The following is a 54,583-nucleotide window of genomic DNA, read 5'->3' on the forward strand; positions in this document are numbered from 1 at the left end:
GTCGAACTGTTCTGCAACCCGAAGCGCAAGCACACGAACAACGGCATGCTGTCGCCCGTTGATCTCGAGATCAGACAGCAGAAACTGAACGAGGCAGATGTGCAGGAAACAAGGGGCAGCTCAATGTGAACCGCTCCGTGTTTTCCGGAGGTTGATTTTGGTTAGTTACGCGGCCATGTCTTCAGTTTCCAGAGCGGCGTAGAAGGTTGCCTCTGCTTCTGCCGGCGGGACGTTCCGGATCGGCTCGAGCGGGCGGCGATTGTTGAACCCATCCTCCCATTCAAGGGTGGCATATTCGACGGCCTCGAAGCTGCGCCAAGGGTCGCGGCGATAGATGACCTTGGCCTTGAAAAGACCGTTGATCGTCTCAGCCAGCGCATTGTCATAGCTGTCGCCAACGCCGCCAACCGAAGGTTCGATGCCGACCTCGTCCCGCCACTCGGTGTAGCGAATGAACAGGTGTTGAGAGCCGCGGTCGGAGTGGTGGACGAGCCCCGCGCCCTTGACCGGACGGCGATCATGAACAGCGCAGGCAGGCGTCGAGCACGAAGCCTGCCTGCGCTGTTTGGCGTGCCCGCCAGCCGACGACGCGACGCGCGTCGGCATCGATGACGAAGGCTGCATAGACGAACCCCCGCCAAGTCGCGACGTAGGTGAAATCGCTGACCTAGAGCAGGTTTGGCGCGGGCACGCGGAACTGCCGGTTCACCTTGTCCTGCGGGCACGGGACCTTCTTGTCAGGGATGGTCGTCTTGTGTGGTTTGCCTCGCAATAATGCCCTGAATGCCCATCCCCCTCATCAACCGGGCCATCGTGCAACGGGCGACATCGAAGCCTTCCCGATCCAGTTGCCGCCAGACCTTGCGCACGCCATAGACACGCTGGTTCTCTTTGAACACGCGCTCGATCTCGGGTCGCAAGGCCGCCTCCCGCCGGACGCGATCCGACAGCCGGGCCGGATCGGCACGCTTCGCCAGGTGATCGTAGCAGGTGGACGGGGCGATCGGCAGAACCTTGCAGAACGGCTCGACCCCATGCGCCTCCCGATGATCGTCAATAAACCCGACCATCACCTCGACCGGCGGTCGAGCATTTCAGGCAGCGCTCGAAGCGATGCCGCTGCTGCCTTCGATCATCGCAAAATACGCTGACGCCTTGCGCAGGATCTCGTTGGCTTGGCGCAGTTCCCGGTTCTCCGGCTCCAGAGCCTTCATCTTCTCGGCCTTCTTGATCCACTCGTGCAGGGGCTGGGGCGCACAGCCATAAGGGGTCACGATTGGATGTCAATTGACATATATAGCGTCCGATTTGGGTTGCGTCAGGCGATGCCTTTCCAGGAGCCATTTCAGCGACGCTGCCGGAATCTGCACCGCAGTATCGGCGTGATCATACCACATCACCTATCGATGGCGCGGCGTGCAATCATGCCTTCACACCAGTCGGAAACGTGGCCATTGATCTCCTGCTACCGAGAGAAGCTCGGGGGCGTCCGGCCCCCCTCGGGGCAGCGCGATAAGCCAGCGGCCCTGAAGTCGCGCGGTTCCGAACTCAGGGCGCAGCGTCAGCGGTGACGCGATGATATTCGGTGACAGAACATCGCGGTGCATCGTGTCGTAGAATTTTCGACTGCCCTTTGGTCCAATGATCCGAGGGAATCTCGGGGAAGAATGCATCGGCGTCCTGGATCTCGGTTTCGACCGTAGACAAAAGGATGCGATCTGCGCGGCAAAGCATCTGGCGATAGATCTGCTCGCCGCCGATGCAGTAGATATTCTTGTAGCCGCGCGATTCCGCATGGGAGATTGCGCCATCCAGTTCGACGACCGCAATCTCGGGGCCCAGGTCCAGCGGCTGACGGCTGACCACGATGTTCAGACGGTTTGGCAGCGGGCGTTTGGGAAGGCTGTCCCAGGTTTTTCGGCCCATGATCACGGCGCCCCCCGTGGTCTGCGCCTTGAAATAGGCGAAATCCTCGGGGATGTGCCAGGGGATGGTATTGTCACGGCCGATGGCACCGTTGCGATCCTGAGCGGCAATCAAGGTCAGCATGGACATCAGACCGCCACCGGGGCCTTGATCGCAGGATATGGATCATATCCTTCGAACTTGAAATCTTCGAACCGGAAATCCGTCAATTGGGACACCTGCCGCTGAATCGTGAGGCGAGGCAAGGGGCGCGGCGTCCTTTCAAGTTGTTCGCGCACCTGCGACATGTGGTTCGCGTAGATGTGAGCGTCACCAATCGTGTGCACGAAATGGCCGGGCTGATAGCCGCTGACATGGGCGATCATATGGGTCAGCAGGGCATAGCTGGCAATGTTGAAAGGCACCCCCAGGAACATGTCGGCAGAACGTTGATACAGTTGCAGATGCAGTCTTCCGCCTAGAATGCGCACCTGCCACAACGTGTGACATGGCGGCAGTGCCATGGCATTCACCTGCAGCGGATTCCAGCCAGAGACAATCAGGCGTCGGCTGTCGGGTGTGTTGCGAATGCTGTCCATCAGGGTCTTGATCTGATCGGCTTCGGGTTGGGGGGCTGTTTCGCCCTCGGCGCCGAAGCTGCGCCACTGGTGTCCGTAAACCGGACCCAGATCGCCGTTCTCATCCGCCCACTCATTCCAGATCGAGACACCGTTCTGTTGCAGATAGCCGATATTGGTATCACCCGACAGAAACCACAGAAGTTCATGGATGATCGAGCGCAGATGCAGCTTTTTCGTGGTGACCAGCGGGAAGCCCTGTGAAAGATCATAGCGCATCTGCATACCGAAGCAGGACCTGGTTCCCGTGCCGGTGCGGTCCGAGCTGTCTTCACCCTGTTCAAGGATGGTGTTCAGGGCATCCAGATATTGTTGCACATTGCGCTCCTTGGACCATTTGTCATGTTCTGCGTCGGGCAGATGCCGATTTTCCTATGTCAAAGATGTCGGCTTTGAAACCCTTGGGCAAGGATGCTGGTCCGATCGTCAAAGATTGTAAAATGCGTCACGAGTCCTGTGATGATCGCGGGGTTCGTCTAAGCTGCTGACCGGATGACGTGTCGCGTGACATGACGGGCGCGGGCGCATATACGGTGCTGGTGCTTCTAGTAAACGGTTGTTGATATGCAGATCGAAGAAACTGCCCTGCCGGGGGTTCTGATCATAACGCCCAGGCGCCATGGCGATCATCGTGGCTTTTTTTCCGAAAGCTGGAACAAGAGAACGCTGGAACGCGCAGGGCTGAGCCTGCCTGAATTCGTGCAAGACAATCATTCGATGTCGCGAGAAACCGGGACTTTGCGTGGATTGCACTATCAGTCGCCGCCGCATGCACAGGGCAAGCTGGTGCGGTGTGGCCGGGGCTGTCTGTTCGACGTGGCGGTGGATGCGCGCCGGGGCAGTCCGCATTTCGGTCAATGGGTCGGTGTGGAACTGTCCTGTGAGAATGGCCGTCAACTTTGGGTGCCGCCGGGTTTCCTGCACGGTTTCGTCACCCGCGAGGCCGATACCGAGATCATCTATAAATGCACGGATTATTACGATGCGGACAGTGACGGCGGTGTGCGCTGGGACAGTCTGAATATCGAATGGGGTGTCGCGCGACCGATCCTGTCTGACAAGGATCGCGATTGCGTCGCGTTCGGCGAATGGCAAACTCCTTTCAACTTCAATGGTGATGCATGAAGATTCTGGTTACGGGCGGGGCAGGGTTCATCGGCTCGGCGGTGGTGCGATTGGCGGTCCAGCGCGGGCATGAGATCGTTAATCTGGACGCGCTGACCTATGCCGCGAACTTGGAAAATGTGGCTTCGGTCAAGGATAGCGATCAATACAGCTTCGAGCAGGCGGATATCCGTGACCGCGCGGCGTTGGACCGGATTTTCCGTGATCATCGCCCTGATGCGGTCATGCATCTGGCCGCGGAAAGCCATGTCGATCGTTCAATCGACGGCCCCGCAGCGTTTATCGAAACGAATGTGATCGGAACCTTCAACCTTCTCGAAGCGGCACGTGGCTATTGGATCTCGCAGGGTCGGCCGGACAGGTTCAGGTTTCATCACATTTCGACCGACGAAGTGTTCGGCAGCCTGGGCGATGCGGGGCAGTTCAGTGAAACGACGCCCTATGATCCGCGCAGCCCCTATTCGGCCAGCAAGGCCGGATCCGACCATCTGGTGCGCGCTTGGCATGAAACCTATGGTTTGCCTGTCGTACTGACCAACTGTTCGAACAATTACGGGCCGTATCATTTCCCCGAGAAGCTCGTGCCTGTCGTGATCTTGCGTGCCCTGGCGGGCGAGAAGATCCCGGTTTATGGCGATGGTGGCAATGTGCGCGACTGGCTGTATGTCGAAGATCATGCCGATGCCCTTTTGCTTGTTCTGGAAAAGGGGGAAAACGGGCGTAGCTATAATATCGGTGGCGAGAACGAGGCCAGAAATATTGATCTGGTTCGCATGATCTGCGCGCATATGGATCGTCTGAACCCGCAATCCGCGCCACATGAACGTTTGATCGAGTTCGTGCCCGATCGGCCCGGTCATGACCGGCGTTACGCGATCGACCCGCAGCGTATCCGCGACGAACTGAACTGGCGACCCTCGGTGACGGTGCAGGAAGGGCTGCGCCTGACGGTCGACTGGTATCTGAACAATCGCGACTGGTGGGAGCCGTTGTTTCAGCGTGACGGGGTTGGCAAGAGGCTTGGCACGGGATGACCGGGGATATTCTGGTTTTCGGCCGCACCGGGCAGGTCGCCCAGGAACTGGGCCTGTTGGCACCCGGCGCCATATATTTGGGGCGTGACAAGGCGGATCTGAAAGATCCCCGGGGTTGCGCCGAGCAGATTTTGTCGATCAGGCCACGTGCGGTTCTGAATGTCGCGGCCTATACCGCTGTCGATCAGGCCGAGGCCGAGGAACCTGAGGCGCGGATCATCAACGGTGAAGCGCCAGCGGCAATGGCCCGGGCAGCAGCGGAACTGGATATCCCTTTCCTGCATGTTTCGACCGATTATGTGTTTGACGGGACGGGCGGGCAGGCACGTTCGGAAATGGCTGCCACGGCACCCTTGGGGGCATATGGACGCAGCAAGCTGATGGGTGAGCATGGTGTTGAAAATGCCGGCGGCAACTGGGCTGTGCTGCGAACATCCTGGGTTTTTTCCAGTTTCGGCAACAATTTCGTCAAGACAATGCTGCGCTTGGGTTCTGCCAAGGATGAGCTGGGGATCGTTGGCGATCAGATCGGCGGCCCCACCCCCGCCAAGGATATCGCGGCTGCACTTCTGGTCATGGCAGAACAGATGAGCGTCGATCCCGGCAAAGGTGGAATCTACCATTTTGCGGGCGCACCGGATGCAAGCTGGGCCGAGTTCGCGCAAGAGATTTTCGCGCAGGCGAAGCTTGGCTGCAAGATCCGCGAGATTGCGACCGCCGAATACCCGACGCCGGCGGTGCGGCCGCTGAATTCGCGATTGGATTGCGGCGCGATTGCGCAGAGGTTCGGGATCAGGCGCCCTGATTGGCGTGAAGGGCTGGCCGAGGTGCTGGCAAGACTGGAGCAGATAAGATGACACAGCGTAAAGGTATCATACTTGCCGGCGGTTCCGGCACGCGACTTTACCCGATCACGATGGGCGTGTCCAAGCAGCTCTTGCCGCTTTATGACAAGCCGATGATCTATTATCCGATCACCGTGTTGATGCTGGCCGGAATTCGCGAGATCGCAATCATCACGACGCCCGAAGATCAGGCTCAGTTTCAACGCTTGCTGGGGGATGGTAGCCAGTGGGGGGTTCAGTTCACGTGGATTGTTCAGCCGTCGCCTGACGGGCTGGCGCAAGCCTATCTGCTGGCGCGCGACTTTCTTCGGGGCAGCCCGTCCGCGATGGTTCTGGGTGACAACATCTTCTTCGGGCATGGGTTGCCGATCTTGCTGAAGGCCGCGGATGACCGGCCAGAGGGTGGCACGGTGTTCGGCTATCAGGTCAGCGATCCCGAACGCTATGGGGTTGTGGATTTCGATGGGGATGGACGGGCACGCGCGATCATCGAAAAGCCCGCAAAGCCGCCGTCACATTATGCCGTGACTGGCCTGTATTTCCTGGACGGTTCCGCCCCTGATCGGGCCGCTGACGTGCGTCCGTCAGAACGTGGCGAACTGGAAATCACCACCTTGCTCGAAAGCTATCTGTCCGATGGTGTTCTGACGGTCGAAAAAATGGGCCGCGGTTTTGCATGGCTGGACACGGGAACGCATGCAAGCCTGCTTGATGCAGGAAACTTCGTGCGCACATTGGAAAACCGGCAGGGTCTGCAGACCGGCTGCCCGGAAGAAATCGCCTTCGAGGCAGGTTGGATCTCAGCCGATGATCTGCAGGCGAGGGCCGCAAAATTCGCGAAGAACGAATACGGCAGTTATCTGCTGCGCCTGCTGGCCGAGAAAGGCTGACGTAAACGCCCTGTTGCGGTGGCTGCCATCAGGGCCGCCGTGCCGGCGCGGGTCTGCCGATAAAGCCCAAGGTGATACAGCCGTTGCGCGGCTACGGGACCCTTGCAGCGCAGGGCGGCAATTGTCAGGTCCAGGATTCGGCGATTGTCTTCGGTCAATAATGTACGGCTTGCGTTCAGGGCCGTGTGATTGGCCGCGACCCATTTCCCAAAGTCACCGGCAAATAGCTGGCCCAAGCGTTTCGCCATCGCCGAAGTCGTATCGTTCCGGCCCATTTCCGCCATGCCATGCTGGCGATACAGCAGCACCGGATGATGGTCGTGAATGATCTTCGCCCCCGCGCCTGATGTCAGTTGATAGGCCCACCAATCATGCGACTGGATGTCGGCCGAACTGGCCGCTTCCACCCCCGCCTTCAGAAGTGCGGCGGCGGCGGGATTGAAGACCGATGTGTTTCCAGCCATGCAGGCCTGAACCAACGCGTTGCGAAATGTCAGGGGACGAGAAAAATGGCGTGATTGCGCGACCGGTTCAAGATTCTCATCCGTGATGGTTGTTCTTGCCGCGTAATGTGCCGGACCCGAAATCCGTGCCAGTTTGCTGACCGCCCGCTCGATTTTTTCCGGGTGCCAGACGTCGTCCTGATCGCAAAATGCCAGCATGCGGTCACGGGGGGCCATCCTGATCAAATGTAGAAAGTTCTGCGTGGCTCCTTGGCGGGGGCCGTCGATCAAATGTATCCGCCGATGCCCATGCGTATCCGCGAAATTGGCGATCAGCCGGCGCGTGTCATCCTGCGAGCCATCGTCAGACACGAACAGGCGCCAATGCGGGTATGCCTGTGTTGCGATACTATTCAGTTGTTCCTGAATGTATCGTGCGCCCTGATAGCTTGCCATCAGGATCTGGACTTCGCGGCGATCATCGGTCCGGACGTCAGGGTTGCTGGCCGATGGGGGCGTCTGTGTCATGTCGGGCGGTCTTGGTCATGGATGCGCGGGTTCTTTCTGCCGTGTTGTCCGACCTTGCGCAATCGGTCTATCCCGCCTGGCGTGCGATATCGGCAATCAGCACCGCATTGACCGGCAGTGACGTCGCCTGACGTGCAGCCCCCAGCAAGGCCTTGCGCAGCGTTCCGAGGCTGGCTTCGGTGGTGAAATTTCCGTCGAAACCACCCGTGTTGGCGTGGATCAGCAGTTGACGCAGCAATGCGTCGCGCAGCCGATGTTCCTGCGCTTTCATGTCTTCCAGCTGGTCTTCATCGGTTTCTATGCTGAGCGTCAGGATCATCATTGCCCCCATGTCGCCCTGCCGCATCATCGGGACGAAGAACTGGGACGGAAAGGTGAACCATCCCGGCGGGGTATCTTTGTGTTCGGTATGCCCCTTTTGTGTGTCAGCACTGTCAGTTTTGGTCGAGGCGGCGGTGGTGTCGCCTGCATGCTTGGTTGGGGATTGCGCGGCATGATCTTCGGGTGCGGTGGGATGCAGATAGTCCCCCGCCGCGATTCCCGCAGCCAGTCCGATCAGCGGTGCAAGCAGAGTCAGGAATTTTGTCATTGCAAGGCCTCAGTATGGCAGAAGGATATCGGCGATTTGCTGGCCATAGCGGGGCTGTTGCACATCGGTGATCTGCCCGCGTCCGCCATAGGAAATGCGTGCCCCGGCAATCCGGTCATATTCGATTTCATTGTTCCGATCGATGTCGTCCGGTCTGACAAACCCGGCTACGGTCAGCTCGCGCAGCTCGTAATTGACGCGCACCTCTTGCGATCCCTGAATTTGAAGTGTGCCATTGGGCAATCGGTCCACCACGGTTGCGGCAACTCGCAAGGTCAGCTTGTCGCGCCGCGAGATGTTGCCGCTACCCTTGTAGGTCGAGCTTGATGACGCATCTGCAAGGTCGTCAAAGCTGGCGCCGGGTGGCAGTTTGTCTGCCAGGCGTTGCGGAATTCCCACCATCTGGGGAATGGACAGATTGTCATCGGCCGAACGTGACCGGTCCGAGCTGTTGGAAATTTCTGCGCGGTCATCGATTTCGATGACAACTGTCAACAGATCGCCGCGGGTTGCCGCACGCCTGTCCGAGATCAGCGAAGAAGAACCACCGGCCCATAGCGAAGCCGCTGCTTCGGGGCGACCGGAATCGACGGGGATTTCCAGCGGCGGATTGGTCATCGCCAGAAATTCCTCGCTGTTGCGCGGCGATGTGAGGTCGGGTGCCTGACCGATATCGGCGACACGCGAACACGCGCCGAGGGCCAGCGCCAAACATATGAATTTGAAACTTTGCATGGAATATCCTTTGGCCTGATCGGGTCAGAACCCGGCGAGCAGCGTCCCATTGGGCTGAACGCGAACAAAGATGATCTTGCGGGAATCGGTGTTCATGACGCGCACGATGTCGCCCGCCCCACCATCCGAGAGCGCTCGACCTTGCGCCTTGACCTGCAAGGGACCACGCTGAAAGGTGACCGATACGGTTTGGTTGCGTGACACTAGGCGCGGCGTTTGCAGAAGGTTGGCGTGGATCGGACGACCTTCATAAATTGTGACGCGAACCTGCTTGCCAATCGCGCTTGCCGGATCGCTGATGCCGGCGGATTTTCCGTCGATGGCGCGCAGGTCGGCGGGGGCAATGATGGTCCCGGCCTGCAATGTCCGCGCGGCGGCAAGGACCGCCGAATGAACATGCGTCGGCAGCATCGTCAGGCAAAGAAGGATGAGGAGGTGTCTCATCAGCGGACCTGCGTGGTTGCGCCCAGCATCTGGTCTGCGGCGGTGATGACCTTGGCGTTCAGTTCATACCCGCGCTGTGCTTTGATCAGCTCGGTGATTTCACGGACGGCATCGACCGAGCTTTCCTCAAGATACCCCTGGCGCAAGGTGCCGATGCCTTCCTGCCCCGGATCGACAACCTGGGCGTTTCCGGACGCGGCCGTTTCAAGAAAGAGGTTCGAGCCGATCGCCTCCAGCCCCTTTTGGTTGGCGAAGCCGGCCAGCGTGAACTGCCCCAGCAGCTCTGGTTCGACGCGATCGTCGAAATAGGCATGGACTTCGCCGCCCGCGTTGATCGAAATGGATCTCGCGTCCTCGGGGATGGCGATTTCCGGCACGACGGGATAGCCGTCCGATGTCACGATCAATCCGTCGGGCGAACGTTTCAGTCCGCCGTCACGCGTATAGGCCGAAATCCCGGAAGGCAGTGTGACTTCAAGATAACCTTCGCCTTCAATCGCAAGATCAAGATCTCCGCCGGACTGCGTCAAGGAACCCTGTTGCAGATTGACGCTGACCGCCGTGGGGCGAACGCCAAGGCCCAGCTGGACACCGGCTGGTACCACGGTTCCATCGGCCGCGTTGACGGTGCCAGGGCGAGTTGCCTGCTGGTAGTGCAGATCGGCGAATTCGGCGCGGCGCGCGTTGTAGCCAGTGGTCGACATGTTCGCGAGGTTGTTCGAGATGACCTCGACCCGGGTTTGCTGCGCGCTCATGCCCGTGGCGGCGATTTGCAATGCTCGCATGATGTGTCCTCCTATTTGCTCATGGCAGAGATCGCGTTGCGGATCCTCTGGTCTTCACGGTCGAGAAATGACTGACCCAGTTCATAGGCGCGCTGGACCTCGATCATTCGCGTGATCTCGAAGACTGGATCGACGTTGGATTCTTCGAGGAAGCCCTGTCGAACGCGTGGGTTTTCGACCAGTTCGGGTGGATCGTCGGTGGCAAATGTCGTGCCGTGATGATGATTGAGTTGCGTATCTTCAGGCGGTTCGAAGATACCGATGCGCCCGAATTCCAGCCCGTTTGCCGATAGCGTCCCGTCCTGGCCGATCTTGACCGCGCTGGCGCCGGCAGGGATGATGATGGGTGCCTGACCTTCATCAAGCAGGCGGGAACCGTCCGCAGTCATCAACTCTCCCTCGGGGGAGGGAAGAAACGCCCCGGCACGGGTCAGCCGGTTCCCGTCGGGTGTCTCGACAAGAAAGAACCCGTCCCCTTCGATGGCCAGATCGAAATTGCCGTTGGTTTGGGTCATGACGCCCTGTTTGAGGTCGATCAGACGGCCCCTTGCATGGGCCATCGACAGGCTTTGCCCCTTGTCTCCGACGCCCGAAAGATGCTCGGCGAAGATGACGCCCTCGCGGCGGAATCCGGATGTGTTCGCATTGGCGATGTTGTTGGCCACCACCCGCATTTCATTCATTAGGCCGGATTGGCGTGTCAAAGTTGCGTAGATCGCGTTGTCCATGCCTAACTTCCTGCAATCAGGGGAATGATCTGCCCCAGGTAGAAATCCGACAGGGCCGTTGTCATGAAGCTCATGGTGACCCAGAAGACCACCAGCATCAGGCCGACCTTGGGAACGAAGGTCAGGGTCATTTCCTGAACCGATGTCAGCGCCTGAAAGAGGCCGATGACCACGCCGGTGATCAAGGCCACGCCGAGCAATGGGGCAGATATCCGCACAGCAATCAAGAGCGCCTGGCGCAGCATGTCGAAGAGAAGCGTCTCACTCATGCTGCGACCTCAGACCGGCATCCGCAGGATTTCCTGATAGGCTTCGACCACCTTGTCGCGAATGGCGACCACCGTTTCCATGGCCAGTTCGGCTTCGGCGATGGTCTGGACAAGCTGATGGGTTTCAACCTGACCGGTCAACGCCCCGGTTGAAACTGAATCGACCCGCGCCATCTGTGCGGCGAATTCCTCTGCCGCGTCGCCCAGCTTTCCAGCCGTTCCCGAAGAAGCCGCATGGGCCGGTGCCGCGAGTTGGCGTGCGGTGTTGTAAGCATTGGCGGCATTGAGATTGGAGATCATGATGTAACCTTTCAGCGTCTCAGCAGATCGAGAAGGGCCGAACCCATCTGTCTGGTCTGTTCGAACATCTTGAGATTGGCTTCATAGCTGCGCCCTGCCTCGCGTGAATCGGCGATCTCGACGACAAGGTTCACGTTCGAGCCAAGGTAATATCCCTGTTCATCCGCCATGGGATGCGCGGGGTTGTGGATGCGCGGCAATTCGCTGCGGTCGAGAATGGTATCGGATGCTTTCACCTCGCCGGTCGCACGCCCGAATGGTGCGGATTCTTCAAAGGTGACCAGCTTGCGGCGATAGCCGGGCGTGTCGGTATTGGCGATGTTTTCCGCAGTGCGGCGCAGCCTTTCGCTTTGGGCCTGCATCCCCGATGCGGACAGATGAAGCGATGAAACCGGATTCGTCATGATCTGCCTTTCATTATCGGCGGCCGATGCTGGTGCGCATCAGCGTCAGAGCGGATTGATAGATCCCCAGAGACATGTCATGCGCGCGCTTCAGTTCAGCCGCTTTCAGCATTTCCTGTTCCAGTGAGACCGAGTTTCCGTTCGGCGAAAGTTCGGCTGTGGCGCTGTCGATCTCTTGGGACACGGGCGACCATGTCGGTTCGGCGAAGTGCTGGGGGGCAGTACGACGCAGTTCGGGCAGTTGGGTGCCCTGGCGATAGGTTTCCTCGAACGGCTTCAGATCCTGAGCCCTGAAACCCGGTGTGTCGGCATTGGCGATATTGCGCGCGACCACGGTCTGGCGCTGGGCGACATGTTGTCCCATGGCGCGGGCCATGCGCATCATTTCAATTTTCTCAAACATGAGGTTTCTCCTCATTGGCGATAACCCGGTCTTAACTGCAATTGGTTTAGAAACCGTTTCGTGAGGAATGATTGTCCAAACGGAAGGATTGCCGGAATGGAGCAGCTGGAAACGATTGCAGGCCGGATCGCGTCGCTGAGGGTGGCGCGGCATTTCGGGCGGGTGCATGCGATACGGGCAGGACTGATCAGTGTGCGCGGTCTGGCCCTTCGGGCATCGGTTGGCGATCGGGTAGAGATCAGGCTGTTAGATCGCATGATCGGGGGCGAAGTCGTCGGTTTGACCCAGAGCGCTGCCCAGATCCTGCCGGAAGGGAATCACGAAGGTCTGTCCATCGGCGCCGAGGTCGAATTGCTTTTCGCACCCCGGATTTCCCCTTGCGAGGCATGGGTTGGGCGAATCATCGATCCGTTGGGGCAACCTCTGGATGGTCGGCCCCTGCCACAAGGTTCCATGCCGCGTCCCTTTCAATGCGAGGCGCCGCCGGCGGTTCATCGCAAAAGATTGGGCGCGCGCTTGCCCACGGGTCTGGCGGTTTTCGATACCTTGTTACCCCTGGTGACGGGGCAGCGCCTTGGCTTGTTTGCCGGGTCGGGTGTCGGCAAATCGACATTGCTTTCGAACCTGGCGCGTGGGGTTCGGGCCGATATCGTGGTGATCGCCATGATCGGCGAACGTGGCCGTGAATTGCGTGAATTCGTCGAGAACACCCTGGGACCGGAAGGGATGGCGCGCTGCGTCGTGGTGGCGGCAACATCGGACCGGTCGCCCCTGATCCGGCGCCGCTGTGCCTGGGCTGCGATGGCGGTTGCCGAATATTTTCGCGATCAGGGAAAGCATGTCCTGATGCTGGCCGATTCGATCACCCGGTTCGCCGAGGCGCATCGCGAAATCGCCCTTGCCGCAGGGGAACCCCCAAGCTTTCGGGGCTTTCCCCCTTCTGTTTCAAACATGATCATGGCTTTGGCTGAACGTGCCGGGCCGGGGATGGACGGCGGCGGAGATATAACGGCAATCTTCAGTGTGCTGGTTGCTGGATCGGATATGGAAGAACCGATTGCCGATATTTTGCGCGGCACCCTGGATGGCCATGTGGTTCTGGATCGCAGCATCGCCGAACGTGGGCGGTTTCCGGCGATCGATGTGGTCAGGTCGGTGTCTCGGTCCTTGCCTCACGCGGCCGCACCCGAGGAAAACAAGCTGATCGGGCGTGCGCGGGCCGCTCTGGGGGCCTATGCCGAATCGGAATTGATGATTCGCGCCGGTTTGTATTCCGCCGGTTCCGACCCCAAGCTGGACGAAGCTGTCGCGCTGTTTCCCCAACTGGATCATTTTGTGACCTGCCCTAGTTCGGGTATCGCGCAGGGATTTACGCTGCTGGAAACGGCCCTGCGTTTGCCAGCGCATGGCAGGGCAATGCCCTGAAACGCGGGGCCATGTCTATTGGCAGATCCGCCAATCGCCGCGCCGCTGTGCAATATCAAGATGCAGGTGGTCTGCATGGGCAGTATTACTGCCCGGTCCCAATACCGTGGTGAAATACAGGCAGCCGCTGGCACGAACAGCACGTTGAAAGGCTTCGATCCGGTCGCCCTTGCCCTTTCGGGGGGCAATCGGGACGGGATCGTGCCCGTCGAACTGAAAGGACGCAATGTCGATGGCATTGCCTTTGGCATGCTCGGACAGTTTGGGCCTTGAGTTGCCCGTGCCGATTCGGGCACGGCAATGATAGGTGCTGCCTGGGGTCATGCCAGTGATCCGGGGGGCGCCTTGCAGCGTTGCCGCGGCGGGGACGACGAATTCGCGCGTCCACAGGGCAAGCGCGCGGGCGGTCGCACATTGCATCATGGCTTTGCCCTGCAAGGTGACGCCTGGGATGATCTGATCGACCAGAACCGGCCGCGCTATGCCGCAATCCCCATTATCCGGATCAGAAACCGTCGGTGGCAACGTATACTGCGTGCCCAGCATGTTCAGGGCCAGCATGCAGGCGGCAAATTCCTGCTCGCTTGGACGTTCGAGCCACCAATCCGGCGGGGCAGGTGGCCCGAAAGCCATGCTGTCCGGGTCGCTTTGCGGCGCAGGTTCGATCTGTTTCCGGGGCGATGACCGATCAGGGCGCACAGGAGGGGGCGTGGTCGAAATGTTTGCCGCTTCCCCGGCAGGTGTGGCCCCTTGTGCCAGTGCCGTCCCATCGCGGATTTGGCCCAAAGCCAAGGCGAGCAAGGCGATTGGCAGGGCGACCCTCATTGCACCGCTGGCGCGGCAAAGCCGTCGGGCAAGGCATCTGACAATGCCGAACTGAGCGGGTCGGGCGTTGCCGTGGCGGCCCCGGGCGTGGCGTTGTCGGGAAAATCCAGCTCTGGTTCGGCGGTCGTTGCCGGGGTCTCGGCTCTGTTGGCGACCGGTCCTGGTGCGGTACCGATCGCTTCGGCGATTGAAACGCCGGGTTGCAGAAACTCGACGGTGGTCACACCGGAACGGACCATGCCGGCCAGTTCCTGTGCATCCCAGTTCGTCAGGCGAACACAGCCATGGGACTGGCTGTGAAACAGGCGGGACGGCGACGGAGTGCCGTGGATGCCATAGCTTGGCTTGGACAGGTCGATCCAGACCGATCCGACCGGCCCGTTCGGTCCGGGTGGAACAATCAGCGGCTTGTCGTTCCTGCCCTGCTTGAAGTTGCGCTGGGGGTTATAGGTATAGTTCGGGTTCAGCGCGACCGTGGTCACATGATGTGTGCCCGATGGCGACGGGGTGGCATCCGATCCGATCGTGGCGGGATAATCCACCAGCATCCGGCCCCTTGCATTGAATGCCGCCACCCGGCGTGTCGATTTGTCGATGATGATGCGCGTCACCTCGCCCCGGATCGGCGAAGAGGGGGCCGTGACGCTGATCGTGGCACCGGGGGCAAGCACGCTGCCGGGGTTCAGGAAGGCGATGAACTTGTCGTCCATGTGAAAGCGTTCGCCCAGCCGTTCGGCGATGCTGGTATAACCCATCATGCGCATCTGCGCCTTTTCGGCATAGTCGGCGGGAATGGCGTCGACCAGGCCCTGCGCATCCTGGTCGGTGATGGTGTAGGTCATCGTGACGGGCTGGTGCGCAAAGCTTTGCAGCAGGTTCCAGACATGGGGGTCCATGACGCCATCGACGGGCAGGCCCGAGCGGCGTTCGAACGCCATGATCGCGCTTTTGCTCATGCCGCCCTTGAAGCCATCGATGACACCGGGGGACGTTCCCGAACGATCCAGCAGAACCTGAACCTTTGCCGTCAGCGCAGAACGCCCTGCGGGCAAGTCGCCCCCGCCATAGGTCGCCGCTTCGATCTGGGCAGCGGTGAAGGGGGCGTCGGCATGGGCATGCGATGACGCAAAAGCCGCCATCAGGGCGGAAAATGCAAAGGACAGGCCGAAAACAAAAGGCGGCATGGAAGACTCCGGCATTGGTCCCTTTACTATCAGGGGATGAACGCGAATGCGCCAGATAACCCGCGTATCACATTCGGGTCAATTTGCTATTGTCATCCCAATGGGGCGATGAAAGTCTGGCCCGCAATATCGAGGGAGAGGCAGAAAATGTGGGTGGCAGCTGCGTGACGGGTGATCGGGTCCACAATGCGGGCCGCGCTGCGATCGAGTTCGTCTAGGATGTCGGCGGAAACGATCGGGTTCACGGCGGTCCTTCTTAGCCTTGCGCTGTTGTGGTTGCGTTTGCCGGCTGCGCTGGTTCTGGGCGGTGTCGCGGTTTTAGGGTTTGTGATTCTGTCCTGGATGATGCCGGCCGTATCGCTGGCGCAGATCGCCGCAGATACGGCGCAGGATCTGACGGCGATGACCTCGCCTGCCGATCTGCTGGTGATCGGATTGTTCATCGCCTTGGGGAACCTGGCTTTCTATGCGGGCATCACGACGCGGCTCTATGATGCGGCGGCGGTCTGGTTGCGCCAGTTCCCCGGCGGGCTGGCCGTGGCCTCGGTGATCGGTTGCGGGGGATTCGCCGCCATTTCCGGGTCTTCGGTGGCATGTGCATCGACGATGGGGCGCATTTGCGTGCCCGAGATGCTGCGCCAGGGCTATGACCCGAAGTTGGCGGCGTCTTCGGTTGCGGTTGGGGGGACGCTTGGGGCACTGATTCCACCATCGATCCTGTTCATCCTGTATGGGCTGTTCACTCAGACCTCGATAGAAGAGCTGTTCATGGCTGGCATATTGCCCGGTCTGCTGTCTCTGGCCGGGATGCTTCTGGTCATTTTATGGTGGGTTGGCGGCGAGCCCGATTCCGCCCCCCGGGCCGATGCCCCGACTGTCAGTCGGGGCGAAGCGGCACTGGCGGTCTGGCCGGCAATCCTGTTGTTTGCGGTCATATTGGGCGGGATCTTCAGCGGCGTTCTGTCATTGGTGGAAACCGCTGCGCTCAGCGTTCTGCTGACCTTGTTGATCGGGTTTGCCCAGGGTCGCCTGACGCCTGACCTGTTGTGGAGCGCGATCCGCGAGACCCTGTTGCAGACCGGAGCAATCCTGCTGATTGTCGCGGCTGCCGATTTGTTCTTTGTATTTGTCGAACTCAGCGGCGCCGCGACTTCCTTGCTGCTTTGGGCCCAGCATAGCGGAATGACCTATTTCGTCATGCTATGCCTTGTCGTGGTCTTGTTTCTGGTTCTGGGCATGTTCATGGATTCCATCGGGATTCTGGTGCTGACCCTGCCATTCGTGGTGCCTTTGATTCAGGGCTTTGGCATGGACGCGATCTGGATTGGTGTCATCATTGTCAAACTGCTTGAGATCGGTCTGATCACGCCGCCGGTCGGGCTGAATGTCTTTGTCATCGGAAATGTGACCCGCGACGCGCCGGTCAATGGGATTTTTGCGGGCGTGGCGCGCTTTCTGATGGTTGATATCCTGGTGTTGCTGATTTTGCTCAGTTTTCCGGCTCTGGCGTTGTTTATTCCTGCATTGATGTGATTGGCGCGGTTGACGCAGGCTGAGCCGCCCATGAACATGTCCAGCAATTGGGATATGTCGCACAGGGGAGGGTTCGGGGTGACAGTGACCTATGCGCGCGATGGGGATGTCGCGATCATTGGCATCGACAATCCACCGGTGAATGCGGCCTCGGTCGGATTGCGGTCGGGTCTTGGGCAGGCGATCGACCGTTTCGCGGATGATGCATCGGCACGGGTGGCCATCCTGGAATGCGCGGGGCGCACCTGGATTGCGGGCGCGGATATTTCCGAGTTCGGCAAACCCGCGCAGCCGCCTTATCTGCCCGATCTTGTTTCGGCGATCGAAACCGTGCCGAAGCCGATCATTGCGGCGCTGCATGGAACTGCGCTTGGCGGCGGGCTGGAAATCGCCCTGGGGGCGCATTACCGCATTGCAAGTGGCGACGCGCAATTCGGCTTGCCCGAGGTCACGTTGGGGGTGATGCCCGGCGCGGGGGGAACGCAACGCCTGCCACGCCTTGTCGGGTTGGAACCCGCGCTCGAAATGATCACCGGTGGCGGCCGGATCGATGCGGCGCGTGCACTGGAACTGGGACTGGTCGATCGCATCGCAACGGATGATCTGAATGCAGCATCGCGGCAATATGCAAGGTTTCTGATCGATAGTGGCGCCGGGCCGCGATCATGTATGCAACTGCCGCCACCGCCGATGAATGATGAGGTCGTGGAGGGATTGCGCGCCCGGATGGCCCAAAAGCATCGGGGGCAGATCGCACATCTACGGGCAATCGATGCCGTGATCGATGGGTTGAAATTGCCATCCGACCAGGGTCTGGCGCAAGAACGGGAAAAATTTCTTGAACTGATGAACAGCCCGCAGAGATCGGCATTGATCCATGCCTTCTTTGCCGAAAGGGCGGTTGCAAGGCTGCCCGAGCTGGCGGGCGTGGCTGCCCGCGACCTTGCGGCGATGGGCGTTGTCGGTGGCGGAACGATGGGCACAGGGATTGCGGCCGCGGGGTTGCTGGCCGGGCTGGCGGTCATCTTGGTCGAGCGCGATGAAACCGCCGCCGGCAAGGCCGCCAATGCGGTGGCGCATATTCTGCAAGGGGCCGCAAAGCGCGGCAAGATCACGACAACGGATTGCGAAACGCTGATGTCAGGCATGTTTCGTTGCACCAGCGATTACAACGCGCTGTCGACTGCGGATCTGGTGGTCGAGGCCGTGTTCGAAAAGCCCGAGGTCAAACAGCAGGTCTTTGCCGCCTTGGATCAGGTGGCAAAACCCGGTGCGGTTCTGGCCACCAATACTTCTTATCTCGATGTCAACCGTATCGCGCAAATGACGGGCCGCCCGTCAGATGTGATCGGTCTGCACTTCTTTTCACCCGCGCATATCATGAGGTTGATCGAGGTCATTGGTGCTGACAAGACCCGACCCGAGGCGCTGGCCACCGGTTTCGGGCTGGCTAGGCGGATGGGAAAGATCGCCGTTCGTGCAGGAAACTGCGACGGCTTTATCGGCAACCGGATCCTCACCCATTATCGGGCAGCGGCGGATGCGATGGTTCTGGACGGGGCTTCGCCCTATCAGATCGATCGCGCCTTGACGAAGTTCGGATTCGCGATGGGTCCATATGCGGTGTCGGATCTGGCCGGTCTGGACATCGGATTCCTGACCCGGCAGCGCAAGGCCCCGGATCGACATCCACGTGATCGCGTGCCGGTATTCGCGGACCGGCTGTATGAGATGGGTCGGCTGGGGCGCAAGGCGGGGCGGGGATATTACATCTATGATGACGCCGATCCGAACGGGCGCGAAGATCCTGAACTGGATGGCTTCCTGTCGCAATTGCGCAGGCAGTCGGGCCTGCAACAACGTGTCTTTGGCGAAGAGGAAATTGTTTCGCGCTATATGGCGGCCATGGTGAACGAGGCGGCGCGCGTGGTTGCGGATGGTACCGCATCGCGGCCTTTGGATGTCGATGTGGTCATGCTGAACGGATATGGCTTTCCCAGATGGCGAGGCGGGCCGATGCATTGGGCGGATGAATCGGGTCTGGCGCAGATCGTGGCTTCGATCCGGAACTATGCCCGTCAGGACGATCATTTCTGGCAGGTCGCACCGCTGCTTGAGACGCTTGCCGATAGCGGTGGCAGTTTTGCCGGGCTGAACAAGGGGGACAAGCCATGAAGGATCCGGTGATCGTCGCGACGGCACGCACGGCGATTGGCAAGGCGGGGCGCGGTGCGTTCAACATGACGCATGGTGCGGTGATGGCCGGGGCGGTTACAGATGCCGTGATCGACCGTGCCGGTATCGACCCCGATCTTGTCGAAGACAGCATCTGGGGATGCGGCTATCCTGAATATGCAACTGGTGGCAATATCGCGCGTCAGGCAACGGTTCGGGCTGGGTTGCCCGACAGCATTGCCGGCACAACCGTAAATCGTTTCTGCGCCTCGGGCCTGCAGGCGGTGGCCATGGGCGCGCATATGGTCGCCCATGAAGGTGCCGGTGCGGTGCTGGTTGGCGGGGTCGAAAGCATTTCGATGGTGCAGCCCACGCCCCGGCCATCGCGCGAAGCCTGGATCGAAACCTATCGACCGGATTTGTATGTGTCGATGATCGAAACGGCCGACAATGTTGCGCGCCGCTATGGCATTTCCCGCGAGGCACAGGACGAATATGCCCTGCAATCGCAGCGCCGCACCGCAAGGGCACAGGCGAACGGGCTGTTCGACGAAGAGATTTTACCGATGACGGTCACGAAACAGGTGACGGATCAGGACAGCGGAGAGAGCCGGGAGGTAAAAGTCCGGATCTTGGCCGATGAAGGGAACCGCCCCGAGACCACGCCCGAGGCGTTGGCGCGGCTTCGGCCGGTGCGGGGTGAGGGGCAGTTCATTACCGCGGGCAATGCTTCGCAATTATCCGATGGGGCGGCGGCTTTGCTGGTCATGGAGGCGCGGTTGGCCGCAGCGCAGGGTTTGCAGCCTCTGGGCGCGTTTCGTGGTTTCGCAGTGGCCGGATGCGCCCCCGATGAGATGGGCATCGGGCCTGTTCTGGCGGTGCCGCGGCTGTTGAATCGAGCGGGCCTTTCGATCGACGATATCGATCTTTGGGAGCTGAACGAGGCGTTTGCCAGCCAGTGCCTGTATTGCCGCGATCATCTGGGCATCGACCCGATGCGCTTCAATGTGAATGGCGGCGCGATTTCCATCGGCCATCCATTCGGGATGACCGGCGCGCGCACGACCGGCCACATCTTGCGTGAAGGGCAGCGCAGGCGGGCGAAATGGGGCGTGGTGACGATGTGCGTGGGCGGCGGGCAAGGTGCCGCCGGCCTGTTCGAGATCTACTGATCTGTCGGTTAGTCCTCGGAAATCAGGCGATGCTTCGGCGGATAGAACTGGCGTGCGAAGGACACGGGGGTCGCGTCGCTCCAGTTCAGGCGCTCGATGGTCAGGACGGGGGTTCCAACCGGCACTTCCAGATTGGTCGCGCAATCACCAGAGGCACCCTCTGCCAGGATCGAGAAGCGACCATGGGTCAGGGGCACATTGCGAGCCAGCCAATCATGGGCAGGTTGTTCCCTGAGGTCGTCCTGAGTCAGCGGCGGCAAGGCCCTTGGGTTCAGCCATACTGCCTCGCAACAATGGGGCTGTTCATCGGCAAGATATTTGGCCTTGGCAACCAGCAGCTCATCGGTGGCGCTGACCTGCAGCGCACGCATGGCCGCCTCGGTCGGATAGGATTGTGAAAAGGAGGTCAGTTCATAGCGGTAAACCGCACCCAGAGCTTCGATTTCGTCACGAATGACTGACATTTCCAGCGTCGTACGCCGCGATGGCGTTGCCGTGACGCGGGTGCCCACCTTGCGGCGGCGTTCGATGATACCGCTTTCGGCAAGCTCGCGCAGCGCACGGTTGACGGTCGCGCGGGCGCAGCCCAGTTGCACGGCAAGTTGCTGCTCGGTCGGGATCAGCTCTCCCGGGGGCCACTCACGCGAGCGGATACGCTTCATGACCTCGGCGCGCACCGATTGCCAGGTATTCATACGTTTGGCCCCGGTTTCAGTAGTGACGGGGCGCAGGGACCTGGCGACCTTTCCGGGCAGTTTTGTCATCACAAACAACTCGCTAATAATTTGTTTATTATTTTTATGCCTGTGCGCTGGTGATTAAACCTGTCGAAATAGACAAAAGGCCGTTTTTCAAATGAAACCTGCACGAAAAGATATGCTGATAACCGTTAAGGTTGTGTTGCTGCACTATTCTCAATTCAATTGAATGCTGGTAATTGCACATCAGGCAATATTCTGGATGGGATAATGGCATGGCGTCGACAGATCAGGCGATGAAAAAGGGATCGTACGGGGCCATGCCTGGGGCGGTCTGGCCGGTGCTGATCGGGATCAGCCTGTGCCATTTGATCAATGATGTCATGCAATCGATGCTATCGGCGATCTACCCTCTGTTGCGAGCAGAGTTTTCGCTGAGTTATGCGCAGATCGGCGTCATGACATTTGCTTTTCAGGTGACGGCATCCTTGTTGCAGCCGGTTGTCGGCGCGGTGACCGACAAGCATCCCCAACCGCGATCTCTTTCCCTTGGAATGAGTTCGACTTTTTGCGGGGTGCTGTTGCTGGCATATGCCCATCGCTATGAAATGCTTCTTGCCGGGGCGATGCTGATCGGGATCGGCTCGGCCGTGTTCCACCCGGAAAGTTCGCGCGTGGCGCGTCTGGCCTCGGGGGGGCGCTTTGGCACCGCGCAATCGCTGTTCCAGCTTGGTGGCAATTTCGGACAGTCGCTTGGCCCGCTTCTTGCGGCCTTCGTGGTGGTGCCGCTTGGGCGACCGGCAGTCGCATGGTTTGCAGTGGCCGCTGCCGCAGGGGTGGCGATCCTGTGGCGCGTCGGGAACTGGGCCGAGGGGCGTCGGCGTCAGGCGGCCTCGCGGCCCGATACGACGCTGCGCCTTCCGCGCAATATCGTGGTCAGGTCATTGATCGTGCTGGCGGTTCTGACATTCACCAAGAATATCTACACCGCGTCGATGAACAGCTATTTCACCTTTTTCACGATCGAGAAGTTCGGACTGGGCCCCCAGGGCGCACAGCTGTTCCTGTTCCTGTTTTTGGCAGGAATGGCGGCGGGGGTGATGCTGGGTGGCATTCTGGGTGACCGTATCGGGGCCTTGCGGATCATCTGGTTTTCGATCCTTGGCGTGCTGCCATTCTCGCTGGCGCTGCCCCATGTCGGTCTGGTGCCGACGGCAATCCTGGTCGTGCTGATCGGGCTTATTCTGTCCTCGGCCTTTCCGGCCATCGTCGTGTTTGCACAAGAACTTGTCCCTGGACGGGTCGGGATGATTGCCGGCCTGTTCTTCGGGTTTTCCTTTGGCATGGGGGGCATTGCCGCTGCGGCACTGGGGGTTTTGGCGGATGCACAAGGCATCCGGATGGTCTTTCTGATTTGTTCGGCGCTGCCTTTGCTGGGCATCCTGACAATCTTTCTGCCGCGCCTCGATCGCTGACCCAAGATGGCTTGATCAGGAACGCCTCTATCTGGCATGTCGCGCCTTCTGGCGGGGTGAACCCTTGCCGGGCGATGGGAACGCGGCTTCGGCCGATTGAGGTGATGAAATGGCGCAACCCGATTTCAGTTTCGAGACGGCGGCGATTGCTGGCGGAAAACGATATATTGCCGGGGTTGACGAAGTCGGGCGGGGACCGCTTGCTGGCCCGGTGACGGCGGCTGCCGTGGTGCTGGATGCAGCAGCAATCCCCAACGGTTTGAACGATTCAAAGAAGCTGACCGCGGCTCGGCGCGAGGCTCTGGCGCAAGAGATCATGTCGACTTGCGACTGGTCGGTCGCCCATGTCGAGGTCGAGGACATCGACCGGCTGAATATCTATCATGCCTCGCATCTGGCGATGTGCCGCGCGGTGGCGGGGCTTCGGTCAACACCTGATCATGTTCTGGTCGATGGCAACCGCCTGCCCAAGGATCTTGCGATGTCTGCCGAAGCGGTGGTCAAGGGCGATGCACGTTCGCTGACGATTGCTGCGGCCTCGATCCTGGCCAAGGTGTTGCGCGATCGCATCATGGTGGATTTGGCGCAACAGCACCCCGGCTATGGCTGGGAAGTAAACGCGGGCTATCCGACGCCGGCGCATAAACAGGCGCTGCTAGATTTGGGGGTAACCCCACATCATAGGCGTTCGTTCAAGCCGGTCCACAATATCTTGTGTAAAGCTGCTTCTTCAAGTGCTTGATTCAAAAAAGAAATTGACGGCGAATCGCCAGTGACTCATCTTTAGGGACATACAGATCGGCAAAAGCCGGCAGTTCCAGAGGCAGACAAGATGACAACCAAGAACAAGCGCGCGGATTCCGCGCGGCCTTTACCGCTGAACCAGATTCTGGCCGGCGATTGCATCGAGTTGATGAACTCGCTGCCCGAAGAGAGCGTGGATCTGATCTTTGCGGATCCGCCCTATAACCTGCAATTGCGGGGCGATCTGCACCGGCCGGACAATTCCAAGGTCGATGCGGTCGATGATGAATGGGACCAGTTCGCGGGCTTTGCCGCTTATGACAAGTTCACCCGTGAATGGCTGGCTGCGGCGCGCCGCATCCTGAAGCCGGATGGCGCGATGTGGGTCATCGGCAGCTATCACAACATTTTCCGCGTCGGTGCCGAGCTGCAGAATCAGGGCTTCTGGATCATGAATGACGTGATCTGGCGCAAGTCGAACCCGATGCCGAATTTTCGCGGCAAGCGCCTGACCAATGCCCATGAGACGATGATCTGGGTTTCGAAATCCGAAAGCTCGAAATACACGTTCAACTATGAGGCGCTGAAATCGCTGAACGAGGGCGTGCAGATGCGCAGCGATTGGGTGCTGCCGATTTGCAATGGCGGCGAGCGTCTGAAGGACGGCAAGGGCGAAAAGGCTCATCCGACCCAGAAGCCTGAATCCCTGCTGCATCGTGTCCTGATCGGGACGACCAATCCGGGCGATGTGGTGCTGGACCCGTTCTTCGGCACCGGCACCACCGGCGCGGTTGCCAAGATGCTGGGGCGTGATTTCATCGGCATCGAGCGCGAGGCCGCCTATCGCGAGGTTGCCCAGAAGCGTCTGGAACGTGTGCGTCGCCTTGATGCCGATTCCATCGCCACGACCAAGGCCAAGCGCGCCGAACCCCGAGTGCCTTTCGGACAGGTCATCGAGCGCGGCATGCTGCGTCCGGGCGAAGAGCTGTATTCCATCGGCAACCGCCACAAGGCCAAGGTCCGTGCCGATGGTAGCCTGATCGGCAACGACGTCAAGGGCAGCATCCATCAGGTGGGGGCAGCCCTGGAAGGCGCGCCGTCCTGCAATGGCTGGACCTATTGGCATTACCGGCGTGAGGGGAAAATGATTCCCATCGACCTGCTGCGTCAGCAGATCCGCGCCGAGATGTCGGGCGAGGTCAGCCGCCCGAATTGATCGTGCAAGCCGTTTCGCCGCCGTTCCCCCGCATCAGATGCGGGCGGAGCCGACTTGCCCCGCCATAACCATATGGCGGGGCCTTTTCTTTCGCCTCTGCATCGGCATATGTCTGTAAGCATGGCGCATCCTTATTCTGATCTTCCTTCTTCGGCTTTCTGGCGGCATGGTGTGGCCGATGCGGCTGCCGATCAGTTGCAGGATATTCACTGCCCGGCCTTCAGGCTGGATGAGGCGGATTGCATCGCGACGGCGGGCAGTTGCTTTGCGCAGCATCTTGGCCGCGCGTTGCGGGATGCGGGCCTGACCGTTCTTGACGGCGAGCCGGCCCCGAAAGGCATCGCGCCCGATCTGGCGCATCGCTATGGGTTCGGGCTGTATTCCGGGCGCTACGGAAATATCTACACCGCTCGTCAGATGGTGCAGTTTCTCGACGAAGTTGCTGCGGGGCAACCTGATCCGGCCCATGTCTGGCAGCGGGACGGGCGCTATTTCGACGCTTTGCGTCCGGGGCTGGAACCAAACGGACTGGATAGCGCACAAGAGGTCCTGGCGATGCGCAGTTCGCATCTGGCGCGTGTTGGCGCGACATTGCGACAGGCGGATGTTTTCGTGTTCACGCTGGGGCTTACCGAAGCCTGGCGATGTCGCGCAACGGGGCGGGTCTATCCGACCTGTCCAGGGGTGATCGCGGGATCATATGATCCAGAGCTGCACGAATTCGTCAATTTCAGCTATCCTCAGGTGCAGCAGGATTTGATCCGGTTGCTGGAGAGGCTGCAGGATTTCAAGGCAGGCATGCGGTTGCTGTTGACAGTGTCGCCCGTGCCGCTGACGGCAACGGCCAGCGATTCGCATGTGCTTCCTGCGACCCAGTATTCCAAGGCCACCTTGCGTGCTGCCGCCGGCGATATGGCCAGCGCGCATGAACAGGTCGATTACTTTCCGTCATACGAAATCGTCACCAATCCGGCCGCGCGTGGCAGGTTTTATGCCGATGACTTGCGCCGGGTCACGGATGCCGGTGTTGCCACGGTGATGAAGGCTTTCCTGGCCGCACACGGGCTCAATCCCGCCGATGGGCGGGTCCGGCAGGTGCGGACCATTGCGGATCCGGTTTGCGAAGATGCCATGCTAGAGGCGTTCGGCCGATGACAGACTTGCCGCGATTGCTGATTCTCGGCAATTCCCATATTGCTGCACCGCGCATGGCCTATGTGTCCTCACCCGAAGACTGGCCGTTTTGGGATGTCGATTTTCTGGGACTGCTGGCGGGAAATATCGGGCGGCTGCATGTGCGCGACGGCGTGCTGGTTCCTGATACCGATGAGGTCGCCGCCGAGATGAAGTTCTATAATCTCGTGCGGGAACTGGATATCGGCGAATACGATGCCTTTGCCGTCGTTGGCGGTTTCGGATGGCGGGGAATGGCCGCGATTTGTGCCGATCATCGCAGCAAGGAGTTTCCTTCGATGCACGCCGGAGCGATGCATGGACAAGGACAGGATTGCCAGCTGGTCAGCCGCGATTTCCTGCAAGAGGTGCTGTGCAGCCGGGTGCGCAATTCACCCGCGGGCAAGCTGGCCCTGCGGATCGCCCCCCTTGGGAAGCCGGTTCTGATGCTGCCCGAGCCCTTGCCCTCGGCGGAATGTGATACCCCGCCCGGACGTTTCAGCGATTATAGCGATATGGTCCGGCGGCAAGATGGCCTGCATTGGCGACAATGCTTTCAGGCGGCCGCAGTTGACGTGCTTGGCGATAGCGCCCGGATCGTGTTCTGGCCCGAGATCGCTCAACAGGATGGCGTGTTCACCCGCCCCGACCTGATGCGGGGGGCATTGCGTTTGTCGCCGCATGCACAAGAACCTCAGCCCGAAACCGATTACGCCCATGGCAATCAGGACTATGGGCGGCTGGTTCTGGATCAGATCATGGCCGCGCTGCCTGGCGGTTGATGGCTATAATGCGGATCGGGGTGGGGGCAGGCTGCCGCGATTGTAATCGCCCCAATCGCTGATATCGGGATAGAATTTACGCCGCCACGCCCTGACGCGTGGATTCATGCGACGGCGCCACCATGGGGGCACCATGGCCACGAATGTCATGGCCGGATAGCCGAATGGTAATTGCGGCGCTTCGTCGGCGTCATAGGTTTGCAGCAATGGAAACCGCCGATCGGGTTTGTAATGGTGATCGGAATGGCGTTGCAGATTGATCAACAGCCAGTTCGAGGCCGTGTGCGATGCGTTCCAGCTGTGGCGAGGCAGGATATGTTCATAGCGACCATTCCCCAGATGCCGGCGCGTCAGGCCGTAATGTTCGACGTAATTCGTCAATTCAAGCTGCCAAACGGCGATGAAGGCTTGAAAGATGAACAGGAACAGGCCGCCCACTCCCCCCAGCCAGAATGCCAGCGTCAGCATGGCGATCTGCAACAGGGCATAGCGCCAGAACGGATTGCGCCGGTCCCATGGGCGGCGTTTTGCGCGGGCCAGCATCCGGGTTTCGGCCCGCCAGGCGCTGACCGGGCTTTCCCGCAGGACGCGCCAGAAAAAGCGATAGAAGCCTTCGTTATAGCGCGCCGAAACCGCGTCGCGGGGCGTTGCCACCCATGAATGATGCACCAGAAGATGCTCGGTCCTGAAATGCGAATACAGGACCGAGGCCAGCAGAAGATCCCCGCACCAGCGTTCCAGCCGCGATTTCTGATGCAGCAGCTCATGGGCATAAACGATGCCGATCGTGCCGGACAGCACGCCGATGCCGAAAAACAAGCCCAGCTTTTCCAACCCCGACAGGTGGCCGCTTTGCGTCGTGTAGAAAATCGTGCCGAAGATCGTTGTGAATTGCAGCGGGAACCAGATCAGCGTCACCGCCCGGTGCCAGAACAGTTGCGACAGTTCGGCCTCGGGGGTCGGGTTTGTCTCGTTTTGTCCCAGCACGCCATCCAGCGCGGTTGTCAGATACCATGCATAGCCGGGAAGCAAGACCCACCAGAAGCCGCCTTTCCAGGCGGCCAGCATGACCAGCGGGATCATGATCACCGACATCCAGAACGGCGCGGCAGGCGGAAGGGCGTTGGGGGTGGGTTTGCTCATGGGGCGATACTATGCCGCGATTTCGCCCTGCGCCATATCCCAGACCTTGCGCATCAGACCCGGCAGATCATCGCGCCTGATCTGCGCGATCGGCACGAAATGGCCACGTTCGGGATTTCCGCGCAGATCGCCCAGCATGACCGTCATGGTCAGGCTGAAATGCGTGAAAACGTGGCGAACCTGACCAAGGTCGACCCAATCGGCCGGGCCTGGCGGCGGCAGGTCGCGCCCGTCCCATTCGGTCGATGGAAAGGCCAGCGTTCCACCCAGCAATCCCTTGGCGGGGCGTTGCTCCAGCAGGATAGACCGGCCCGACCGTGCGACCCATGCGATTCCCCTGCGTTCGGGCTTGGCCGCCTTGGGCAGCTTGCGGGGCAGCGAGGTCTCGATTCCCCGGGCATGCGCGTCGCAGCAATCCATCAGCGGGCAGATCGCGCAGGCGGGGTTGCGGGGCGTGCATATCGTGGCGCCCAGATCCATCATCGCCTGCGCATAGTCACCCGGCCGCGTCTGTGGCGTCAGGGTTTCTGCCAGCCGGGTCAGTTCGGGCTTGGATTTCGGCAAGGGCGCCTCGACGGCAAACAGTCGCGCGACGACGCGTTCGACATTGCCATCAACGACGGTCTCGGGATGGTCATAGGCAATTGCGGCAATGGCCGCCGATGTGTAGGGGCCGATGCCGGGCAGGGCGCGCAACCCTTCGCGCGTCCCGGGGAACGAACCGGCTGCGGACACGGCGCGCGCGCAGGCCAGCAGATTGCGGGCGCGTGCGTAATATCCAAGCCCGGCCCATTCCGCCATGACATCGCCATCATCGGCCGCAGCCAGATCCTGCACCCGCGGCCAGCGCAGGGTGAAGCGCGTGAAATAGGCTTTGACGGCGGCAACCGTCGTTTGCTGCAACATGACCTCGGACAGCCAGACGCGATAGGGATCAGCGGCGGCCTTGCTGTCCGGCGGCATTCGCCAGGGCAGGTCCCGGGCATGGGTGTCATACCAGGCCAAAAGTCCGGGTGCGATCACTTTGATGTCACGCAATTATCAGCCCCCGTGCCTTGCTGCATGCTTTCCTCCCTGATCCGTGCTGATTAAGGATATAGCTGGGATAACCGATCAGGCAGCGATGGCACAGAGGTTCGACAAGACGAAATACCCGATCCGGCGCAGGCGGCGCGGGTTCGAGGCTGCTGCCTCGCTGCTGGGGGACCGGGTGCAGAAGGCTGCCGAAGGGCGGGGCTTTGCCGTGGCGCGCCTGTTGACGCATTGGCCGGAAATCGCGGGCGAGCAATTGGCGCGTTCAACCCGACCGGTGCGCATCAGCCATAGTCGGGGCGGTTTCGGGGCAACGCTGACCCTGCTGACCACCGGACCGGCGGCGCCGATGGTTGAAATGCAACTGCCTCAGCTGCGCGACAAGGTGAATGCCTGCTACGGCTATAACGCCATCCAGAAGATCGCACTGACCCAGACGGCGGCCAGCGGTTTTTCCGAAGGACAGGCCCAGTTCGCGCCCGCGCCGTCCCAAAGCCGGCAACCGGATCCCAAGGATCAGGAACGGGCCGCCGAGGTTGCGGCCCGTTTTGACGACAATCAGCTTGCCGAGGCAATGGCCCGGCTGGCGCTTAATCTCTCTTCTCGAAAGAACCGAAAGGACAATTCATGCTGATCCGCTCTGTCGCCACCGCGATGACACTTGCGCTGGCGATGCCGGCCCTGACCCAAACCGCTTTTGCGCAGGACGCCGAGACGGAACTGGTCGATGTGCAGACCTTGCCTGATATCGCGCTGGGTGCCGAAGATGCACCGGTCACCATTATCGAATATGCCAGCTTTACCTGCGGGCATTGCGCAAACTTTCATGAGGACAACTGGCCCAAGCTGAAATCCGAATATGTCGATACCGGCAAGGTGCGCTTTATCCAGCGCGACGTGTATTTCGATCAGGTCGGTTTGTGGGCCGGGATGCTGGCGCGTTGCGGCGGCGATGACAAATACTATGCCGTTTCCGACATGCTGTTCAAAGAACAAGGGAAATGGCTTGCCGGGGGGTCGGGCGACGAAATCGCGACCAATCTGCGCAAAATCGGCCTGAAGGCCGGCATGACCGAAGACCAGATGACTGCATGCTGGGATGATGGCGCCAAGGCTGAACAGCTGATCGCAACCTTCCAGAAAAACGCCACGGCAGATGAAATCGAGGCGACGCCGACCTTCATCATCGCGGGTGAAACGGTGATGAACCAGCCTTGGGATGACATGAAGGGCATCATCGACACCAAGCTGGAAGAAGCCGGCGAATAATCCGCAAAACGTTCCGTGGGGCGCCTGGCATCGCGCCCCACATTGCGGGAATGTCGGACATCCGGACAACGCGGCTGTTGGCCCATTGCGCTTTTCGCCCTAAGGTCGCGAATATTGTGCAGCGCTTGCAAAAGGGACAGCTGGAAAGATGCTTCAGGAATTTCGTGAATTTATCGCCCGTGGCAATGTCGTGGACATGGCCGTGGGGATCATCATCGGTGCCGCATTCACGGCGATTGTCACCTCGATGGTGAATGACCTGATCAATCCCGTGATCGGGCTTTTGACCGGCGGGATCGATTTCACCAATAAATATGTCGTCTTGTCGGGCGAGGTTGCCGCGGGCACCGGCCTGGAAGCTGCCCGTGAATCCGGGGCGGCGATCTTTGCCTATGGATCGTTCTTGATGGCGGTTCTGAACTTTCTGATCGTGGCATGGGTGGTGTTCATGCTGGTCAAGGCGGTCAACCGCGCCCGCGCCCTGGCCGAAAAGGAAGAAAAGGTCGAGGAAGCACCTGCCGGCCCCTCGCAAGAGGAACTGCTGGCGCAGATCCGTGATCTGCTGGCCGCTCGTTCGGCCTGAGTCGGTATTCGACTTCGAAACTCGATCCGAAAAAATCTGACTCTGAAATCTGACGGCGCATCCTCGGGGCTGCGCCGCCATTCATTCCCCGTTCCGGGATGCCTTACTTTGCAAGGATCTGATCGACCGGAACCGCATTGATCCCCAGGGCCTCGCCGACGGGCTGCGAGGTCAGCTTGCCCTCATGGGTCGACAGCCCCGCGCGCAGATGGGGATCGTCGGCGACCGCTTGTCGCCAGCCCTTGTCCGCAAGCGCCAACAGGAAGGGTTGCGTCGCATTGCCAAGCGCCTGCGTCGAGGTCCGGGCGACGGCCCCCGGCATGTTCGCGACACAGTAATGCACGACGCCATCGACCTCGTAGATCGGGTCCTGATGCGTGGTTGCCTTTGAGGTTTCGAAACATCCGCCCTGATCGATCGCGACATCGACCAGAACTGCGCCGGGCGGCATGGTCGACAATTGAGCGCGTGTCACAAGCTTGGGCGCGGCCGCGCCCGGCACCAGCACGGCGCCGATGACCATGTCGGCAGTCTGGATCAGCTCGGCCGTGGTCGCGGCATTTGCATATTGCGTGGTCAGTTTTCCCATGAACACATCGTCCAGATAGGAAAGCCGGGGAACCGAGCGATCCATCACCGTTACATTTGCGCCCATGCCAACGGCGACACGCGCTGCAGCGGCGCCGACCACGCCCCCGCCTATGATGACGACATTCGCCGGACGCACCCCGGGCACGCCCCCCATCAGGACGCCACGCCCGCCATTGGCCTTTTGCAATGCCCAGGACCCGACCTGCGGGGCCAACCGGCCGGCCACCTCGGACATCGGTGCCAGCAGCGGCAGGCCGCCCCGTGCATCCGTCACCGTCTCATAGGCGATCGACGTGACGCCCGAAGCCAGCAGATCCTCGGTCTGGGCGCGGTCGGGGGCAAGATGCAGGTATGTGAACAGCAACTGGCCAGCCCGCAGCATCTTGCGTTCGACGGCTTGAGGTTCTTTGACCTTGATGACCAGTTCTGCCTGATCGAAGACATCCTTGGCGGTGCCGACGATCTTTGCGCCGACGGCGCTGTAATCAGCGTCCTCGAAGCCCGATCCCAGGCCGGCCCCGGTCTCGATCACGACGTCATGGCCACGCAGGATTGCTTCACCTGCGGCGGCAGGTGTCAGGCCAACGCGGAATTCCTGTGGTTTGATTTCCCTTGGACAGCCGATTTTCATGGTTCTACCTCCTCTTCATGCGCATCCGGTTCGGTGGATGCGTTTATCGGACCAGTGTCGCAGATTGTTTCCGCAAGGTGCTGCGAAGCTGGTCGCACAATGGTCACGTAAGGTGTAGATCCTTCTGAAAAATTGAAATTGTATCGAAGAAACTGCGAATATGTCGGATATTGACGCAATCGACCGCCGAATCCTGTCCCTGTTGCAAAAGCAGGGCCGAATCAGCAATGCCGAACTGGCCGCGCGGGTGCACCTGTCCCCAAGCGCCTGCCACCGCCGGGTGCAGCGGCTGGAGGAAACTGGGGTAATCTCGGATTATGTCGCGTTGTTGGATGCGCGGGCGCTGCAGCGTCAAACCACCGTGTTCGTCGAAATCACGTTGTCGGGACAATCCGATGAGGTTCTGGACGGGTTCGAACGTTCTGTTCGCGCCATTCCCGATGTTCTGGAATGCCACCTGATGGCTGGCACCGCGGATTATCTGCTGAAGATCGTGGTCGAAGATACCGATGATTTTGCGCGGATCCACCGCCAGCATCTGTCGCGCCTGCCGGGTGTTGCGCAGATGCATTCATCTTTCGCGTTGCGCACGGTGTTTCGTACGACTGCGATTCCGGTGCAGCCCTAGGGGGCAGATAAAAGCAGACCCCCACAGCAGGGCTGCGGGGGTCGCTGATTACGCGTGATCGCGTCGCCTTACAGCGCGCCTTCGCGCTGTGCCTTTTTACGGGCCAGCTTGCGGGCGCGGCGAACGGCCTCTGCCTTTTCACGGGCTTTCTTGACCGACGGCTTCTCGAAATGTTGCCGAAGCTTCATCTCGCGGAAGACACCTTCGCGCTGAAGTTTCTTCTTCAGGGCACGAAGCGCCTGTTCGACGTTGTTATCGCGAACGTTGACCTGCATGTGGTTGTCACCACCTTCCTAAGTTAGAGTTGCAAAGATTGCAGGAAGCGTTCCACTAACAGGTCGGAAGCGCTTTGTCCAGATGAGGTCGAAATGACAGATACAGACCAAGACCGATTGCTGCGCGCCGCGCTGGAACATGTGCCGTTCGACGGGATGAACGAGCGGGCCTTGCTGGCGGGTGCCCGCGATATCGGTCTGCCACAGGCCCTGGCGCGCGTGCATTTTCCGCAGGGTGGGGCCGGGCTGGCCGCGGCATATCATCGCCGGGCCGATGCCAGTTTGCGCGACTGGCTTGCGACTTCGCCACCCGAAGGGCGGTTTCGTGATCGCGTGGCCGAGGCGGTCTGGCAGCGCCTGAAATTGGTCGACCCCGAACTGGTCCGGGCGGGGGCCGCAGTATTGGCCTTGCCGCAGAACTCGGTGCTGGCGGCGCGTCTGGTCTGGGAAACGGCCGACGTGATCTGGGTAGGGCTTGGCGATAATTCCGATGATGCCAACTGGTATTCCAAGCGTGCGACGCTTTCGGCGGTGATTAGCGCGACGGTGTTGTTCTGGCTGGGGGATATGTCCGAAGGGCATCAGGATACCCGCGAATTCCTTGATCGCCGAATTGACGGTGTGATGCGGTTTGAAATGGTCAAGTCGCGCCTGTCAAAGCTGCCCGGGGCAGATATGCTGGCGCGTGCGGCATTCGGCTGGATTCGTCCCCCGCGCGATCGGGATCTTCCGGGAAAGCAAGATTACAGGTAAGGATTTGAGATGTTTCCAGACGCAATGAATGCGGTCGAGATTTCCGCTGCGGGCGATGCCGATATGTTGCAAATGGTGCGCCGCCCGGTGCCGGTGCCCCGCCATGACGAGATCCTGATCAAGGTCGCCTATGCCGGGGTCAATCGCCCTGACGTCCTGCAGCGCAAGGGCAGCTATGCGCCGCCGCCCAACGCCTCGGACCTGCCGGGGCTTGAAGCATCGGGCGAGATCGTGGGGCTTGGCGCGGGCGTGACACGCTGGCGCAAGGGGGAAAAGGTTTGCGCGCTGTTGCCCGGCGGCGGCTATGGCGAATACGCGGTGTGTCACGCCGACCATGCGCTGAGGATTCCCCGCGGCTTGTCCATGAAGGAAGGGGCGTGCCTGCCCGAAACCAGTTTCACGGTGTGGTCCAATGTCGTGCAACGCGGTGGCCTGAAGGGCGGTGAGAGGTTTCTGGTGCATGGCGGAACCTCGGGGATTGGCATGATGGCGATCCAGATCGGTCATGCACTGGGCGCGCGGGTCTTTGCGACAGCGGGGAACGATCAGAAATGCAGGGCCGTCGCTGATCTTGGGGCGACCGCGATCAACTATCGCAACGAAGACTTTGTGAAACGCGTCGCGGCCGAAGGGGGCGCGGACCTGATTCTGGATATGGTCGGGGGCAGCTATATTCCCCGCAACATTCGCACCCTTTCGCTGGATGGCCGACTGGTCATGATTGCCTTTCTCGAAGGGTCGAAGGTGGAACTGAACTTTGCCCAGATCATGGCCAAGCGCCTGACCGTGACCGGCTCCACCCTGCGCCCACAGTCGGACACGGCCAAGGCGGAAATCGCCGATGCCGTGCGCAAACAGCTGTGGCCGTTGATATCAAGCGGTGCGGTCAAGGTCGTGATCGACAGCGAATTTGCGCTGAAGGATGCGGCGAATGCGCATCGGCGGATGGAAAGCAGCGAGCATATCGGAAAGATCGTGCTGAAGGTTGCCGGCGACTGACGGGCGTGCTTAGCGAACCTGTTCCATCAAGATCCTGTCCAGCGAACAGTCATTGCGGATATCGGGGGCGCAGTCCCGCGGCGTCAGATCGCGGGTCAGGCAGACCCGGACCTCTTGCAGGGCGGCGCTGCGGCAGGTGACGGTGACCCCGTTACGGGTCAGTTGCGGGTTCGCTTCGATGAATGCGTCCTCGACCACCGATGGTGGCAGCCGGATGTCGCGGTTCAGGTCATCAAACACCTGGGGAATCACCACGCGTTCTGCCGCCGATCGTGTGGCGCCATAATAGTCTGCTGCCGACAGGCCGGTGCAGCGCCCGTGCTTTTTCCACTGATACCAGGCCAGCCCGCCAGATCCCATCAGATCGGCCATTGCATTGCTTTGGCGGCGCGACGGATCGCGTTCGCGTGTCGAACAATCCTGAGGCCAGCCGCGTTCATATTGTGGCCATAGCCCATGCACGATGAAATCGGTCTTGCGCCCGATATCGCATTGATCCGCATCGCGTTCATTGCCCGTATGGCTGCACCAGGTCGGCGACCAGCTCAGCGCCAGAACATAGTAATCGAACCTGCCTGCAACGTCATCGGCGCGTGCAAGCATGGGAAACAGGGCGATCAGGGCGATGCGAAGAAACTGGCTCATCTTGCCGTCACCTTAGCTGCTTGTCTTCTGGCGTCCACATCGGAATGTGCGAATCCTCTTTTCTAATCGCGCCTGAATCGTTATATGCGCCTCCAATTCCCCCCGAAAACGAGGAATGGCACCCGCCGAAAGCCGTTTTCCCGGCCTGTTCAGGTCGTGCGCGGGGCAGATATGCGAAGGAGACTGACATGAACAAGCCGTTGATGGCCAAGGCCACCGCCGTTTGGCTGGTCGATAACACCACGCTCAGCTTCAAGCAGATCGGTGATTTCTGCGGTCTGCACGAACTGGAGGTGCAAGGCATTGCCGATGGTGACGTGGCCGCCGGGGTCAAAGGCTATGATCCCGTGGCTTCGAACCAGCTGGATCCTCAGGAAATCAAGCGCGGCGAGGAAAGCCCGACCTACCGGCTGCGCCTGAAATACAATCCTGCCGCCGAAGGCGAGGAAAAGCGTCGCGGGCCGCGCTATACGCCGCTGTCCAAGCGTCAGGATCGTCCTGCCGCGATTCTCTGGCTGGTTAAGTTCCATCCGGAACTGGCCGATTCACAGATTGCCAAGCTGGTCGGCACCACCAAGCCGACCATCAATGCGATCCGCGAACGCACGCATTGGAATATCCAGAACATCCAGCCCATCGATCCGGTGGCGCTTGGTCTTTGCCGTCAGACCGAACTGGATACCGCTGTCCAGAAAGCGGCGAAAAAGCGTGCTGCCGACGGTGATGTCATGAGCGATGACGAACGGCGCAAACTGGTCAGCACCGAGACTTCGCTGTCGATGTCCGAAGAACCGCGCCTGCCGACCGCGATTGCCGGACTCGAGAATTTCTCGCTCAGTCAGGATGACGAGGATCGGAAACCCGAAGCCGATCTGGACGCTGACAGCTTCTTCAACCTGCCGGATAATGATTCGGACGAGGATGAGGACGACCGCTGAGACAGGCACCGCAGGTTCGGCATCATGGAAAAAGGCCGGCGCAGGGAAACCGCGCCGGCCTTTTGCGTGGATTCTGATCAGATCAGCCGCGATTCCTGATCAACCTGCCCAGCCAGATCAGGATACATGCACCGATGACGGCCACGATCAACTGTCCTATGGCACCGCCAGCGGTGCCGCCCAACAGCAGCCGGAACAACCCGTTGCCCAGAACCGCGCCGACGATCCCCAAAATGACGTTCATGATCAGTCCGTGATCGCTTTTCATGATCTTTTCGGCGATCCATCCGGCGATGGCACCCAGAATGATCGACAAGAACCACCCGATACCTTCCATAACCAGCCCCCTGTGCTGTTTTCACATTCACGTCCACCGCAGCGACGCGCTGCAACAGAAATGCGCGACGGGGCCAATCTGTTCCCGCCGCGCAATCATTACGATCTGATCTGCCGGTCAGACCGACAGGCAGACATATTTCATTTCCAGATAGTCATCGATGCCGTGATGGCTGCCCTCGCGGCCAAGGCCCGATTGCTTGACGCCGCCGAACGGGGCCACCTCGGTCGAGATGATTCCGGTATTCACGCCGACGATGCCGTATTCCAGTCCTTCCTGAACGCGCGTGATGCGACCGATATCGCGGGCATAGAAATACGAGGCCAGGCCAAAGATCGTGGCATTGGCCTTTTCGATCACCTCTTCTTCGGTGTCGAACTTGAACAGAGGCGCCAGCGGGCCAAAGGTTTCTTCGGTGGCGACCTTCATATTGTCGGTCACGCCGGTCACGACGGTCGGTTTGAAGAACAGCCCGTCGAGGCGTCCGCCACCGGTCGCGATCGCCCCTCCGCCATCCAGAACGTCCTGGATATGCTCTTCGACCTTGGTCACGGCCTTGTCATTGATCAACGGGCCGGTGGTGATGCCGTCTTCCAACCCGTCGCCGACCGTCAGTTTGTCAACCGCGGCGGCAAGACGCTTGGCAAATTCATCATAGACGCCCGCCTGCACATAGATCCGGTTCGCGCAGACGCAGGTCTGGCCATTGTTGCGGAATTTAGAGGCCATCGCGCCTTCGACCGCAGCGTCCAGATCGGCATCGTCAAACACGATGAACGGCGCGTTGCCACCCAGTTCCATGCTGCATTTCAGAACCTGATCCGCCGCCTGACGCAGCAGGATGCGGCCAACCTCGGTCGAGCCGGTGAAGGTCAGTTTGCGGATCTTGGGGTTTTCGCAGAATTCCTTGCCGATCTCGCTGCTGCGCGACGAGGTTACAACCGACAGGATGCCCTTGGGCAGGCCGGCGCGTTCGGCAAGAACGGCCATTGCCAGCGCCGAAAGCGGTGTTTCCGCGGCCGGGCGGGCAACAAAGCCACAGCCTACGGCCAAGGCCGGTGCCGCCTTGCGGGCGATCATCGCATTCGGAAAGTTCCAGGGCGTGATCGAGCCGACAACCCCGATGGGCTGACGGATTACGGTCAGCCGTTTGTCGGGCTGATGGCCGGGGATCGTTTCGCCGTAGACACGCTTGGCCTCTTCACCGAACCACTCGATGAAGCTGGCACCATAGGCGATTTCACCCTTGGCCTCGGCGAAGGGCTTGCCCATTTCGGCGGTCAGGATGCGGGCAAGATCGTCCTGGTTTTCCATCATCAAGTCGTACCACTTGCGCATCAGCTGTGCGCGTTCTTTGGCGGTGCGCGCGGCCCAATCCTTCATGGCATCGGCGGCGGCGTCGATCGCGGTGGCAACGTCCTGGCGGGACAGGTCCGCAACCTTGGCAATCACGTCCCCCCGTGCGGGGTTGATGACGTCAAAGGTCGCGCCATCGGCGGCTTCGACCCATTCTCCGGCAACGAAAGCGCGCGTTTCCAGAAGCGAAGGATCGCGCAAGAGGGTCTGTAGATCGGTGGAATGTTTGGTCACAACGGGGTCTCCGAATTGGGCTTGGTCAATATATTAAGCAACTTGCTTAGCGATTGTCAAAGCAGGCAATCGCAACCCGCCAAATCAATTCGACACGGCGCCTGCGGTTCCAGGGTTGCGGCCGGTTCGTCAGGAAATCTGGTTCCAGCACGGCTGAAGATCGCCCGGTGATCGCGTGGCGGCGTGTACGCCTCGCGCCACTGCCCGTGCCAGAACGCTGGCGGCGGCGTGGCCCAACTGGAACGCATCAACCTGCGGATCCCGCAATGGTCGCTGGCCGGTCGAGGCTGCAAATATCAGGTCGCCGTCGAATGGTGTATGGCTTGGCACAAGTGCGCGGGCCAGCCCGTCATGTGCAGCGGTTGCCAGCCGTTGCAGTGCTGATTTGTCAAGATCCGCGTCGGTTGCGACAATCGCGATTGTCGTTGCCTCGCCCAATCGTTTGGCGGGCTGCGGTTCGGCCGCGGATGGAAAGCTTTGCGGCAGGCCCAGCCCCCCGAATTCCCGATCCAGTTCCCATGGGGCCGCCCAGAAATGCGGGCCGTCGCCGACATTCGCCTGACCAAGGGCGTTCACGACGACAAGCGCGCCGATGGTCAGGCCATTGTCCAGAACCGCCGAAGCAGACCCAAGCCCGCCCTTCAAGGACCCCGTCATCGCGCCGGTTCCCGCACCTGCGGTCCCAAGCGCGAAATCTGTGCCGGCATGTTCCAGCGCGATTTCCGCCAGTTCGGGATAGGGGTTTTGCGTCCAGGATTTGTCACCGCCATTCAGCAGGTCGAACACGATTGCGCCGGGGACGATGGGCACGCGGGCCTGTCCCACGGCAAAGCCGCGCCCTTGTCGCCGCAATCCCTGCATGACCCCGTCGCATGCGGCCAGCCCGAATGCCGATCCGCCCGACAATACCAATGCGTCGATATCCGTGACCAGCTTGTCGGGTGCCAAAAGATCGGTGTCGCGGGTGCCCGGCGCCCCGCCCATGACATGAACCGAGGCGCGGAATGCCCGGTCTGCGGTCATGACCGTGACCCCGGATTTCAATCCAGCATCGTCTGCATTGCCGACCCAAAGGCCCGCAACATCGGTGATCAGGTTTTTCGGTCCGGGTCTCATTCCGTTTCTTTCTGGCGTGCCCGCAGGTTGCGCAGGACTTCCATGATGACGGCGGTCAGGATGCCGACATTCAGCAATCCGTTGACGGCCATGACGCCACCCAGAATGCGCCATTCCGGCGGCAGCAGCAGGTCGCCGAAGCCAAGTGTCGTAAAGACAACCAAGCTGAAATACACCGCTTCTTCCAGGGTTGGAAACAGGTCCAGTGTTACAAACGCGCCCGCCCAGATGCCCACGCTGATGGTCACGACCATCAGCGCCCAAATCGTGCACAGGATCAGCCCCAGAACCATCTTGAGGTTCTGTCTTCCGCGCGTCAGCCAGCCGCCGCGTCGACCCAGCACTGCAAGCATGGCCATGGCCGAGCTGCCGGCGACCGTGCTGCACAACATGACAAGCAATCCTCCCAGAACAATCTGGCCCAGCATGGCATGGTTCCCGTTTCCGCCGTCGCAAGGTCAATCTGATCGCAGATCGATACGAAATGCTAGCCCAGTATCCCGCACCCAGATGATGCGATCTTTACAGCGGGCATCGCCATCCCTATCTAACCGCGTCATGGCCAAGAAAAGCGACGACTCAAACTACAAGGTAATCGCCGAGAACCGGCGGGCCCGTTTCGATTACTTCATCGAGAGCGATCTCGAGGTGGGCATCGTGCTGACCGGGTCCGAGGTCAAGTCGCTGCGAACGGGACAATCGAACATCGCCGAAAGCTATGCCAGCATCGAAGATGGCGAATTGTGGCTGATCAATGGCTATATCGCGACCTTGCTGAATGCCGGCGTGTTTGGCCATGACGAACGGCGCAAACGCAAATTGTTGGTCAGTCGGCGCGAATTGGCGCGTCTTTGGCAGGCCATTGGCCGCGAAGGCATGACGCTGGTTCCCTTGGTGATGTATTTCAACCACAAGGGTCTGGTAAAGCTGAAAATCGGCGTCGCCAAGGGCAAGAAGGCCGCGGACAAGCGTGAAACCAGCGCCAAACGGGACTGGAACCGTCAAAAGCAACGCTTGTTGAAGCAAGGCTAGGGGCCATGCCATTGCAGCCGGTCGTTTAGGTCTGTAAATCATGCGCGTGCCGCTCGGTTTCAGGCAATGGAGGACGGGATGCAGGACGATCCGAAAACTTTGGTTTCGACCGAATGGTTGGCAGCGCATCTGTCGGATCCCGATTTGCGAATTATCGATGCCAGCTGGCACATGCCGGCCAGCGGGCGCGATGCCAGGGCCGAATACGAGGCCGCGCATATTCCCAATGCCCGCTTTTTCGACATGGACGAAATCGCGGATAAACGTAGCGTCCTGCCTCATATGGCGCCGCCGGTCGAGATGTTCATCAGCCGGATGCGGGCCATGGGCATTGGTGACGGGCATCAGGTGGTCATCTATGACAATTCCGATGTGCACAGCGCGGCGCGGATCTGGTGGCTCTTTCGTCTGATGGGCAAGATCGACGTGGCTGTTCTGGATGGCGGTTTTGCCAAATGGCGGGCCGAGGGGCGCGAGATCGAGGATATGCCGCCGATGCTGCGCGACCGTCACATCACCGTCCAGCGGCAGGCTGGATTGGTGCGCGACGTGACACAGGTTGCTGCGGCGTCAAAGCTGCGCGACCATGAGATCGTCGATGCCCGCGCGGCCGACCGGTTTCGGGGCGATGTCGATGAGCCGCGGCCGGGGCTGCGCGCCGGACATATCCCCGGTTCGCGCAACCTGCACTTCAAGCAGTTGCTGAATGACGACGGCACGATGAAGACCCCCGATGATCTGCGCGCGGCCTTCAAGGCGGCGGGCACGGATCTGGACAAGCCGGTCATCACCACCTGCGGAAGCGGCGTCACCGCCGCTGTCCTGTCGCTGGCGCTGGAACGTATCGGCCACCGCAACCATTCGCTTTACGACGGAAGCTGGACTGAATGGGGCAGCTTTCCCGACCTGAATATCGCAACCGGAGACGCCTGAGATGCTGTCGAACCTAAAACCGCAAGCCGCTGACAAGATCCTGATGCTGATCGAGGAATACAAGGCCGATACCCGTCAGGGCAAGATCGACCTCGGTGTCGGCGTCTACAAGGACCCGCAAGGCGTCACACCGGTCATGCGCGCGGTCAAGGCCGCCGAACAACGCATCTGGGAAAGCCAGACGACCAAGGCCTATACCGGTCTGGCCGGAGAACCCGAATACCGCAACGCCATGGCCAATATGGTGCTGGGCGATATGCCGGCTGATCGACTGGCTTCGGTTGCCTCGGTCGGGGGCACCGGTGCCATCCGCCAGGCGCTGGAACTGGCGCGGATGGCGAACCCGGACCTGACGGTGCATGTGTCCAACCCGACCTGGCCGAACCATCTGTCGATCATGAAGTTCATGGGCCTGCCCTTCGTCGAATACCGCTATTTCGACAATGACAGCCGTGGCGTCGATTTCGAAGGCATGAAGGCCGATATTGCCAAGGCAGGCAAGGGCGACATCGTGTTGCTGCATGGCTGCTGTCACAACCCGACCGGTGCCAACCTGACCATGGATCAGTGGAAAGAAGTCGTCGCGATCCTTCAGCAATCCGGTGCCGTTCCGCTGATCGACATTGCCTATCAGGGCTTTGGTGACGGTCTGGATGCAGATGCCGCAGCGACGCGTCTGGTTGCGCAAAGCCTGCCCGAGGTTCTGATCGCTGCCTCGTGCAGCAAGAATTTCGGCATCTATCGCGAACGCACCGGTATCCTGATGGCGCTGGCGGAAAACACTGCCGCGCGCGACCTGTCACAAGGGGCAATGGCCTTTCTGAACCGTCAGACCTTTTCCTTTCCGCCCGATCACGGTGCGCGGATCGTGTCCACGATCCTGAACGATGCCGAGCTGCGCAGCGATTGGGCCGCTGAACTGGAAGATGTCCGCAATTCGATGCTGGGCCTGCGTGCGCAGCTGGCATCCGAGTTGCGCGATCTTTCGGGCAGCGACCGGTTCGACTTTCTTGCCAACCATCGCGGCATGTTTTCACGCCTAGGTGCCACGCCCGAGCAGGTGCAAAAGCTGAAGACCGATTCGGCGATCTACATGGTCGGCGATTCGCGGCTGAACATTGCCGGTCTGAACAGTGATACCGTGCCCGTGCTTGCGCGTGCCATCGTGGATGCCGGCATCTGACACCGGCTGTCGGAATTTCGGACAAGACGGCAAGCGGGGGCAGGGATGCCCCCGTTTTTTTGTTGCGCCCGGGATGTCTAGCGGCGTGCCAGCTTTTGTTCGATATAGTCGCGCAGTTCTTCGACTTCGGTGCGGCTTTCGCGCAGGCCATCCATGGCGGCCTGCAACTCCGCCTCGGCGCCGGCCAGTCGGCTGGCAAGGTCTGCCTCGCGTTCTTCAAGCTGCGCGACGGCCTGGTCACGGGTTTCTTCGGCGTCGTGAAGTTGTTGGGCCATCATGTCCAGATCGCTCATGCTGGCCTTGGTCGGGCGAGTGATGCGGTGGACAAGCCAGCTGGCGAACCACCCCAGCACAAAGGCCGAGAAAAGAATGATTGCGGTGACGGTGATGAATTCGGTTCGGTTCATTCGGTGCCGTTCTGGTCTTCTTCCTCGGCCTGCAACTCATCCTCGGGCCGAGGAGAGGGGCGCGGTGTGGTTGCATCGGGTGTCTGGACCGGTAGCCTAGTGTTTTCTTCGCGTTCGTCCATAGTCTGGAATTCTTCGCTGACGCCAACAGTCGCGGGCACCATGCCGCTGGCCGCGGATGTGGTCGTGATGGTCGGCAGTTGCGGCCCCTCGAATTCGACGCTGTCGCCGGTATCGCCGGTGTCGGGCGCAAGTTTGCTGTTGCCGCTGTCGCGTGCCGGTTTGTCTGTCGTCACGCCGCTCAGCGCGGTCGGGGCGGCAAGCGGTTCGTTGCGCACCGGATAGGGGGACATCAGCCGGAACTCGATCCGCCGGTTTTCCTCGCGACCCTCTTCGCTGTCATTGCTGGCGATCGGCTGGCTTTCGCCATAGCCGCGCGCAGTCATGTTCGATGTGTCGATACCCGCATCCTGCATCGCTGCCACAAGCGTCTGCGCCCGCGCGCGCGACAGGTCGGCATTGAATCCCTGTGAACCTTGCGAATCCGTGTGGCCGCCGGCTTCGATCTGAAATTCGTTGCAGTCGACCATCGCGTCGGACATGCGCGCCAGCGTGGCTTCGGGGTCGCCTGCGATGGTGGATTTGCTTGGCTCAAAGCCGATTTCGGATTCCGACATGATGATATTCAGGCGCTGGACGCATTCTTCCCCGTCAGGCAGGTCCAGCGCCAGATCAAGCCGCCGGTCATAGCGGATCGACAGATCATAGCGCGCACCGGCACCCAATCGTGCGCCCAGCCTTGCGGCGGTTTGTTCGGGTGCGTGGGGGTCGCCTGATGTGCCGGTCAGCGTGACCAGATCGGGCGTCACCTCGACCGTGCCGCTATTGAGGGCGTCCAGCGCCTCGAGCCCGGCGATGACGCGCAGGGTCCATCCCTCGGGGACGTCACCCTGGCTGCTCAACGTGCTGTTGACCGCCGTGAAACGCGAGCGCGAAAAGCTGTCCACGGCCTCGCCCATGCGCGCATCGGCAATGCGGCCTTGCATTGACAGGACATCGTCTTCGCTGACCGAAGCGATGAACGCCGCCGGGCCTTGCGGTGCATCATCGGGGCGTTCGCGATTGGCGTGAAGCGAAAAGACAGGGGGCAGGCGCTGTTCAAGGCGGCCAGTGACTTCGGTGAAGCGGTCTTCCGGGATCTCGGCGGGCACGGTCAGGGCAATATCTGCATCCGACAGCGTGACTGTGCCCAGCCCCAGATCCGCGACCGCACCGATGGATTGCACCACGGCTTCGGCCCAGTTCGGAGAGGGCGATCCCAGCCCGAGCGTGCAGCCAAGTTTTCCTTCGATGCCAGCCTTCGTTGCGGCATCCACGATGCGGGCCTGACCATCCGCGTTGTCGGCAGCACAGGCATCAAGATGGGCGCCGTCCGCATCTATGGTGAACCGCATCGTAAAGGGAGCAATCACGGGGCGCGGGGCGGAAATATCGGTTTCCAGCTCGACCGAATCGGGCTTGGCTTGTTTCAGGCCGGTTTCCAGACGTCCTTTTTCGGCCCTGCTATCCGTGATCGCCGAAACCTTGACCCAACCCGGTCCGACCGAGATCTTGGCGCGCGTTGCCATCTGGGCGGCGCGAATGCCGAATTCGGTTGCGGCTTCCCAGCCGTCAGGCAAGGGGTAATCGGCGCTTTCAAGAAGATCGGTGATCTTCGGGGCCGCGGTTTCGTTGCGCAAGATGCGCACCATATCGGCGCGATCCGTCGATGCGGGCACCAGACCGATCAGCGAAATCCCGTCATCGTCGCGCAGCAGTTCGATCTTGAATTCGGGCGGTGTCAGGGCCTCGGTTGCGGCGACGGTCATCTCGTCGATGATACGCGAGGCATCCACCGCTGAGGATGCCTGGGTCATCGCGCGAAATCGCTCGACCTCGTTGGGGGCGGTGCCCTGCAAACGGACCTGCAGGCCATCGGTGGTCACCGTGACCCAATCCTGCCCGGCCGTCGAAAGCGCCAGCGTGACATCTTCGCGGGATCGCTGTTCGATCCAGGCGCTGGCCTCTTGCGCGCCCCACCAGCACAGGCCGCCGACACCGGCCAGAACGACAATTGTGGTCAGCGGGGCTGAGAGGCGTCGGCGCGAAGACGGCATGTGTTGGGGACCATGTGCTGTGGCGGGTGTTCTTGGTCTAGCCCCCCACCGGGGCTGGCGCAATCACGCCAGCCCTGCCAAGGCAAGAAACAGCCCAAGCACAAGCCCGGCATCGCGGTTCGATCGGAACAGGCGCAGGCAGGTATCATTTTGATCTGGAACGAATAATTTTAGCTGCCAGATCAGGTGGGCGGCAAATCCGGCCAGTCCTGCGTAAGCTATCAAGAGATTGCGACCGGAAAGTGAGATCGCGATCGCCAGCAAGACGACCGTCAGCACCGCAAAGCCCGTCAGGATGCGGGGGCTGTTGTCGCCAAACAGCAAGGCGGTGGACTTGACGCCGATAAGCGCGTCATCCTCGGCGTCCTGATGGGCATAGATCGTATCGTAGAATATCGTCCATGCGATGCCGCCAAGCCAGGCAATGATCACGCTGGGATCAACCCGGTCCATATGCGCGGCATAAGCCAGCATCACACCCCAGTTGAATGCCAGCCCCAGGAAGATCTGTGGCCACCATGTGAACCGTTTGGCAAACGGATATATGGCGACCAGTCCCAGCGACAGAACCCCCATCCAGATCGCAGTCTTGCCAAGGGTCAGCAAAATGATCAGCCCGACCATTCCCTGTGCGGCCAGCCACAGATATGCGCCCTTCAGGCTGACTTGTCCCGAGGGCAGCGGGCGTGACCGCGTCCGTGCAACCTGTGCGTCGATCTTTCGGTCAGTGATGTCATTCCAGGTACAGCCCGCACCGCGCATCACAAAGGCACCAATGGCGCAGGCAATTGCGATCCACAGGTCGAACAGCCGGGCCGTGTCTGCCATCATCGCCAGGCCAATCCCCCACCAACAGGGCAGTAACAGCAGCCAGGTTCCGATCGGCCGGTCTGCACGGGACAGCCGCAACAGGGGGCGCCACGATTCCGGCGCGCGCCGGTCGACCCAGTTTCCTTGCGGTGCGTCAAACACCGCATCTGGTCTTTCCGTGTGGTTTTGCATAGCGTCCGCGTTGTTATGGCAAAAATCAGACTGTTCATAGATCACCCGCTGGCCGAGGGACAACCCGTGCAATTGCAGGCTTCCCAGGCGCATTACCTGTCAGGGGTGATGCGTCTGCGCGCAGGAGAGGTGATTTCAGTTTTCAATGGACGACAGGGCGAATGGTCTGCGCGTCTTGGTGACATTGGCAAGCGGGGTGGCGTGTTGCACCCGGTCGAACAGACCGCGCCGCAGCGCAACCCGCCGGATCTGTGGCTGATTTTCGCGCCGATAAAGAAGGCGCGGACCGATTTCATCGTGGAAAAGGCGACGGAACTGGGGGCCGCGCGGATTCTGCCGGCACAAACGGATTTCACCAATTCCGAACGCATCCGCCAAGATCGCCTGCAAGCCCATGCAGTCGAAGCCACCGAACAATGCGGCGGCACCTATGTTCCGCAGGTCGAAGCGTTGGTGCCGCTTGCGCGGTTGCTGGATGATTGGGACGGCGACCGAAATATCCTGTGGTGTGACGAGGCGCTGGCAGGTCCGGCACAGACGCTTGCGGGGTTGCCGGGCGGGTCCTGGGCGATCCTGATCGGCCCTGAAGGCGGGTTCTCAGATGCCGAACGAAAGCGCCTGGTGGATTTGCCCTTCGTGCATCGAATCAGCCTTGGTCCGCGTATCTTGCGCGCCGATACGGCTGCCGTCGCGTCAATTTCACTTTGGCAGGCCGCGCTGGGGGATTGGGCCTAGCGCGACGCCACATCAGCACATGCAATTCGGGTCAGGGTAATTGCTGCAATGCAGCAATTGCTGATTTCGCGTCATATACTGCGTGAAATGCATATCTGACTTGTCAAAATCGCCCCTACAATTCTGCATCTGCACAATCTATTTGCCAGTTATCCGCAACATGCCCGCCAATCGGGCAATATGAGAACAGGTGATAAGATGTCCGCCATTGAAATGAACCGCAACGCAGCTGTTGTTGGTGGTTTCGGCAATGTTTTTGTCCGCTTTTTCTCGATGGTCGCGGCGTGGAATGACGCCCGTCTTACCCGCCGTGAACTGAACCGCCTGACCGATCGTGAACTGGACGATATCGGTCTGACCCGTGGTGATATCGAGAGCATCGCGCGCGCCCGCTAAGGCCGGAACGACCAAGACGAACAAACCCCCATTGCGGTAGCAGCGGGGGTTTTTTCGTGTCTGGTTTCAGGATAGCCGCGTCTTATGGGATGCGCGTCATCGTCAGGGTGGACCATTCCCCCAGATCGTCGCGCCGATCACAATGAAATCCCGTGGCCTGATAGCTATCGGTGACGTCCTGAGCCTGGGTTGTCAGGATGCCTGACAGGATGATCCGGCCGTCGGGCGCAACATGGCGCGCCATGTCAGGCGCCAGATCAATGAGTGGCTGTTTCAGGATATTGGCCAGAACCAGATCGAACGGGGCGGCGTCTTCCAATGTGGGGTGATCAAAGCCCATCGCCTCGAGACAGACCACGCGACCGTCCAGACCATTGGCGATGACATTGGCTGATGCCGTGTCAACGGCAACCGCGTCGATATCGCTGGCCAATACCGTCACCGGCCAGATCCGCGCCGCGCCCATCGCCAGAACTGCGGTGCCGCAGCCGATATCGGCGATCCGGCGCGGGGAAAACCCGTCATTGGCCAGCCGGTCGATCGCTTCGAGACAGCCCTTGGTGGTGCCGTGATGGCCGGTGCCGAATGCCATGGCGGCCTCGATGCACAGGGCTTCGGCGCCTTCCGGGATGCTGTCTGCATCGTGACTGCCATGCACAAAGAAGCGTCCGGCAGCAACCGGCGACAATTCTCGTTTGACATGGGCGACCCAATCGACATCGGGCAGTTCCGAGATCACGAAAGGTTCGGCCCCCCATGCGGCGGCCAGCAATGCCAAGGCGACTTCGTCGGGCTGTTCGGTGAAATAGACGCCGACTTCCCAGCGTTCAGAGCCGTCCTCGATCTCGAAAACGCCAGAACCGACCGGTTCAGGGGTCAGATCTTCGCAGGCTTCCGACAGTGCCTCGGCGGGCGCGCGCCCGGCGACATGGGTCAGGGCAGTATATGTTGTCATGTGTTCTGATCCGCGATTGGCATGGATGCCTGTACCCCCGTGCCCTTCAGCCCGCAATAACCGTCTGGATTCTTTTCCAGATATTGCTGGTGGTCATCAGGGCCACGCCAGAATGGAGATTCGTCGATGATTTCGGTGGTGACCTTGCCGAAACCACGCACCGCCAGGCGATTGTCGTAATCGGTACGCGAGGCTTGGGCTGCGGCGCGCTGACTGTTGGTAAAGGCCATGATCAGGCTGCGATACTGACTGCCATGGTCATTGCCCTGCCGCTCGCCCTGCGTCGGGTCGTGGTTTTCCCAGAAAAGCTGCAGCAGATGTTCATAGCTGATCAGCGAGCTGTCAAATATCACGCGCACGACCTCGGCATGTCCTGTCTGTCCGGTCTTGACCTGATCATAGGTCGGGTCAGGCGTGGTGCCGCCGGCAAAGCCGACTTCGGTCAGCCAAACCCCGGTTTGCTGCCAGAACAGGCGCTCGACCCCCCAATAGCATCCCATGCCGAACAGGGCCTGGTCAAAGCCATGCGGGGCGTCGCTGCCAAGCGGACGGTTGAAAATTGCATGTTGTGTCATCGGTCCATCCTTCCGGTTCATCATCGCAAACGCGCCGCAAGGCGCAAGGGTTCGCTTGCGATCGGGCCGACAAGGCGTCATGTTCTGCCGGCCTTGCACCCAGTCCAGCCCGGAGCAACAAGATGGATCTGCTGACCCCGATGACCGATATATCGGAACGCCTTGGCGATCTGACCACCGCCCTGATGATCGGGGTGCTGACCGGTGCCTTGTTCGGCTTTGCTGCGCAGCGGTCGGCCTTTTGCCTGCGCTCTGCTGCGGTCGAGCTGTCTCGGGGGCGGCTGGGTCCGCGCCTGGCGATCTGGTTGCTGGCCGTATCCGCCGCGATACTGTCTGCCCAGGGCGCGCGTATTGCGGGGGTGTTTGATTCCGAAACCGCGCAATTGATGAACTTTGCCGGCAGCTGGTCGGGGGCGGCGGTTGGCGGGGTGATCTTTGGTATCGGCATGGTGCTGGCGCGGGGTTGTTCCGGCCGCCTGCTGGTGTTGGCGGGAACCGGAAATCTGCGCTGCCTGTTGGCGGGGCTGGTTCTGGCCCTGACTGCGCAATTCACCATTGGCGGGTTTCTTGCGCCGGTGCGCCGCTGGGTCAACGGCGTGGCGATGACCCCTGGGGGGCGCAACAGCGATCTGCTTGCGACCCTCGGGGCGGGACCGTGGGTGGGCGTTGCATTCGGCGCGGTGTTGTTCGCCATCGCGCTGCGTCTGGTGCAGCGTTCCGGGGCCGGTTGGGCAAGGGCCGGCTTTGCCCTTGTGGCCGGCGGCGCGATCAGCCTTGGCTGGGTGTTGACCTATACGCAATCGCTTGTGTCATTCGAACCGCTGGGTGTGGTTTCTGCGACATTTGCCGCGCCTTCGGCGGGGGTCATGATGTCGTTGATGACAGGTGATTTCGCGCTGAATTTCAGCCTCGGCCTGGTTCCAGGCGTGTTTGGCGGTGCATTTCTGGGCGGGCTTGCCGGGCGTGAATTGCGTCTTGAGGGGTATCACGATGTGCCCCAGTTGGTACGGTCATTGTCAGGTGGTGCGCTGATGGGGTTTGGCGCTGTTCTGGCCGGGGGCTGCGCGATCGGTGCGGGCGTGACCGGGGTGTCGATCTTTGTGGGGCCGCTATGCGTGGCAACGCTGTTCTTTTTCCTGGGCGCATGGTTGGCGGACGGGGTGGTCGACCGGGCCGCCGCCGCCGCGGGCGCGCCCGTCGAGTTACAGCGCTAACTGCGAGGATGGGCGGCGCGATAGACCGACATCAGCTGTGCATCATCGACACCCGTATAGACCTGGGTCGTGGACAGGCTGGCATGACCCAGCAGTTCCTGAATAGTGCGGAGATCGCCGCCAGCGGCCAGAAGATGGGTCGCGAAGGAATGTCGCAACGCATGTGGTGTTGCCGTGGGCGGCAGCCCCAGCGCGGCACGGGCCCTGCGCAATGCTTGTGAGACGATGCCCCCGTCCAGACGGCCACCCCTGACGCCGCGGAACAATGCGGCGTCTGCTTCCAGTGGCCAGGGGCACAGGCTTAGATATTGTGCGACGGCGTTACATGTGACCGGCAGGACCGGCACCTGCCGCTGGCGCTTCCCTTTGCCGGTGATCGTCAGGCTGTCACGAAAGGGCCAGTCACGTCCGTTCAGCTGCAAGGCTTCGGAAATCCGCAACCCGCACCCCCAAAGCAGCGTCATTACCGCAACGTCGCGTGCCGCCACCCATGGCGTTTCGTGATTGGTCGATACGACATCCAGCGCGTCCTGCGCCTGCACGGGGGTCAGCGGACGTGGCAGGGATCTGGCAAATTTGGGGCTGCGTGCGGACAGTGCCGGCGACAGGTCATAACCCTCTCGGTCTGAAATCCAGCGCAAAAAGCTGCGAATCGCGGATTGACGGCGGGCCAGTGATCGCGCCCCCAACCCGCGTGCGCGTTCGGATGCCGCAAAGGCGCGCATGTCGGCCTGCTTTAGCCCGGCAAGCGATTTCGGGGTCGCGGCCTCGCCTGAATAGCCGCCCAGAAATGACAGGAATGCCAGCAGATCGGCGCGATAGGCGGTGATAGTGTGGCTCGAACGATCGCGGGTCGCGGCCTCGGTCTCCAGCCAGCGGGCAAGCGCATCCGACATCGCCGGGGACAGCGCCAGCGGGCCGGGCTGGGTCATGATGCCAGCCGGCTTAGCAGAACCAGTCGGAAGACCTGGGTAAAGAACCGCAACAGGTCAGTGCCATGCGCGGGCTGGAAACGCTGCGAATCTGCACTGCCCAGCAACAGCATGGCGCGTGGCCGCCGCGCCCCGAGATCCATCGGCATCAGGGCTTCGGAGGCAACGGATCGCCCGTGGATCGGGCGGGTGATGGGCGAGGCCGGGCGCAGAACGATGTCGTCGCCCCGCGGTGCACGGCGCCCCGATTCGATGATGCGTCCGATCGACCCCTCGGGCGCGATGACTACATCTTCCGGCAGCCCGTCCATTGCCGGGTCCGCCTCGACCACCAGTCGCAGCGTTTCAATGCGCAGCAATGGCGCGATATCCGCCTGCATGCTGTCGACAAGTTCGGTCATATCAGAGGTTTCCAGCAGCCCGATCACTGCGCGATGCACGATCGCGGTGCCGGACTGGTTGTCATAGGCGGCAGAGATCACGCTTTCATGCTGTGCCTCCAGCCGGTCCAGCCGCGTCTCAAGCGCATCCATCGCGCGACCGCGTATGTCGATGACATTCTCGCCGATTTCGTCTTCGCGCGCTGCAACCAGCGCGCGCATCAGGTCACGGTCGGCAAGAATGGCGGCAGGATCGGCAAGCAACCTGTCACGTGTTTCCTGATCCAGTTCCACTGCCATTCCTGCCCCTTTTCATCACTGCCTTGCAGCTGTTCAGCCGATCTTCTGACCGGTCTTTGCCCAATCTGCATTGAACTGTGCCAGACCCTTGTCGGTCAAGACATGGTTGGCCATGGACTTGATGACGGCGGGCGGCGCGGTGATGACATCGGCACCGATCTTGCCGGCTTCGACGATGTGGTTCACCGAACGAATCGACGCTGCGAGGATCTGGGTTTCGTAGCCGTAATTGTCATAGATCTCGCGGATATCGGCGATCAGGTCCATGCCGTCCAGGTGGATATCGTCCAGGCGGCCGATGAAGGGGCTGATGAAGGTCGCGCCAGCCTTGGCCGCCAGAATCGCCTGCGCGGCCGAGAAACACAGTGTAACATTGACCATATGGCCTTCGTCCGACAGCACCCGACAGGCTTTCAGGCCGTCCCAGGTCAGCGGCACCTTGACGGTGATGTTGTCGGCGATCTTGGCCAGCGTCTTGCCTTCGCGGATCATGTCATCGGCCTTTTCGGCGACAACCTCTGCGGAAACGGGGCCTTCGACCATTTCGCAGATTTCACGGGTGACTTCGGTGATGTCGCGGCCTGCTTTCAGGATCAGCGAGGGGTTGGTGGTCACGCCGTCCACCATTCCCAGATCGTTCAGTTCCTTGATGGCGGCAACATCGGCGGTATCGACGAAGAATTTCATGGCCCGGCTCCTCTTTGCGGTTCGCTTCGCGTCATACTCCACATGGGGCCGCGCGGAAAGGGGCACATCCTGTTTGCGCGGGCTTGCAACCACCCGGTTCTGGCTGCTTTATCGCGACAATGAACGACAGCACGCCCATCCATTTCCCTCCCCGTTCGCGGATTGCGGTCCTGACCTGCGAGCCGGTCGGACTGCTGGACTATCTGGCACCGGAAGGCGGGGTGCGGCAGGGGCAGCTTGTGCTGGTGCCGCTGGGGCCGCGCCGTGTGCTGGGGCTGGTCTGGGGGGAAGGCGCGGGCGATTTCGACCTGTCCAAGCTGCGCATGGTCGTGCGGGTGCTGGATGCCGAACCGTTTTCAACGCAGTTTCGTGATTTTCTGACACGGGCTGCGGATTACACATTGACGCCGCCGCCGCTGATGCTGCGGATGGCGACCCGCGCGCCGGACCTGTCCCAGCCGCCGGCGGCGCGGCGTGTGGTCGTGCCGGGCAACAAGGCGCCGCAACGCATGACCGAGGCCCGGCAACGCGTGCTGGATGTCATCGAACAATATGGCGGGGCCAGCTTTGCGCCTTCGGAACTGGCGCAGTTGGCCGGGGTTGGTGCATCCGTGGTCAAGGGGCTGGTCAGCCAGGGTGCCCTGGCGGAAATTCAGGCTCCGCGCGATATGCCTTATGCGCGGCTTGATCCGTCCTTGCCAGGAAAGCCGCTGGCGGCAGATCAGCAAAGCGCCGCGGATGCGTTGCGCGCGGCGATTGCCAAGGGCGGTTACGGCACGACACTTCTGCGCGGCGTCACCGGATCGGGCAAGACCGAGGTCTACCTCGAAGCGGTTGCAGAATGCCTTGCACAGGGGCGTCAGGCGCTGGTCCTGTTGCCTGAAATTGCCCTTTCTGCCGAATTCCTCGACCGGGTCGAGGCGCGTTTCGGCGCGCGTCCGGGTGAATGGCACAGCGGCATCACGCGAACCGAGCGCCGGCGGTTGTGGCATATGGCCGGACGCGGCGATGTCGGGATGGTGGTGGGCGCGCGTTCAGCACTGTTCCTGCCGTTTCGCGACCTCGGACTGATCGTCGTCGATGAAGAACATGACAGCAGCTACAAGCAGGAAGATGTCGTGTTCTACAGCGCAAGGGATATGTCGGTGTTGCGTGCCTCTGTATCGGGCGCGCATGTGGTGCTGGCTTCGGCAACGCCCAGTCTGGAAAGCTGGGTCAACGCGGCCAGCGGCAAATATGCCCGACTCGATCTGCGGTCGCGTTATGGCGAGGCCGAATTGCCCGAGATGGCGGCCATCGATCTGCGAAGCGAGGATTTGCCGTCAGGGCGCTGGATCTCGCCGACCCTTGCGGGGGCCGTCAAGGCGCGGCTGGAGCGGGGCGAGCAGTCGTTGTTGTTCCTGAACCGGCGTGGCTTTGCGCCGGTGACCGTTTGCCGTGCCTGCGGCGAACAGATCGCCTGCCATCAATGTGATGCGCGTATGGTCGAGCATCGGTTCCAGAACCGGCTTGTCTGTCACCAATGTGGCGAGACACGGCCGATTCCCACGGTCTGCCCATCCTGTCAGATCGAGGGCAAGCTTGCGCCGATCGGACCGGGGGTCGAGCGGATAGCAGATGAGGTCGGGGCATTGTTCCCGGATGCCAAGGCAACCGTGCTGTCGTCGGATCTGTTCCATTCCGCACGCGCGTTGAAAGAGGCTATCGCCGAGATTTCCGAGGGTGATACCGATATTATCATCGGCACGCAGATCGTGGCCAAGGGGCATAATTTCCCGCGCCTGACGCTGGTCGGGGTGATCGACTCGGATCTGGGCCTGCAAGGGGCGGATATGCGTGCGGCAGAGCGCAGTTTCCAATTGATGCGGCAGGTCGCAGGCCGGGCTGGGCGCCAGTCAGGCAAGGCGCCCGGCGTGGCTTTGTTGCAGACCCATCAGCCCGATCACGCGGTTATACGTGCAATCCTGTCGGGGCAGGACGAGGCGTTCTGGGATGCCGAGGCCGGGGCTAGGCAGGCGGCGGGAATGCCACCTTTCGGGCGGCTGGCGGGGATTATCCTGTCCCATCCGGATCTGGAGGTCGTCGCGGGCTTTGCCCGTCAGTTGGCGGCGAATGCCGGCCCGTTGGTGAATGCCGGGGCGCAACTTTGGGGGCCGGCTCCGGCGCCGATCGCGCGGGTTCGCGGGCGCCACAGAATGCGGATGCTGGTGCATGCGCCGCGTCAGGCCCCCGTGCAGGCGGCGATTGCCGATTGGCTCGCCCCGCATCGGCCCCCGGCCAATCTGCGGCTGTCCGTCGATATCGATCCCCAGAGTTTTCTCTAGTTTTTCAGTACGATACAACGCCCGCCAAGTCGTTTCAGCTTGATGCAGAATGAATTGGCCTCGGACTTGCTTTCATAGCCGACCTGCGCGGTATAGACGGCGCGGGGCATGCCCGACAGCTTCTTGCGGACATAGCCGACGCGCTTGCCGCCCAGAACCGGGCGCAAGCTGCGATTCAGGCGTGCGACCTGCTGGGCGGCGCCGGACCTGCTGGGATGGCTGGCAACAATCACACCCCAGGGAAAGACGCGGGGTTGAATCGTGAACTCACGCAGGCTGCGGTTCCCGGCCAGTTCCACACAGGCCGAGCGAAACCCGGCCTGTCCGTTCAGCGCCAATCGCAATTCGTTGTCGCGCGGCGGGTTGTCCCGCCAC

Annotated in this window: 60 protein-coding genes, 1 pseudogene and 1 other annotated feature (1 of these 62 cut by a window edge); of the genes and pseudogenes, 27 read left to right on the plus strand and 34 right to left on the minus strand. The window is 60.9% G+C overall.

Annotation, left to right across the window (positions count from 1 at the left end; translation table 11 throughout):
* Positions 1-165: 165 nt before the first annotated feature.
* The 3 genes and pseudogenes from PAF17_RS03935 to PAF17_RS03945 form a co-directional block, all read right to left on the minus strand.
* A pseudogene (locus tag PAF17_RS03935) lies at positions 166-1,277 on the minus strand (IS3 family transposase).
* Positions 996-1,149: a sequence feature (AL1L pseudoknot), on the minus strand. (Overlaps the previous pseudogene by 154 nt.)
* Positions 1,278-1,548: 271 nt before the next feature.
* Entirely contained in the window at positions 1,549-2,055 is a 507-nt protein-coding gene (locus PAF17_RS03940; protein ID WP_334223657.1) for a dihydrofolate reductase, read from the minus strand.
* Positions 2,055-2,861: a thymidylate synthase gene (locus tag PAF17_RS03945; RefSeq protein WP_271887784.1), complete on the minus strand. Its 807-nt coding sequence runs from the start codon at positions 2,859-2,861 to the stop codon at positions 2,055-2,057. Before PAF17_RS03945 ends, PAF17_RS03940 begins: the two co-directional genes overlap by 1 nt.
* 246 nt (positions 2,862-3,107) lie before the next feature.
* Between PAF17_RS03945 and rfbC the strand changes: the two genes are divergently transcribed.
* The 4 genes from rfbC to rfbA are packed head-to-tail and all read left to right on the plus strand — an operon-like array spanning position 3,108 to position 6,437.
* Positions 3,108-3,668: a dTDP-4-dehydrorhamnose 3,5-epimerase gene (gene rfbC, locus PAF17_RS03950; protein ID WP_271887785.1), complete on the plus strand. Its 561-nt coding sequence runs from the start codon at positions 3,108-3,110 to the stop codon at positions 3,666-3,668.
* Entirely contained in the window at positions 3,665-4,702 is a 1,038-nt protein-coding gene (gene rfbB, locus PAF17_RS03955) for a dTDP-glucose 4,6-dehydratase (protein ID WP_271887786.1), read from the plus strand. The genes rfbC and rfbB overlap by 4 nt, the downstream gene beginning before the upstream one ends.
* Complete coding sequence (gene rfbD, locus PAF17_RS03960; protein WP_271887787.1) at positions 4,699-5,559, plus strand: dTDP-4-dehydrorhamnose reductase; 861 nt, start codon at positions 4,699-4,701, stop codon at positions 5,557-5,559. Before rfbB ends, rfbD begins: the two co-directional genes overlap by 4 nt.
* Positions 5,556-6,437, plus strand: coding sequence for a glucose-1-phosphate thymidylyltransferase RfbA (gene rfbA / locus PAF17_RS03965; RefSeq protein ID WP_271887788.1), 882 nt, complete (start codon positions 5,556-5,558; stop codon positions 6,435-6,437). Before rfbD ends, rfbA begins: the two co-directional genes overlap by 4 nt.
* Here the strand turns inward: rfbA and PAF17_RS03970 are convergent.
* From PAF17_RS03970 to PAF17_RS04015, 10 genes are all read right to left on the minus strand, one after another.
* Positions 6,404-7,408, minus strand: coding sequence for a glycosyltransferase family 2 protein (locus PAF17_RS03970; RefSeq protein ID WP_271887789.1), 1,005 nt, complete (start codon positions 7,406-7,408; stop codon positions 6,404-6,406). The two genes, rfbA and PAF17_RS03970, sit on opposite strands and share 34 nt — an antisense overlap.
* A 67-nt stretch (positions 7,409-7,475) precedes the next feature.
* Positions 7,476-7,997, minus strand: coding sequence for a hypothetical protein (locus PAF17_RS03975; protein ID WP_271887790.1), 522 nt, complete (start codon positions 7,995-7,997; stop codon positions 7,476-7,478).
* 9 nt (positions 7,998-8,006) lie between these two features.
* Positions 8,007-8,732: a flagellar basal body L-ring protein FlgH gene (flgH, locus tag PAF17_RS03980; protein ID WP_271887791.1), complete on the minus strand. Its 726-nt coding sequence runs from the start codon at positions 8,730-8,732 to the stop codon at positions 8,007-8,009.
* A 24-nt stretch (positions 8,733-8,756) separates the two neighbouring features.
* Positions 8,757-9,176 carry a flagellar basal body P-ring formation chaperone FlgA gene (gene flgA / locus PAF17_RS03985; protein ID WP_271887792.1) on the minus strand — a complete coding sequence of 140 codons (420 nt, stop codon included), beginning with the start codon at positions 9,174-9,176 and terminating at the stop codon, positions 8,757-8,759.
* Complete coding sequence (gene flgG / locus PAF17_RS03990; RefSeq protein ID WP_271887793.1) at positions 9,176-9,961, minus strand: flagellar basal-body rod protein FlgG; 786 nt, start codon at positions 9,959-9,961, stop codon at positions 9,176-9,178. Before flgG ends, flgA begins: the two co-directional genes overlap by 1 nt.
* 11 nt (positions 9,962-9,972) lie before the next feature.
* Complete coding sequence (locus PAF17_RS03995; RefSeq protein WP_271887794.1) at positions 9,973-10,689, minus strand: flagellar hook-basal body complex protein; 717 nt, start codon at positions 10,687-10,689, stop codon at positions 9,973-9,975.
* A 2-nt stretch (positions 10,690-10,691) separates the two neighbouring features.
* Positions 10,692-10,958, minus strand: a complete 267-nt coding sequence (locus tag PAF17_RS04000; RefSeq protein WP_271887795.1) for a flagellar biosynthetic protein FliQ — start codon at positions 10,956-10,958, stop codon at positions 10,692-10,694.
* Positions 10,959-10,967: 9 nt separating this feature from the next.
* Positions 10,968-11,258, minus strand: coding sequence for a flagellar hook-basal body complex protein FliE (locus tag PAF17_RS04005; protein ID WP_271887796.1), 291 nt, complete (start codon positions 11,256-11,258; stop codon positions 10,968-10,970).
* 11 nt (positions 11,259-11,269) lie between these two features.
* Positions 11,270-11,662, minus strand: a complete 393-nt coding sequence (gene flgC, locus PAF17_RS04010) for a flagellar basal body rod protein FlgC (protein ID WP_271887797.1) — start codon at positions 11,660-11,662, stop codon at positions 11,270-11,272.
* 13 nt (positions 11,663-11,675) lie between these two features.
* Entirely contained in the window at positions 11,676-12,065 is a 390-nt protein-coding gene (locus tag PAF17_RS04015; RefSeq protein ID WP_271887798.1) for a FlgB family protein, read from the minus strand.
* A 96-nt stretch (positions 12,066-12,161) separates the two neighbouring features.
* Here PAF17_RS04015 and PAF17_RS04020 point away from each other — a divergent pair, with 96 nt between their 5' ends.
* Entirely contained in the window at positions 12,162-13,490 is a 1,329-nt protein-coding gene (locus PAF17_RS04020) for a FliI/YscN family ATPase (protein WP_271887799.1), read from the plus strand.
* Between the two features lie 15 nt (positions 13,491-13,505).
* Here PAF17_RS04020 and PAF17_RS04025 read toward each other — a convergent pair whose 3' ends face one another.
* Together PAF17_RS04025 and PAF17_RS04030 are read right to left on the minus strand one after the other, a co-directional pair.
* Positions 13,506-14,315 carry an extensin-like domain-containing protein gene (locus tag PAF17_RS04025; protein WP_271887800.1) on the minus strand — a complete coding sequence of 270 codons (810 nt, stop codon included), beginning with the start codon at positions 14,313-14,315 and terminating at the stop codon, positions 13,506-13,508.
* On the minus strand, positions 14,312-15,499 hold the full coding sequence (locus tag PAF17_RS04030; protein ID WP_271887801.1) for a L,D-transpeptidase family protein: 1,188 nt from the start codon (positions 15,497-15,499) through the stop codon (positions 14,312-14,314). The genes PAF17_RS04025 and PAF17_RS04030 overlap by 4 nt, the downstream gene beginning before the upstream one ends.
* Before the next feature lie 219 nt (positions 15,500-15,718).
* On the opposite strand from PAF17_RS04030, the gene PAF17_RS04035 reads away from it, so the two are divergent.
* The 3 genes from PAF17_RS04035 (at position 15,719) to PAF17_RS04045 (ending at position 20,379) form a co-directional block, all read left to right on the plus strand.
* Positions 15,719-17,032, plus strand: coding sequence for a TRAP transporter large permease (locus tag PAF17_RS04035; protein ID WP_271887802.1), 1,314 nt, complete (start codon positions 15,719-15,721; stop codon positions 17,030-17,032).
* Between the two features lie 78 nt (positions 17,033-17,110).
* On the plus strand, positions 17,111-19,207 hold the full coding sequence (locus PAF17_RS04040; RefSeq protein ID WP_271887803.1) for a 3-hydroxyacyl-CoA dehydrogenase NAD-binding domain-containing protein: 2,097 nt from the start codon (positions 17,111-17,113) through the stop codon (positions 19,205-19,207).
* Positions 19,204-20,379 carry an acetyl-CoA C-acyltransferase gene (locus PAF17_RS04045; RefSeq protein ID WP_271887804.1) on the plus strand — a complete coding sequence of 392 codons (1,176 nt, stop codon included), beginning with the start codon at positions 19,204-19,206 and terminating at the stop codon, positions 20,377-20,379. Before PAF17_RS04040 ends, PAF17_RS04045 begins: the two co-directional genes overlap by 4 nt.
* Positions 20,380-20,387: 8 nt before the next feature.
* Here PAF17_RS04045 and PAF17_RS04050 read toward each other — a convergent pair whose 3' ends face one another.
* A complete protein-coding gene (locus tag PAF17_RS04050) occupies positions 20,388-21,143 on the minus strand; it encodes a GntR family transcriptional regulator (protein ID WP_271887805.1) in 756 nt (251 codons plus the stop codon).
* A gap of 209 nt (positions 21,144-21,352) precedes the next feature.
* On the opposite strand from PAF17_RS04050, the gene PAF17_RS04055 reads away from it, so the two are divergent.
* The 5 genes from PAF17_RS04055 (at position 21,353) to PAF17_RS04075 (ending at position 26,467) form a co-directional block, all read left to right on the plus strand.
* The gene (locus PAF17_RS04055) at positions 21,353-22,552 is read left to right on the plus strand and encodes an MFS transporter (RefSeq protein WP_334223658.1); all 1,200 of its coding nucleotides are present in this window, start codon (positions 21,353-21,355) and stop codon (positions 22,550-22,552) included.
* Between the two features lie 109 nt (positions 22,553-22,661).
* A complete protein-coding gene (locus PAF17_RS04060; protein ID WP_271887806.1) occupies positions 22,662-23,294 on the plus strand; it encodes a ribonuclease HII in 633 nt (210 codons plus the stop codon).
* A gap of 90 nt (positions 23,295-23,384) precedes the next feature.
* Positions 23,385-24,512 carry a site-specific DNA-methyltransferase gene (locus PAF17_RS04065; protein ID WP_271887807.1) on the plus strand — a complete coding sequence of 376 codons (1,128 nt, stop codon included), beginning with the start codon at positions 23,385-23,387 and terminating at the stop codon, positions 24,510-24,512.
* A 120-nt stretch (positions 24,513-24,632) separates the two neighbouring features.
* Entirely contained in the window at positions 24,633-25,667 is a 1,035-nt protein-coding gene (locus tag PAF17_RS04070) for a GSCFA domain-containing protein (protein WP_271887808.1), read from the plus strand.
* Positions 25,664-26,467 (plus strand): hypothetical protein, encoded by an 804-nt coding sequence (locus PAF17_RS04075; RefSeq protein ID WP_271887809.1) that lies wholly within the window; start codon positions 25,664-25,666, stop codon positions 26,465-26,467. Before PAF17_RS04070 ends, PAF17_RS04075 begins: the two co-directional genes overlap by 4 nt.
* Positions 26,468-26,470: 3 nt before the next feature.
* On the opposite strand, the gene PAF17_RS04080 is transcribed toward PAF17_RS04075, so the two are convergent.
* Together PAF17_RS04080 and PAF17_RS04085 are read right to left on the minus strand one after the other, a co-directional pair.
* Positions 26,471-27,610, minus strand: a complete 1,140-nt coding sequence (locus PAF17_RS04080; protein ID WP_271887810.1) for an alkane 1-monooxygenase — start codon at positions 27,608-27,610, stop codon at positions 26,471-26,473.
* Between the two features lie 9 nt (positions 27,611-27,619).
* A complete protein-coding gene (locus tag PAF17_RS04085; protein WP_271888007.1) occupies positions 27,620-28,573 on the minus strand; it encodes an A/G-specific adenine glycosylase in 954 nt (317 codons plus the stop codon).
* 160 nt (positions 28,574-28,733) lie between these two features.
* On the opposite strand from PAF17_RS04085, the gene PAF17_RS04090 reads away from it, so the two are divergent.
* The 3 genes from PAF17_RS04090 to mscL all read left to right on the plus strand — a co-directional run bounded on the left by PAF17_RS04090 (position 28,734) and on the right by mscL (position 30,494).
* Positions 28,734-29,276 carry a DUF721 domain-containing protein gene (locus PAF17_RS04090; RefSeq protein WP_271887811.1) on the plus strand — a complete coding sequence of 181 codons (543 nt, stop codon included), beginning with the start codon at positions 28,734-28,736 and terminating at the stop codon, positions 29,274-29,276.
* Entirely contained in the window at positions 29,270-29,911 is a 642-nt protein-coding gene (locus PAF17_RS04095; protein WP_271887812.1) for a DsbA family protein, read from the plus strand. Before PAF17_RS04090 ends, PAF17_RS04095 begins: the two co-directional genes overlap by 7 nt.
* Positions 29,912-30,059: 148 nt before the next feature.
* A complete protein-coding gene (mscL, locus tag PAF17_RS04100; RefSeq protein ID WP_271887813.1) occupies positions 30,060-30,494 on the plus strand; it encodes a large conductance mechanosensitive channel protein MscL in 435 nt (144 codons plus the stop codon).
* A gap of 103 nt (positions 30,495-30,597) precedes the next feature.
* On the opposite strand, the gene ald is transcribed toward mscL, so the two are convergent.
* On the minus strand, positions 30,598-31,716 hold the full coding sequence (ald, locus tag PAF17_RS04105) for an alanine dehydrogenase (protein ID WP_271887814.1): 1,119 nt from the start codon (positions 31,714-31,716) through the stop codon (positions 30,598-30,600).
* 160 nt (positions 31,717-31,876) lie between these two features.
* Between ald and PAF17_RS04110 the strand changes: the two genes are divergently transcribed.
* Positions 31,877-32,344, plus strand: a complete 468-nt coding sequence (locus PAF17_RS04110; protein ID WP_271887815.1) for an Lrp/AsnC family transcriptional regulator — start codon at positions 31,877-31,879, stop codon at positions 32,342-32,344.
* A 68-nt stretch (positions 32,345-32,412) separates the two neighbouring features.
* On the opposite strand, the gene rpsU is transcribed toward PAF17_RS04110, so the two are convergent.
* The gene (rpsU, locus tag PAF17_RS04115) at positions 32,413-32,619 is read right to left on the minus strand and encodes a 30S ribosomal protein S21 (protein WP_022705914.1); all 207 of its coding nucleotides are present in this window, start codon (positions 32,617-32,619) and stop codon (positions 32,413-32,415) included.
* 93 nt (positions 32,620-32,712) lie between these two features.
* Here rpsU and PAF17_RS04120 point away from each other — a divergent pair, with 93 nt between their 5' ends.
* A complete protein-coding gene (locus PAF17_RS04120) occupies positions 32,713-33,372 on the plus strand; it encodes a COQ9 family protein (RefSeq protein ID WP_271887816.1) in 660 nt (219 codons plus the stop codon).
* A gap of 9 nt (positions 33,373-33,381) precedes the next feature.
* Positions 33,382-34,371 (plus strand): NAD(P)H-quinone oxidoreductase, encoded by a 990-nt coding sequence (locus tag PAF17_RS04125; RefSeq protein ID WP_271887817.1) that lies wholly within the window; start codon positions 33,382-33,384, stop codon positions 34,369-34,371.
* Between the two features lie 9 nt (positions 34,372-34,380).
* Here the strand turns inward: PAF17_RS04125 and PAF17_RS04130 are convergent, their stop codons facing one another.
* Complete coding sequence (locus PAF17_RS04130) at positions 34,381-35,016, minus strand: ribonuclease T2 (protein ID WP_271887818.1); 636 nt, start codon at positions 35,014-35,016, stop codon at positions 34,381-34,383.
* Positions 35,017-35,204: 188 nt separating this feature from the next.
* On the opposite strand from PAF17_RS04130, the gene PAF17_RS04135 reads away from it, so the two are divergent.
* The gene (locus tag PAF17_RS04135) at positions 35,205-35,954 is read left to right on the plus strand and encodes a DUF1013 domain-containing protein (RefSeq protein ID WP_271887819.1); all 750 of its coding nucleotides are present in this window, start codon (positions 35,205-35,207) and stop codon (positions 35,952-35,954) included.
* Between the two features lie 82 nt (positions 35,955-36,036).
* On the opposite strand, the gene PAF17_RS04140 is transcribed toward PAF17_RS04135, so the two are convergent.
* The 4 genes from PAF17_RS04140 to PAF17_RS04155 all read right to left on the minus strand — a co-directional run bounded on the left by PAF17_RS04140 (position 36,037) and on the right by PAF17_RS04155 (position 39,425).
* The gene (locus tag PAF17_RS04140; RefSeq protein WP_271887820.1) at positions 36,037-36,291 is read right to left on the minus strand and encodes a GlsB/YeaQ/YmgE family stress response membrane protein; all 255 of its coding nucleotides are present in this window, start codon (positions 36,289-36,291) and stop codon (positions 36,037-36,039) included.
* A gap of 117 nt (positions 36,292-36,408) precedes the next feature.
* Positions 36,409-37,881 (minus strand): NAD-dependent succinate-semialdehyde dehydrogenase, encoded by a 1,473-nt coding sequence (locus PAF17_RS04145; RefSeq protein WP_271887821.1) that lies wholly within the window; start codon positions 37,879-37,881, stop codon positions 36,409-36,411.
* Positions 37,882-38,010: 129 nt separating this feature from the next.
* Positions 38,011-38,997 carry a P1 family peptidase gene (locus PAF17_RS04150; RefSeq protein WP_271887822.1) on the minus strand — a complete coding sequence of 329 codons (987 nt, stop codon included), beginning with the start codon at positions 38,995-38,997 and terminating at the stop codon, positions 38,011-38,013.
* A complete protein-coding gene (locus PAF17_RS04155) occupies positions 38,994-39,425 on the minus strand; it encodes an ion channel (RefSeq protein WP_271887823.1) in 432 nt (143 codons plus the stop codon). Before PAF17_RS04155 ends, PAF17_RS04150 begins: the two co-directional genes overlap by 4 nt.
* 130 nt (positions 39,426-39,555) lie before the next feature.
* Here PAF17_RS04155 and smpB point away from each other — a divergent pair, with 130 nt between their 5' ends.
* From smpB to PAF17_RS04170, 3 genes are all read left to right on the plus strand, one after another.
* The gene (gene smpB, locus PAF17_RS04160; protein ID WP_271887824.1) at positions 39,556-40,029 is read left to right on the plus strand and encodes an SsrA-binding protein SmpB; all 474 of its coding nucleotides are present in this window, start codon (positions 39,556-39,558) and stop codon (positions 40,027-40,029) included.
* A gap of 78 nt (positions 40,030-40,107) precedes the next feature.
* A complete protein-coding gene (gene sseA, locus PAF17_RS04165) occupies positions 40,108-40,962 on the plus strand; it encodes a 3-mercaptopyruvate sulfurtransferase (protein WP_271887825.1) in 855 nt (284 codons plus the stop codon).
* 1 nt (position 40,963) lies between these two features.
* On the plus strand, positions 40,964-42,145 hold the full coding sequence (locus PAF17_RS04170; protein WP_271887826.1) for an amino acid aminotransferase: 1,182 nt from the start codon (positions 40,964-40,966) through the stop codon (positions 42,143-42,145).
* A gap of 77 nt (positions 42,146-42,222) precedes the next feature.
* On the opposite strand, the gene PAF17_RS04175 is transcribed toward PAF17_RS04170, so the two are convergent.
* From PAF17_RS04175 to ubiA, 3 genes are all read right to left on the minus strand, one after another.
* Entirely contained in the window at positions 42,223-42,552 is a 330-nt protein-coding gene (locus tag PAF17_RS04175) for a hypothetical protein (RefSeq protein WP_271887827.1), read from the minus strand.
* The gene (locus PAF17_RS04180; RefSeq protein WP_271887828.1) at positions 42,549-44,708 is read right to left on the minus strand and encodes an OmpA family protein; all 2,160 of its coding nucleotides are present in this window, start codon (positions 44,706-44,708) and stop codon (positions 42,549-42,551) included. Before PAF17_RS04180 ends, PAF17_RS04175 begins: the two co-directional genes overlap by 4 nt.
* A 63-nt stretch (positions 44,709-44,771) precedes the next feature.
* Complete coding sequence (gene ubiA / locus PAF17_RS04185; protein WP_271887829.1) at positions 44,772-45,710, minus strand: 4-hydroxybenzoate octaprenyltransferase; 939 nt, start codon at positions 45,708-45,710, stop codon at positions 44,772-44,774.
* Positions 45,711-45,725: 15 nt separating this feature from the next.
* On the opposite strand from ubiA, the gene PAF17_RS04190 reads away from it, so the two are divergent.
* Positions 45,726-46,445: a 16S rRNA (uracil(1498)-N(3))-methyltransferase gene (locus PAF17_RS04190; protein WP_271887830.1), complete on the plus strand. Its 720-nt coding sequence runs from the start codon at positions 45,726-45,728 to the stop codon at positions 46,443-46,445.
* Positions 46,446-46,643: 198 nt separating this feature from the next.
* Entirely contained in the window at positions 46,644-46,841 is a 198-nt protein-coding gene (locus PAF17_RS04195; protein ID WP_271887831.1) for a DUF1127 domain-containing protein, read from the plus strand.
* Between the two features lie 82 nt (positions 46,842-46,923).
* Here PAF17_RS04195 and PAF17_RS04200 read toward each other — a convergent pair whose 3' ends face one another.
* Both PAF17_RS04200 and msrA read right to left on the minus strand, forming a co-directional pair.
* The gene (locus PAF17_RS04200; protein WP_271887832.1) at positions 46,924-47,796 is read right to left on the minus strand and encodes a 50S ribosomal protein L11 methyltransferase; all 873 of its coding nucleotides are present in this window, start codon (positions 47,794-47,796) and stop codon (positions 46,924-46,926) included.
* Entirely contained in the window at positions 47,793-48,371 is a 579-nt protein-coding gene (gene msrA, locus PAF17_RS04205) for a peptide-methionine (S)-S-oxide reductase MsrA (RefSeq protein ID WP_271887833.1), read from the minus strand. Before msrA ends, PAF17_RS04200 begins: the two co-directional genes overlap by 4 nt.
* 122 nt (positions 48,372-48,493) lie before the next feature.
* On the opposite strand from msrA, the gene PAF17_RS04210 reads away from it, so the two are divergent.
* Positions 48,494-49,585, plus strand: a complete 1,092-nt coding sequence (locus PAF17_RS04210; RefSeq protein ID WP_271887834.1) for a YeeE/YedE family protein — start codon at positions 48,494-48,496, stop codon at positions 49,583-49,585.
* Here the strand turns inward: PAF17_RS04210 and PAF17_RS04215 are convergent.
* From PAF17_RS04215 to fsa, 3 genes are read right to left on the minus strand one after another with little or no spacing between them, the layout of a single operon-like run.
* Complete coding sequence (locus tag PAF17_RS04215) at positions 49,582-50,517, minus strand: tyrosine recombinase XerC (RefSeq protein WP_271887835.1); 936 nt, start codon at positions 50,515-50,517, stop codon at positions 49,582-49,584. The two genes, PAF17_RS04210 and PAF17_RS04215, sit on opposite strands and share 4 nt — an antisense overlap.
* Positions 50,514-51,197 carry a DUF484 family protein gene (locus PAF17_RS04220; protein WP_271887836.1) on the minus strand — a complete coding sequence of 228 codons (684 nt, stop codon included), beginning with the start codon at positions 51,195-51,197 and terminating at the stop codon, positions 50,514-50,516. Before PAF17_RS04220 ends, PAF17_RS04215 begins: the two co-directional genes overlap by 4 nt.
* A gap of 33 nt (positions 51,198-51,230) precedes the next feature.
* Positions 51,231-51,884 carry a fructose-6-phosphate aldolase gene (fsa, locus tag PAF17_RS04225; protein WP_271887837.1) on the minus strand — a complete coding sequence of 218 codons (654 nt, stop codon included), beginning with the start codon at positions 51,882-51,884 and terminating at the stop codon, positions 51,231-51,233.
* 119 nt (positions 51,885-52,003) lie between these two features.
* Between fsa and PAF17_RS04230 the strand changes: the two genes are divergently transcribed.
* The gene (locus PAF17_RS04230) at positions 52,004-54,208 is read left to right on the plus strand and encodes a primosomal protein N' (protein WP_271887838.1); all 2,205 of its coding nucleotides are present in this window, start codon (positions 52,004-52,006) and stop codon (positions 54,206-54,208) included.
* Here the strand turns inward: PAF17_RS04230 and PAF17_RS04235 are convergent.
* Positions 54,205-54,583: the 3' end of a lytic transglycosylase domain-containing protein gene (locus tag PAF17_RS04235; protein ID WP_271887839.1), read on the minus strand. Its footprint extends 545 nt past the window's final position; the window shows 379 of its 924 coding nt (coding positions 546-924); its start codon lies off the right edge, out of view — the gene reads right to left on this strand; the stop codon is at positions 54,205-54,207. The genes PAF17_RS04230 and PAF17_RS04235 overlap by 4 nt on opposite strands.

It is taken from the genome of Paracoccus onchidii (assembly GCF_028294535.1).
Classification (GTDB): domain Bacteria; phylum Pseudomonadota; class Alphaproteobacteria; order Rhodobacterales; family Rhodobacteraceae; genus Paracoccus; species Paracoccus onchidii.

Bases quoted from the DNA above. Each gene is read 5' to 3' on its own strand.
- PAF17_RS04030 (WP_271887801.1), bottom strand. From the start codon at position 15,499: ATGCCGCCTTTTGTTTTCGGCCTGTCCTTTGCATTTTCCGCCCTGATG.
- rfbC (WP_271887785.1), top strand. From the start codon at position 3,108: ATGCAGATCGAAGAAACTGCCCTGCCGGGGGTTCTGATCATAACGCCC.
- PAF17_RS04085 (WP_271888007.1), bottom strand. From the start codon at position 28,573: ATGCCGCCGGACAGCAAGGCCGCCGCTGATCCCTATCGCGTCTGGCTG.
- PAF17_RS04150 (WP_271887822.1), bottom strand. From the start codon at position 38,997: ATGAGACCCGGACCGAAAAACCTGATCACCGATGTTGCGGGCCTTTGG.
- PAF17_RS04190 (WP_271887830.1), top strand. From the start codon at position 45,726: ATGGCAAAAATCAGACTGTTCATAGATCACCCGCTGGCCGAGGGACAA.
- PAF17_RS04090 (WP_271887811.1), top strand. From the start codon at position 28,734: ATGGCACAGAGGTTCGACAAGACGAAATACCCGATCCGGCGCAGGCGG.
- mscL (WP_271887813.1), top strand. From the start codon at position 30,060: ATGCTTCAGGAATTTCGTGAATTTATCGCCCGTGGCAATGTCGTGGAC.
- PAF17_RS04200 (WP_271887832.1), bottom strand. From the start codon at position 47,796: ATGACAACATATACTGCCCTGACCCATGTCGCCGGGCGCGCGCCCGCC.
- PAF17_RS04095 (WP_271887812.1), top strand. From the start codon at position 29,270: ATGCTGATCCGCTCTGTCGCCACCGCGATGACACTTGCGCTGGCGATG.
- PAF17_RS04060 (WP_271887806.1), top strand. From the start codon at position 22,662: ATGGCGCAACCCGATTTCAGTTTCGAGACGGCGGCGATTGCTGGCGGA.
- PAF17_RS03940 (WP_334223657.1), bottom strand. From the start codon at position 2,055: ATGTCCATGCTGACCTTGATTGCCGCTCAGGATCGCAACGGTGCCATC.
- rfbD (WP_271887787.1), top strand. From the start codon at position 4,699: ATGACCGGGGATATTCTGGTTTTCGGCCGCACCGGGCAGGTCGCCCAG.
- smpB (WP_271887824.1), top strand. From the start codon at position 39,556: ATGGCCAAGAAAAGCGACGACTCAAACTACAAGGTAATCGCCGAGAAC.
- PAF17_RS04110 (WP_271887815.1), top strand. From the start codon at position 31,877: ATGTCGGATATTGACGCAATCGACCGCCGAATCCTGTCCCTGTTGCAA.
- PAF17_RS04015 (WP_271887798.1), bottom strand. From the start codon at position 12,065: ATGTTTGAGAAAATTGAAATGATGCGCATGGCCCGCGCCATGGGACAA.
- PAF17_RS04135 (WP_271887819.1), top strand. From the start codon at position 35,205: ATGAACAAGCCGTTGATGGCCAAGGCCACCGCCGTTTGGCTGGTCGAT.
- PAF17_RS04045 (WP_271887804.1), top strand. From the start codon at position 19,204: ATGAAGGATCCGGTGATCGTCGCGACGGCACGCACGGCGATTGGCAAG.
- PAF17_RS04070 (WP_271887808.1), top strand. From the start codon at position 24,633: ATGGCGCATCCTTATTCTGATCTTCCTTCTTCGGCTTTCTGGCGGCAT.
- PAF17_RS04005 (WP_271887796.1), bottom strand. From the start codon at position 11,258: ATGATCTCCAATCTCAATGCCGCCAATGCTTACAACACCGCACGCCAA.
- PAF17_RS04055 (WP_334223658.1), top strand. From the start codon at position 21,353: ATGGCGTCGACAGATCAGGCGATGAAAAAGGGATCGTACGGGGCCATG.
- PAF17_RS03995 (WP_271887794.1), bottom strand. From the start codon at position 10,689: ATGGACAACGCGATCTACGCAACTTTGACACGCCAATCCGGCCTAATG.
- PAF17_RS04020 (WP_271887799.1), top strand. From the start codon at position 12,162: ATGGAGCAGCTGGAAACGATTGCAGGCCGGATCGCGTCGCTGAGGGTG.
- rfbB (WP_271887786.1), top strand. From the start codon at position 3,665: ATGAAGATTCTGGTTACGGGCGGGGCAGGGTTCATCGGCTCGGCGGTG.
- flgG (WP_271887793.1), bottom strand. From the start codon at position 9,961: ATGCGAGCATTGCAAATCGCCGCCACGGGCATGAGCGCGCAGCAAACC.
- PAF17_RS04140 (WP_271887820.1), bottom strand. From the start codon at position 36,291: ATGGAAGGTATCGGGTGGTTCTTGTCGATCATTCTGGGTGCCATCGCC.
- ald (WP_271887814.1), bottom strand. From the start codon at position 31,716: ATGAAAATCGGCTGTCCAAGGGAAATCAAACCACAGGAATTCCGCGTT.
- PAF17_RS04155 (WP_271887823.1), bottom strand. From the start codon at position 39,425: ATGCTGGGCCAGATTGTTCTGGGAGGATTGCTTGTCATGTTGTGCAGC.
- ubiA (WP_271887829.1), bottom strand. From the start codon at position 45,710: ATGCAAAACCACACGGAAAGACCAGATGCGGTGTTTGACGCACCGCAA.
- rfbA (WP_271887788.1), top strand. From the start codon at position 5,556: ATGACACAGCGTAAAGGTATCATACTTGCCGGCGGTTCCGGCACGCGA.
- PAF17_RS04220 (WP_271887836.1), bottom strand. From the start codon at position 51,197: ATGGCAGTGGAACTGGATCAGGAAACACGTGACAGGTTGCTTGCCGAT.
- PAF17_RS04195 (WP_271887831.1), top strand. From the start codon at position 46,644: ATGTCCGCCATTGAAATGAACCGCAACGCAGCTGTTGTTGGTGGTTTC.
- PAF17_RS04120 (WP_271887816.1), top strand. From the start codon at position 32,713: ATGACAGATACAGACCAAGACCGATTGCTGCGCGCCGCGCTGGAACAT.
- msrA (WP_271887833.1), bottom strand. From the start codon at position 48,371: ATGACACAACATGCAATTTTCAACCGTCCGCTTGGCAGCGACGCCCCG.
- flgC (WP_271887797.1), bottom strand. From the start codon at position 11,662: ATGACGAATCCGGTTTCATCGCTTCATCTGTCCGCATCGGGGATGCAG.
- PAF17_RS04000 (WP_271887795.1), bottom strand. From the start codon at position 10,958: ATGAGTGAGACGCTTCTCTTCGACATGCTGCGCCAGGCGCTCTTGATT.
- sseA (WP_271887825.1), top strand. From the start codon at position 40,108: ATGCAGGACGATCCGAAAACTTTGGTTTCGACCGAATGGTTGGCAGCG.
- PAF17_RS04035 (WP_271887802.1), top strand. From the start codon at position 15,719: ATGTCGGCGGAAACGATCGGGTTCACGGCGGTCCTTCTTAGCCTTGCG.
- flgH (WP_271887791.1), bottom strand. From the start codon at position 8,732: ATGCAAAGTTTCAAATTCATATGTTTGGCGCTGGCCCTCGGCGCGTGT.
- PAF17_RS04210 (WP_271887834.1), top strand. From the start codon at position 48,494: ATGGATCTGCTGACCCCGATGACCGATATATCGGAACGCCTTGGCGAT.
- PAF17_RS04075 (WP_271887809.1), top strand. From the start codon at position 25,664: ATGACAGACTTGCCGCGATTGCTGATTCTCGGCAATTCCCATATTGCT.
- PAF17_RS04065 (WP_271887807.1), top strand. From the start codon at position 23,385: ATGACAACCAAGAACAAGCGCGCGGATTCCGCGCGGCCTTTACCGCTG.
- PAF17_RS03970 (WP_271887789.1), bottom strand. From the start codon at position 7,408: ATGACACAGACGCCCCCATCGGCCAGCAACCCTGACGTCCGGACCGAT.
- PAF17_RS04230 (WP_271887838.1), top strand. From the start codon at position 52,004: ATGAACGACAGCACGCCCATCCATTTCCCTCCCCGTTCGCGGATTGCG.
- PAF17_RS04215 (WP_271887835.1), bottom strand. From the start codon at position 50,517: ATGACCCAGCCCGGCCCGCTGGCGCTGTCCCCGGCGATGTCGGATGCG.
- PAF17_RS04080 (WP_271887810.1), bottom strand. From the start codon at position 27,610: ATGAGCAAACCCACCCCCAACGCCCTTCCGCCTGCCGCGCCGTTCTGG.
- PAF17_RS04180 (WP_271887828.1), bottom strand. From the start codon at position 44,708: ATGCCGTCTTCGCGCCGACGCCTCTCAGCCCCGCTGACCACAATTGTC.
- flgA (WP_271887792.1), bottom strand. From the start codon at position 9,176: ATGAGACACCTCCTCATCCTTCTTTGCCTGACGATGCTGCCGACGCAT.
- PAF17_RS04125 (WP_271887817.1), top strand. From the start codon at position 33,382: ATGTTTCCAGACGCAATGAATGCGGTCGAGATTTCCGCTGCGGGCGAT.
- PAF17_RS04130 (WP_271887818.1), bottom strand. From the start codon at position 35,016: ATGAGCCAGTTTCTTCGCATCGCCCTGATCGCCCTGTTTCCCATGCTT.
- fsa (WP_271887837.1), bottom strand. From the start codon at position 51,884: ATGAAATTCTTCGTCGATACCGCCGATGTTGCCGCCATCAAGGAACTG.
- PAF17_RS03975 (WP_271887790.1), bottom strand. From the start codon at position 7,997: ATGACAAAATTCCTGACTCTGCTTGCACCGCTGATCGGACTGGCTGCG.
- PAF17_RS04170 (WP_271887826.1), top strand. From the start codon at position 40,964: ATGCTGTCGAACCTAAAACCGCAAGCCGCTGACAAGATCCTGATGCTG.
- PAF17_RS04025 (WP_271887800.1), bottom strand. From the start codon at position 14,315: ATGAGGGTCGCCCTGCCAATCGCCTTGCTCGCCTTGGCTTTGGGCCAA.
- rpsU (WP_022705914.1), bottom strand. From the start codon at position 32,619: ATGCAGGTCAACGTTCGCGATAACAACGTCGAACAGGCGCTTCGTGCC.
- PAF17_RS04175 (WP_271887827.1), bottom strand. From the start codon at position 42,552: ATGAACCGAACCGAATTCATCACCGTCACCGCAATCATTCTTTTCTCG.
- PAF17_RS04050 (WP_271887805.1), bottom strand. From the start codon at position 21,143: ATGACAAAACTGCCCGGAAAGGTCGCCAGGTCCCTGCGCCCCGTCACT.